Source organism: Achromobacter sp. UMC46 (assembly GCF_014170335.1).
GTDB lineage: Bacteria > Pseudomonadota > Gammaproteobacteria > Burkholderiales > Burkholderiaceae_B > Achromobacter.
In genome coordinates this window covers 223,640-278,469 of sequence record NZ_LZZS01000033.1, presented here as the reverse complement: position 1 = coordinate 278,469, position 54,830 = coordinate 223,640, and the positions used below count along the sequence as shown (strand labels likewise).

Here is a 54,830-nt window from a genome sequence, read left to right as displayed (position 1 = left end):
CCGACCCCGCCGCCGCCGCCCGCCCGTCGATCTGGCGCGGCCTGTCGTGGTGGCGCACGCTGTCCGCAGGCTTGGCCACCGCGGTCGTGGTGCTGGCCTTCCTGATGCTCAAGCCGCCCGCCGCGCCGCAGGACGTACGCACCCTGGCGGTCCTGTCGGGCGAGAAGGCCCCGGGCGCGCTGGTACTGAACACCCTGCCGGACAAGACCCTGTCGGTACAGCCCATGCAAGACCTGGTGGCGCTGGCCGACGGCCGCGCGCTGGAACTGTGGGCGATCTCGCCCGGGCAGGCGCCGCGTTCGCTGGGTCTTGTCTTGCCTGGCCAGACGACCGTGCTGACCCCGCGCCAACCGCCCTTGCCGGGCGATACGGTAGCCGTCACGCTGGAGCCGGCCGGTGGCGCGCCCAACGGCGTGCCGACCGGTCCGATCGTGCTCAGCGGAAAAGTCATCTGATCAGGGTTTGTACTTAGGACGATAAGCGCATCCAATCGGCGGCCAGCCCCGTATCTCCTCATGACGGCCACACAAAAGGAGATCGTCATGAAATTGCTAGCCTCGATTGCCATCGCTTGCTCTGCCCTGACCCTGTCGCCCACGTATGCCGCCGATGTCATGGTCGGCGGACAGGCGATGATGCCCTCGAAGAATATCGTCGCCAACGCGGTGAACTCCGCGGACCACACCACGCTGGTCGCGGCGGTGAAAGCCGCGGGTCTCGTAGACACGCTGCAAGGCAAGGGCCCGTTCACGGTGTTCGCCCCGACCAACGCCGCCTTCGGCAAACTGCCGGCCGGCACGGTCGATACGCTGGTCAAGCCTGAAAACAAGGCGACGCTGACCAAGATCCTGACTTATCACGTGGTGCCCGGAAAACTGGACTTCGACGCGCTGGCGGCCAAGGTCAAGAAGGGCGGCGGCTCGGCTGAATTGGCCACTGCCAGCGGCGGCAAGCTGTGGGTGATGATGAACGGCAAGCACAACCTGACCCTGAAGGACGAAAAGGGCGGCGAGTCCACCATCAGCACCTACGACGTCTACCAGTCCAATGGCGTGATCCACGTCATCGATACGGTGCTGATGCCGAAGTGACCGCGCCGCCAGACCGGTAGCGCCATGACAGCCCGGCCACCGCGCCGGGCTTTTTCTTGCCCGCGCGCGCCGTTCCGGTATCGTAGGGAGCCTGACCGCCCTCCCCCGGAACCGCCGACCCATGCTTGCAACCCTGCGCCGCCGATCGCTGCTTGCCTTGCTGAGTTCGCCATTGCTGGCGCTGACATTGATGTGGGCGTCGCCTGCCGCCCGTGCGCAAACCGCGTCCGACCTGGACCATGCCTATCAAACCGAACTGCAGGCCGAAAACGAGGCCTTGCGCACACGCATCCAGCAGTTGCCGCCCGCCATGCAGGCATTGAACGCGCAAGTCTCCGCCGCGTTGCGCGCCGGCGACCGCCAGGAAGCACAGCGCGTGGGCGAAGAGATGGCGCGCACCGACCCGCGCAATGCGGATGTCCTGCTGTTCCTGGGCAAGCTGCAGAGCCAGCAAGGCAATCCCGCCGCCGCGCAAGACCTGATCGACCAGTCCATCAAGCTCGATCCCGACAACAAGTGGGCCTACGTCAACAAGGCCGGCGCACAGGCCGAACGGTCCGACCTGCCCAACGCGCTGGCCACCACGCAGGAACTGACCCGGCGCTATCCCGACTGGAGCATCGGCTACAACCTGCAGGCCTCGCTGCTGGACGCCATGGACCGCGAGGCGGAAGCGCTTCAGGCCTATCAGAAGGCGGTCGCGGCCAAACCCGCAAGCGCGCTGATCCTGACCAATATGGGCAAGCTGCAGCGCCGGCTTGGCCGCTTGGGAGACGCCCGCCGGTCCTACGAGGCGGCGCTGCGCCTGCAACCCGGCTACCCGCTGGCCCGGTCCGAACTGGAAAGCATGCCCAAATGAACCCGCTTGGCCTGACTCCCCCGATGAAACGCCGGTCGCTGCTGCTTGCCATGGCCGGCCTGACGCTCACGCCGCTGCACGCCATCGCCGCGCCCGAGCGCGACGCGATCATCCGGCAGGTCTACGGGGCCCCTGCCGGCACGCTGGTCTTCACCGGCCAGCACGCCGCCCTGATGCGCGAGTTGCGCGCAATGTGGATGCCCGTCGAATCCGGCGCGCCGGCCATCGACTTCGAACAACCGTTGCTGGGCGGACCCGACACGCTGGGCACCGCGCGCAAGCGACTCAAGACGTCGGACGACGCGTTGGCCATCCGCCGGCTGGCCGAGGTCTGCCGCTTGATCCCGCGCTATGTAGGGTCGCTGGGTGGGTTGCGGCCGGGGCGCTACGCCGTGCCGGCCGAAATGAAAGAAGCCTTCGACTTCCCGGAAAGCGGCGTGGATGCGCAAGGCGGATTCGACCTGCGCCGCGAGCACCTGACGCTGCTGCGCGCCGCCGCGTGGCGCGAAGTGGACGCGCAGTCGCTGCAAGCCGTACTGCGCGAAGGCGATCGCTTCTGGCCGATGCCCTACATCGACGGCAAGCGCCCCTATGGCGACGCCAGCTATTACCAGATCGACATGGCCCGCTTGCTGGGCGATCCGTATCCGCTGGACGCCAAGGGCTATGCGGTGACCGACTCCGCCAAGGACGCCCGGTTCAAGCGCCTGCATGCCGAGACGCTGGCGGCGCTGCAGGTCTTCCTGACCCACGCGGCTCCGATCAAGGAAAAACGGTAGCGGCGCGTAAGATCAGGCGCGGCGGATGAAGCTGCGGACGTCGTCCACGATCGGCACCACGGCCAGCAGCGTCAGCAGCAGCGCCAACGGCCAGGTCGAACCGAAACCGAAGTGGAAGAACGAGTAGGCACCCGTCACGCCGCCCACGAAGAACAGCGTGACCATCAGGCTCAGCACGGTCAACTTGCCGCGATCGGCGCGCACGGGCGCCAAGGCCGCGGCATCGCCCTTGGCCACGTTCCAGTAGAACAACTTGCCCAATTCGATGCCGATGTCGGTCACCATGCCCGTCACGTGCGTGGTGCGGATCTCCGACCTCGACACCTTGGTGATCATGGCGTTCTGCAGGCCCATGATGTAGCACAGCAGCATGACGGTGCCCGGCACGTAGAACCAGCGCAAGGTCTCCAGGTTGGCGCCCAGCAGCCCGAAGCCCAGCAGCAGCACGGCCTCAAGCAGCAGCGGCAAGGCGTATTCGCTGGACAGGCGGGAGCGGCGGCCGAAATTGATCAGGAAGGCGGAACTGGCCGCCCCGGCCAGGAACGACAGCAGCGCCGCCACGCCCTGCAGCACCACGATCATGCCGCCCAACGCCATGTGGTCGGCCATCATCGAGACGATCCCCGACATGTGCGAGGTGTATTGCTGGACGGCAAGAAAGCCGCCGGCATTGACCGCGCCAGCGGTGAAGGTCAGGAAATAGGCAAGGTGCCTGTTGGCTTGCGGGCTGCGGCTGACTGCCGTCAGCCGCCGCAAATACGGAATGGCCACGCTTGTCCTTTCAAAACAAGACCGTTGAACCTCATAGCGAGAACGCCCGAAGGTTGGCGACGCGTTCTGCCAGACCCTCCGCTCCCAGATAGTGGCCCAGTTTGCCCGCCCGTACGCGGCGCAGGTCTTCCTGGTAGCTGTTGGCCATGGTATCGCGCACGTCGGCATACGCGGCCCCGATGCCTTCTCCGCACGCCTGGGCGACCCGGCGCGCGGCCTCGGGCGATCCGCAAGCCACGCAGCGCGCCACGCCCAGGGCATCGGCGACCGCGCCTTGGGCAAGCAGGCGCTGCACCAGGTCGGCCGATGGCTTTGTGTCGATGCGATGGATCGCGGTGGCGCTGACCGGTGCGCCGGCCTGCAGCAAGGCGTTGGCCGCCGCGTAGGCATGCTGCATCAGCGCGACCTCGACCGGCGTGGCGCTGCCGCGCAAGGGTTGGTCGAAACGCATGCCCAGCCCGGCCAATTGGTGCACCAGCGCGTCGTCGTCGTGGGCCAGCGCATGCTGCAGGGCCAGGCCGGCCAGGTGCGCGGATTCAAGCAGCGTGCCGGCGGCTAGCGGACCGCGCCAGTCCACCCGTGCGCGCAGATAGAACGCGGTCAGCTTGTCGGCCAGCGCCTGCGGCATAGCATGGTCCGATACCCGCTCGTCCAGATATTCCAGCACGCGCACGCTGGGGCTGTCTTCGTCATGCTCCGGGTCCGTCTCCAGGCACAGCGCGGCGAACGCGGCATGCAAGTCCGGCGCGATGGTCGCAATACCGTCCTGCTGCAAGGCATGCGTCCAACCCGGCAGGCCCTTTTTCCACGCCACGATGTTGCCGGCACGCGGGCCGGGTTCCACGGCCACATAGATGCGGTCGCAATATTCGAAACCGCCAATCGGCAGATAGCGCAGCTTGCCGTTCCAGGTTTCCCCGTCGTCGGCGGCGGCCTCGTCGGCGCATTCCTGTTCGTGCTCGATCCAGCCTTGCAAGTCGCGATAGTGGTCGCTGCCGTCGTAGAACAGTTCGGACCAGCTCAGCGCCTCTTCGTTGCCGTCCATCTTCGCGCGCAGATCGTAGGCCAGCTCGCCGCCGGCGGTCAGGCGCCATAAATCGCGCAGCGCCTGGGGCAAGGGTCCGGCGCAGGCGGTTTCGATTTCCGCGATGCGCGTGTCGGCCAAGGGCGGTTGCACGGCGATCAGCACGCGGTCCGCAAAGAGCGCGATGCCGTGCTCGCGCAGCACGCGCAATTCGTCGGAAGAGAAAGGGTGGCTCATGGGGAATCATCTGAGTGGCAGCTGCAGAGATTCTACTAGCGGGCCACCGCGTCAAGATGGCCCGCCCACGGCTGAACCCGCCGGGCTTACACCGCGCCCGAATCGCTCAACTGCTTGCGGCGGAATTCGCCCTGGCGAACGTGCATCCAGCCCGGATACTCGGGCGGCAGCGCACTGACCTTGTCCAGCGCGGCCAGCTCGTCCTGCGTCAGCTTGATAGCGGTGGCCGCCAAGTTGTCGTCCAGCTGATCGACGCGCTTGGCGCCGATGATGACGCTGGTCACCGCCTGCTGGTGCAGCAGCCAGGCCAACGCCACCTGCGCGACCGACACGCCGCGCGCATCGGCCACCGTTTTCAGGGCGTCGATGCTGTCATAGGCGCGGTCGCGGTCGACCGGCGGGAAGTCGAACGCGGCACGACGGCTGCCGGCTTCGGCGCTGCCGTCGCGGCCATACTTGCCGCTGAGCAGGCCGCCCGCCAGCGGGCTCCACACCATCAGGCCCACGCCTTCGCTTTGCAGCATGGGCACGATTTCGCGTTCCAGGTCGCGGCCGGCAATCGTGTAATAGGCCTGCAGCGACTCAAACCGCGCCAGGCCCAGGCGTTCGGCGATGCCCAGCGCCTTCATGATCTGCCAGGCCGCCCAATTGGAAACGCCCACGTAGCGCACATGGCCGTGCTGCACCAGGTTGTCCAGCGCGCGCACGGTTTCCTCGACCGGCGTGGCCGGGTCGAAACCATGGATCTGGTAGAGGTCGATATGGTCCAGCTGCAGGCGCGACAGGCTTTTCTTGACGCTGTCCATGATGTGGAAGCGCGAATTGCCCCGCGCGTTCACGCCGGCGCCCGTCTGGCCGAAAACCTTGGTGGCGATGACGACGTCGTCGCGCGCCACCTTCAAATCACGCAGCGCCTGGCCGGTGATCATCTCTGACCGGCCTTCCGAGTACACGTCGGCCGTGTCGATGAAATTGACGCCGGCGTCCAAGGCCCGGCCGACCAGGCGGTTGGCGTCCTCTTGTTGGAGGTCGCCGATTTTGCTCCACAGCTCGCCTTCGCCGCCGAAGGTCATGGTGCCCAGGCACAGTTCCGAGACGAACAGGCCGGTGCTGCCGAATTTCTTGTATCGCATGATTAGCACTCCTTCAGGGGCAACCGGTCCACGCGCCCCGGAATGGGACGCCGGACGCTGGCTTGCCGGGGTGGACACAGTATGCGTCCGGACGCCTGTCCATGCGCTGCTTGATCCTGCCCTTTTTTTGCCTGATTCTCTGACCCAGACGCAAGAGAATCAGGCATGCGCCCGATCCTCCAAACTTTTTGCCCATTTCTCCACACCCCCGGATGGCCACTGTCCAGCCCGGCATTCCTGGGAATACACTGGAGTCCGCTTAATCCCCTGCTCCGCCGGTCGCCGCGCGCGGGCGGCACGCCTACAGGAGCCTCCATGCCTATTACTACCGTTCGACCGGGAGAGTTCGTCAGCGCCGCCCCTCTGGATATCGCCTACGAACCGGCCCGCCACGAACTGCTTTGCACGCTGGACCGGATGACGGGCACTTTGGAAGGGTCGCTGGATACACCCATCGAAGGGCTGTACCTGCACCGCCTGTCGCAACCCACCGGCGCCAAACCCGGTTTGCAGAAAGCGGCGCTGGCCGTCATCGCCCAAGGCTCCAAGCGCCTGCTGATCGGCGACGAATCCTATGAGTACGATCCCTTCCATTACCTGATCTCGTCGGTGGACCTGCCGGTGGTCGCCAAGGTGTCGGTCGCCAGCCCGACGCTGCCGTATCTGGGCCTGCGGCTGGACCTGAACCCGGAAGAGATCGCGGAACTGATCAGCGACGAACACCTGCCGCCGCTGCTGCCGGCCGAAGCGTCGCGCGCGTTGTGCGTGAACCCGCTGGGCGGGTCCTTGCTGGACGTGGTGCTGCGGCTGCTGCGGCTGCTGGATACCCCGCGCGACATCCCGATCCTGGCGCCCATGGTCAAGCGCGAACTGCTGTACCGCCTGCTGATGAACGGCCAGGGCGTGGTGCTGCGCCAGACCGTGCTGCAGGACAGCCAGCTCAACCGCGTGGCGAAGGCCATTCGCATCCTGCGCGACAACTACGCCCAGCCGCTGCGCGTGGAGGAGATCGCCCGCGACGTGCACATGAGCGTGTCGTCGCTGCATCACCATTTCAAGCAAGCCACCGCGATGAGCCCGCTGCAATACCAGAAGCACCTTCGGCTGCAGGAGGCGCGCCGCCTGATGCTGAGCGACGACGCCGGGGTGGCGTTGGCCGCGCACGCCGTCGGGTATGAAAGCTCGTCGCAATTCAGCCGCGAATACAGCCGCCTGTTCGGCACGCCGCCGCTGCGCGACAAGCAGCGCTGGAAAGAGGAATCCGCCGGCGCGCCGGCCTGATCCGGCAGGCATTTCCGCAGACGGCGCCCCCGGCTTTCCGCCAGGGGACGCGGCGGGCGTTATATGCTCCCCGCTACGTCCCATTTTCAGAGCAGCGGAAAGTCCATGCACGACTTGAATGATCTCTATTACTTTGTCCAGGTCGTCAGGAATGGCGGCTTCGCGCCGGCCGGACGCGCCCTGGACATTCCCAAATCCCGCCTCAGCCGCCGCATCGCGCTGTTGGAAGAGCGGCTGGGCGTGCGCCTGATCCAGCGGTCTACCCGCACCTTCGCCGTCACCGAACTGGGCCAGGAGTATTTCGACCAATGCCTGTCGATGCTGGCCGGCGCCGAAGCCGCCCAAGACGTCATCGACCGCACCCATGCCGAACCGCAAGGCACGATCCGCATGAGCGCGCCGCCCGCGCTGATCTATTACTTCCTGGGCGACGTCGTGGCGCGCTTCATGGAAAAGTGCCCCAAGGTGCAGGTGTACCTGAAGAGTTTTTCCCGGCAGGTCGACGTGCTGCGCGAGGGGTTCGACCTGGCGGTGCGGGTGCGTTTCGGCCCGATTGAAAGCAGCGACCTGGTGATGAAGCACCTGGGCACGAGCTGCCAGAGCCTGGTGGCCAGCCCGACGCTGGCTCGGGCACTGCCCCCGGGCGCCGACATCAGCCAGGTCAGCCAGTTGCCCACACTGGCGCTGGGCACCGAACAGCGCGAATGCCAGTGGCGCCTGGATGGCCCCGATGGCGTGCGGCAGAACGTGCCGTTCACCCCGCGCCTGGTCACCGACGACATGCTGGCGCTGAAGCAAGCGACGCTGCGCGGCGTGGGCGTGGCCGCCTTGCCCCTGATGATGATCCGCGAGGAACTGGATGCCGGCACGCTGGTGCCGGTGGGCGCGCCCTGGTATCCGGAACCTGGCGCCGTCCATGCCGTCTTCCCGTCCCGGCGCGGCCTGCTGCCGGCTGTGCGCGAGCTATTGGATTTCATGAATACGGAGTACCGTGAAAACGCCCGGCGGGAGGTCGACACGCAACGGCGTCACGGCATTCCCATCCTGAAGGGCGGGCCCTCACCGTCCGATAAATAGAACGCTGAGGCCCGAAATTCCTGTCTACCGGGTAGATTGGCTTGTATTTAGAATTCTGTTCATGCACTCACGTGTTCAACCCCGCGCCCACACCGCGCACCACGACCTGACGACATCACGGAGCAAATCATGACCAAACCCTATGTGAAGCTGGACAAGAACAACGCCGCCGTCCTGCTGGTTGACCACCAGACCGGCTTGCTTTCCCTGGTGCGCGATTTCCAGCCCGACCAGTTCAAGAACAACGTGCTGGCGGTGGCCGACCTGGCCGAGTATTTCAAGCTGCCCACCATCCTGACCACCAGTTTCGAAGACGGCCCCAACGGCCCGCTGGTCCAGGAGCTGAAGGACAAGTTCCCCAAGGCCCCCTACATCGCCCGCCCCGGCAACATCAATGCCTGGGACAACGAAGACTTCGTCAAGGCCGTCAAGGCCACCGGCAAGAAGCAACTGATCATCGCCGGCGTGGTCACCGAAGTGTGCGTCGCCTTCCCCGCCCTGTCGGCCCTGGAAGAAGGTTTCGACGTGTTCGTCGTGACGGATGCCTCGGGCACCTTCAACGAAGTCACCCGCAACGCCGCCTGGAGCCGCATGGAGCAAGCCGGCGCGCAACTGATGTCGTGGTTCGGGTTGGCATGCGAACTGCACCGCGACTGGCGCAACGACGTGGAAGGCCTGGGCACGCTGTTCGCCAACCACATCCCCGACTACCGCAACCTGATGGCTTCTTACTCGGCCAATCGCGCCGCGAAGTAATCGAAGTCATGGCAAAGGGGGCGAAACGCCCCCGCCGCCCGGATCAAAATAATTGCATCCGGGCTGCATCCAAAGCGGCCTCCCGCGTGTAGTACCTGTACCGGCGCGCATTGTGCGCGCCGTCTACTGGCCTTTACGCCGCTGGAGACCGCTCATGAAGACCCAACGTTCGAATCGCATTCCCACCGTTGCCGGCCTGTTCGCCGTGTCGCTCCTTGCCGCTTGCGGCTCGATGAGCTCCAAATCCATGGCCAACTCGCAGGCCGGCCTTCCCGCCAGCATCCAGGTGCCCGCGGGCAACAAGGTCGCCTGGGAAACCGTGGGCGTGGGCGAAATCACCTATGAATGCCGCGCCAAGGCCGACATGAAGAACCAGACGGAATGGGTCTTCGCCGGCCCCAAGGCGGTCTTGAACGACCGCCAGGGCAAGCAGGTCGGCACCTACTACGGCCCCCCGGCCACGTGGGAAGCCATGGACGGATCCAAGCTGACCGGCACGCAAGTCGCGGTTGCCCCGTCGGGCGAGGGCAACCTGCCCTATCAACTGGTGAAGGCCAACCCCGCCCTGGGAGCGGGCGCGCTGACCGGCGTGACCTACATCCAGCGCGTGGCGCTCAAGGGCGGCGTGGCACCCAATACGCCCTGCACGCAGGCGACGCTGGGCCAGAAGAGCCAGGTGCAATACCAGGCCGACTACCTCTTCTGGAAGGCGAACTAAAAGCGCAGCCCGCGCCTGCCGCTGGCCGGCGGGCGCGGTGCCGCGTCAAGGGAGTCCGGTAAGATGGCGCATTCCCGCACCGTGCGACGCTTGTCCGCACGGCCGCCTACTTCCCGCTCCCGCCCCCGCTCTCGCATGCCGAACCGCCTGACCCCGGATTTCGATTACGAAGCTGCCCTGAAGGCGTGCGCCGCCGGCCGACGGCCGGCGCTGGAATCCCTTTACCGGCAAGAAGGCCCGCGCCTGCTTGGCGTGGCCCAACGACTGCTGCGCGACCGCGCTTGGGCAGAGGACATCGTGCATGACGCTTTCGTCAGGATCTGGAACCAGGCGGGCAGCTTCGACGCGACCCGGGGTTCAGGGCGCGGCTGGGTCTACAGCATCACCCGCAACCTGGCGCTGAACGCGTTGCGCGACACCGCGCGCGAGACCGGCATCGATGAAGACACGGCTGCCGCCCTGGACGCCCGCGACGCCATCGAAGCGTGGCACGACACGCGCGACGCCTTCGACTGGCGCGCCAGCGCCGGCCAGATCGGCCCTTGCCTGGAACAATTGGAACCGGTGCGCCGCAATTGCGTGCTGCACGCGTATGTGGAAGGGCTGTCGCATAGCGAAATCGCCCAGCGCCTTGGGGCGCCGTTGGGCACCGTGAAAGCCTGGATCAAGCGCAGCCTGCAGGCGCTCAAGGAGTGCCTGGCATGACCGCCCCCCATGACCCCCCCGATAGCCTGGACGATCTGGCTGGCGAATATGTGCTGGGCACCTTGTCCGCGCCAGCGCGCCGCGACGTAGAGGCACGGCTGACGCACGACGCCGCCTTGCGCGCCGCCGTCGGCCGTTGGGAAGAGCGGTTGCTGCCGCTGGTGAACCTGTCCGCGCCCGTCGAACCGTCGGCCAGCCTTTGGCCGCGCATCACGGGCACGCTGGACGCGACGCACGCCGTCCGCCAACCGTCCGCCGCGCGCCGCGCGCCAGGCCTATGGGACAGCCTGTTTTTCTGGCGCAGCCTGGCCGCGGGGGGCATGGCGGCCGTGCTGATCCTGGGCAGCTCGCTGGCGCTGCGGCCCGCGCCCGTCCCGGGTGCCGCTCAATATGTGGTGGTGCTGGTGGCGCCGCAATCGCAGGCGCCGGGTTGGGTGGTGCAGGCGCAAGCCGGCCAGAACGCCGTGCAGCTGGTGCCGCTGGCGGCCACCGAAGTCCCGCCGGACCGGGCGCTGGAATTCTGGACCAAGGCCGACGGCTGGGCCGGCCCCGTGTCGCTGGGCCTGGTCAAGCCGGGCGAGCCCGTCCGCATCCCGCTGGACAAGCTGCCGCCGCTGGAACCCAACCAGCTCTTCGAACTGACGCTGGAACCCAAGACCGGCTCACCTATCGGCAAGCCCACCGGTCCGATCCAGTTCATCGGGCGTGCGGTGAAGATGCTGTAGGTAAACGGCAGGCGGCGTCGTCCGGGCGCCAGGCCCGGACGAATTGAAGGATTACTTCTTGCGCAGGAACGGATAGGCCTGCTGCGCCAGGAAGGTGCCCGGCATGTCGTTGTCCAGAATGCCGTAGTTCTCGGGCAGGCGCTTGCCCACGCCGCGCACGGCGGTGCCGAAGATGTAGTCGATGAACGAAAAATGCGCCGCGTAGTTCTTGTCGATCGCCTCGGTGTCCGACGAGTGGTGCCAGTGGTGGAAATCGGGCGTCACGATGATGTAGCGCAGCCATCCCCACGGCAGCTTCACGTTGGAATGGATCAGCACCGCCTGGAAGCCGACGATGATGATGTAGGCGTCCAGCACCGACTTCGAAAAGCCCAGCACGAACAGCACGCCCAGCACCGCGACGCGCGTGATCAGCAGTTCCACGATATGCAGGCGCGAACCCGCCAGCCAGTCCAGCGTGCGCGTGCTGTGGTGCACGGCGTGGAAGCGCCACATCACCGGCACCTCGTGATAGACGCGGTGCGCCGCGTATTGGGCCAGATCCGCCACCAGCACGGCGACGAACAATTCCAGCAGGTACGGCATGGATTGGATCGCGGCCTGCAGGGGTTCGTACGCCGCCCACGAGAACAGGCGGTGGATGAAGAAGTTGATGCATAGCAGCACCGCCCCCACCGACAGGTGGTTGAACAGGAAGTGCTTCATGTCCACTTGCCACTCGCCGCGGAACACCGGCTGGCCCGGATACAGCGGCGTCAACTTCTCGAAAATGATGAAGACCGTGCTGGACGCCAGCAAGTCCAGGATGAACCAGTCCAGGCCCAGGTACGGGTGGTTGCCCGTATTGGTCGTCGTCACGACGATCTGGCTGCCGCCGGCCGCGACGGCGCAGCAGACCAGCACGAAGGCGGAGATGTTCAGCCAGCGCTGGCGGCCCAGCACCGTGTTGGCCAGCGCGATCGAGCCGGAAACAAGCAGCGCGCCGAACAGCAGCGTGCGCATCGCGTCCACGGAATAGAACGCGCGCAGTTCCGGCGTGGTCAGATAGGCGGGAAAGTGGAAGGCCAGCACGCCCAGCACTGCCAGGATGGCCAGGAACAGCGCAATCACGCCGCTCATCATGCCCGTACCTGCGTGGATACGTCCGTCCTGTCTGAAAAGTTCAAAGACTTGCCGATAGATGGGCACGCGCTGTTTCATGTCACTTTTATGGCTGACCACGGGGAAGCGAGTGTATCGCCGGGGCCGGGGGGGCATGTAATGAAACGTGAGCATGCGAGACAGAGTTGCTACTCCCGCACGGAGCCTTGCGCGCCGTCAATTCCTGCATCGAGGCCCGCTGCCCTCCCGGTTGACAAGGCGCAGGCGTTGGCGTGTCATGGAATTGACGCCGATGCGCGTCGTGCCTGGCGCGACACCGGTCCCGTCAACTGGTACCCAAGAGAGGCCCCAATGTTCCCTGAATATCGCCAACTCATTACCCAGCTGAAATCCGAGAATGCGCATTTCTCGGCCCTGTTTCAACGTCATAACGACCTGGACCAGGAAATCAAGAACATGGAAGACGGCATCGTGCCCACTTCCGGCACCAATATCGAAGTGCTGAAAAAGGAAAAGCTGCAACTCAAGGACAAGCTATATGGCTTGTTGAAGGCGGCGGACCAGAACGGCGGCTGACCCCCTACTGTCGGCGACGGCTGCGTACTTCGCGTTCCGACGCGCAAGTGCGCCACCGTCCGCAGGATGGCAATCGAGTCCCGCCGTTGCTTACGTAAAGCTGAAAGAATAGAATTCCTTCCCGCACGGGCGTCCGCCTGGGCCGGCAAGAGGAATATCAAGATGTTGGACAAGGACTTCAAGGAAGGCGAGGCGGTATTGCCGGTGGCGGGCTGGGCCATGATGCCTGTGGCGGAATACGACTCGCTGCTGGTCCGGCTGGACTTCATCACCCAGGCCACGCAATCCCCGGACGAGGCCAGCCGCGGCCGGGTCTATGCGTTGACCTCCGATCAGATCCGGATGCTGCTCGAATCGCTGCAAACGCAATTGCGGGCGCTGGATGCTTCCCTCGGCGCGGGACGGCCGCATTGAACCTCATTCGCCCCTATCCCGCCTATTTAGCAAATCTGAATTTACTTTAGGGTAATTAGTTTTTCTAATTTCCCGGAAAAGGCTAGTCTGTCGCCCTTCTACAGGGCAACCCATGACAACAGCCTTCCTCCCCGGCTTCCTGCTCAGCTTTGGGCTGATCGTCGCGATCGGCGCGCAAAACGCATTTGTCCTGCGACAGGGGCTGCGTCAGGAATACGTCTTCGCCATCTGCCTGACCTGTGCGGTATCCGACGCGATCCTGATCGGCGCAGGCGTGGCCGGGTTCGGGCTGGCGGTCAACGCCCTGCCCTGGCTGGAACCCGCCATGCGATATGGCGGCGCACTGTTCCTGTTCGTCTACGCGGCTCGCAGCCTGCGATCCGCCCTGCGCGCGCGACACGACAGCCTGACGCCTTCCACCCGGCAGACGGCAGGCCTGGCCGCCACGCTGGCCGCCTGTCTGGCCTTCACCTGGCTGAACCCGCATGTCTATCTGGACACTGTGGTGCTGCTGGGGTCGATTTCGAGCCAATACGAAGGCGCCAAGGTAGCCTTCGCGTTGGGCGCCATGTCGGCGTCGTTCGTCTTCTTCTTCACGCTGGGCTATGGCGCGCGCCTGTTGCGGCCGCTGTTCGCCAACCCCCGGGCCTGGCGCGTGCTGGACGCGTTGGTGGCCGTTGCGATGTTTGGGATCGGGTTGAAGCTGCTGCTGTAGACAAGGCCGCACCAACGGGCCACACCAACGCCGGCCACGTCGGTGCGGGCCGTCATCTACAATCGTCGGCGAGCCGGCCCCACCAAGGCGCCGGCCTGCAGCAACACACAGGCAGCATGACGCGCACGAAGAAACCCGTTCAAAGAAAAAGACGCCCGGCAACCCGGACCCAAGCCAGATCGGCAGGCCGCACTTACCGCTTCCTGCGGGCACTCCTCGTGTCGTCGCTGGCCAGTTTCGGCGCAGCCACTTACGTACTGAAGCCGCAATGGCCGGCACAGTTCTCGCCCGACGCGATCCTGGCGCGCCTGGGATGGCCCGCCCAAGAAAAATTCGCCCCCGCCGTGGTGCCGACGGGAGCATTGAGCCAGACACGGTTTGCCGATTGCCCCCAGTTCTTTCCCAAAGGAAACATGCCCGTCGTCCCCAGCCGGGGCGATCTGCGCGAATTGTGCTTTTCGGCATTCGCCATCTTGCATAGCGGCCAGACCAAGACCCCCGTGTTCGTGGCCGAACGCCTGAACCGCAAAACGCTGTCCCAGGCGCAGGGAATGCAGCGGACAGACAAGTTCTATGCCGAGGCGCGGCTGCCCCGCGCCGAACGGTCGGACCTGGACGATTACAAAGGGTCCGGCTATTCGCGCGGGCACATGGCGCCGGCAGGCGACATGGCTTCCAAGGAATCCATGGCGCAGAGCTTCTCGCTGGCCAATATGGTGCCCCAGGACCAGACCCAAAACGCCGGGGCCTGGAGCCGCATCGAGCAGGACACGCGGAAATACGTGATGCGCGCCGCCGGCGACGTCTATGTCTTCACGGGGCCGTTCTATTCGGACAAGCCGAAAACCATCGGGTCGGGCGTCGCGGTGCCCGGCTACGTCTACAAAGTCGTCTACGACGCGACGACAGGACGTTCCTGGGTGCATTGGCAGGCCAACAGCGCCAGCACCAAGGAAGGCCCGCCGATCAGCTATGAGGAATTCGTGCGGCGCACGGGGCTGCAGCTGCTGCCCTCGGCGGGCTAGCCTACTCGTCATTCCAACATGGAGGCGCGGGCTGGATTCGAACCAACCTGAACGGATTTGCAATCCGCCGCATAGCCACTCTGCCACCGCGCCATTTTGTCCTATGACAATAATTCTAGAGCAAGATCGCCGTTGCCGCAACGGCTAATCCGCTTTTCGCTTGACCTGCCGGTGCGTCGTCCGGCAAACGCGGCTATGGCAAAATCTGCCCAAGCCCGCCAGACAGGACTGAATGGCTTCTGGCCTACCTGAATCCAAGAGCTGTCCCAGGACGATATGAAAATTCAAGGCAAGACCGCCGCCGAGATCTACGACTGCGTGCGCACCCTGGCGCTGTCCAGGCAGTTGCCCGCGGGCGCCTCGCTGCCCCCGGTTCGCGATCTGGCGGTGGACCTGGGCGTGAACCGCAACACGGTCGCCTCGGCCTACCGGCGCCTTGTCACCGCCGGCATCGCCGTCACCCAAGGGCGTCTGGGCACGATCATCCGCGACCAGTTCCAGGCCGGCGAACAGGAAGGCGCGCTGGCCAATTCGCCGCTGACCGATCTTGCCAGCGGCAACCCGAATCCGGCATGGCTGCCCGACCCCAACGCCGCGCTGCGCCTGCGGCCCTACGAGGCCAGGCTGTACGGCGAGCCCACCATCAATGCCGGGCTGGAAGCGCACATCCGCAAATGGCTCCAGCCCGACTGCCCCGCCGCTTTCGACGTCGACCTGACGCACGGCGCGGTGGACGCCATCGAGCGGCTGCTCGGCGCCTATCTGGTGGCCGGCGACAAGGTGGCCGTCGAAAACCCCTGCTTCCTCAGCAGCATCAACACGCTGCGGACCATCGGCCTGCAGCCCGTCGGCGTTCCGGTCGATGCGCAAGGCATGCAGGCGGACGGGCTGGAGGCCGCCCTGGCCAAAGGCGCGCAAGCGGTCATCATCACTCCGCGCGCCCACAACCCCACGGGCTGCAGCCTGAGCGACAAACGGGCACGGGCGCTGGCGCGCCTGTTGGCCAAGCATCCCGACGTGCTCGTCATCGTGGACGACCATTTCGCCCTGCTGTCCAACGCCCCCTATCACTCGCCCATCCCTGACAACGCCTACCGCTGGGCATTGATCCGATCCTTCAGCAAGGCGCTTGGCCCCGACGTCCGGATCGCTGCCGTGGCCAGCGATTCCGCGACCTCACGCCAAATGCGCCTGCGCCTGGCCTCGGGCACGAACTGGGTCAGCCACCTGCTGCAGGACATCGTCGAAGTCCAGCTCACCCAACCCGAAACGGTCACGCTGCTGACCCAAGCCCGTGCAGACTACGCCAAACGCCGGAACACGCTGGAAGACGCCCTGCGCGCCCAAGGGATCGATTTCCTGGCACAGGGGGACGGCCTGAACCTCTGGGTGCCCTTGCAGACCGACGACCAGGCGATCGCGCTGGCCCTGGCCCGCCAGGGCTGGCTGGTGCGCCACGGAGATGCCTTCTCCGTCCAGGAAGCCGTCAAGGGGCTGAGGATCACGATCTCCAGCATCGAGCCGGCGCAGTGCGTCCGGCTAGCCCAGGACCTTACGCACAGTCTCAACTAAGCCGGCTGACCCCGTCCCGTCGCGGCACCGTCATTGTCTTCGCCTTTTTTATTGTCCTAGGACATATATAATAATTATCCAGGACATTATATCGGCGTCGTCCAGACGCAGGGCACACCATGCGATTCATCTTTCCCATCGTCATCATCGACGAGGATTTCCGTTCCGAGAACACCTCCGGCCTGGGCATCCGCGCGCTCGCCGAAGCGATCCGGACCGAGGGCTTCGACGTGCTGGGCGCCACCAGCTACCACGACCTCAGCCAATTCGCCCAGCAGCAGAGCCGGGCCAGTTCCTTCATCCTGTCCATCGACGATGAAGAATTCACGCCCGACGCCGACGACGCGCCGGCGCTGCGCAACATCCGCTCGTTCATCAGCGAAGTCCGCCGCCGTAACGTGGATGTGCCGATCTACATCTATGGCGAAACCAAGACCGTCCGCCACATGCCGAACGACATCCTGCGCGAGCTGCACGGCGTCATCCACATGTTCGAGGACACCCCCGAGTTCGTCGCGCGCCACCTCATCCGCGAGGCCAGGAACTATCTGGACGGCATCAAGCCGCCGTTCCTGAAGGCGCTGCTCGACTATGCGGCAGACGGTTCCTATTCGTGGCACTGCCCCGGCCATTCCGGCGGCGTCGCCTTCCTGAAAAGCCCGGTGGGCCAGGTCTTCCACCAATTCTTCGGCGAAAACATGCTGCGCGCCGACGTCTGCAACGCCGTCGAGGAACTGGGCCAGTTGCTGGACCACAACGGCGCCATCGGCGCCAGCGAGCGCAACGCCGCACGCATCTTCAATGCCGACCACTGCTTCTTCGTCACCAATGGCACCAGCACCAGCAACAAGATCGTCTGGCAACACGTCGTGGCGCCGGGCGACGTGGTGGTCGTGGACCGCAACTGCCACAAGTCCATCCTGCACAGCATCGTCCTGACCGGCGCAATTCCCGTCTTCCTGCGGCCCACGCGCAACCACCTGGGCATCATCGGGCCGATTCCCCGGGAAGCGTTCTCACCCGAGTCCATCAAGGCGAAGATCCGCAGCCACCCGCTGCTGGCGGGCGTGGATGCCGAGCAGGTCCGGCCGCGCGTGCTGGTGCTGACGCAATCCACTTATGACGGCATCCTCTACGACACCGAAATCATCAAGTCCGCGCTGGACGGCTATGTCGAAGCGCTGCACTTCGACGAGGCCTGGGTCCCGCACGCGGCCTTCCACCCGTTCTACGGTTCGTATCACGCCATGGGCAAGAAGCGGGCGCGGCCGCGCGACTCCGTCGTGTACTCCACGCAGTCCACCCACAAACTGCTGGCGGGCATCAGCCAGGCCAGCCACATCCTGGTGCAGGATTCAGCCACGCGCGCGCTTGACCGCCACCTGTTCAACGAGGCTTATCTGATGCACACCTCCACCTCGCCGCAATACGCCATCATCGCCAGTTGCGACGTGGCGGCGGCGATGATGGAACATCCCGGCGGCCAGACGCTGGTTGAAGAGAGCATCATCGAGGCGTTGGATTTCCGGCGCGCCATGCGGCAGGTGGGCGGGCAGTTCGCGGCGGACGACTGGTGGTTCACGGTGTGGGGGCCGGATGAGCTTGAGCAAGAAGGCATCGGCCATGCGGCGCGGTGGATCATCGACGATGAGGGCGGCGACGGCGGGTGGCACGGCTTCGGCCCGCTGGCCCCGGGGTTCAACATGCTGGACCCGATCAAGTCCACCATCGTCACGCCGGGCGTGGACATGGACGGCCGCTTCGCCGCGGACGGGATCCCGGCGTCCATCGTCACCAAGTTCCTGGCAGAGCATGGCGTGATCATCGAGAAGACCGGCCTCTACAGCTTCTTCATCATGTTCACCATCGGCATCACCAAGGGCCGCTGGAGTTCGCTGGTGACGGCGCTGCAGCAGTTCAAGGACGACTATGCCCGCAACGTGCCGATGTGGCGCATCCTGCCCGAGTTCTGCCGCAAATATCCGTGCTACGAAGACATGGGCCTGCGCGACTTGTGCCAGCACGTGCACCGGATCTATGCCAAGAGCGACATCGCACGCCTGACGACGGAGATGTACACGACGGAAGCGGTGCCCGCCATGAGGCCCAGCGACGCTTACGCGCATATCGCGAACCGCAAGACCGAACGCGTCGAGATCGACCACCTGGAAGGCCGCATCACGACCAGCCTGATCACCCCCTACCCGCCCGGCATCCCCTTGCTGATACCTGGCGAGGTCTTCAACCGGACGATCGTCGACTATCTCAAGTTCTCGCGCGAGCTCAACCGCTCCTGCCCGGGCTTCGGCACCGACATCCACGGTTTCGTGGAATTGCGGGATGAGGACGGACGCTTGCGCTATTACGTGGACTGCGTGGCCTGAGCGCCGGCCATGCGCCTGTCGCCCGCCCTGCTCTTCCAGCGCCTGGCGCCCCTGTCCTTGCTGACGCGCAGCGCGGGTCCTCTCGCGCAGTGCCGCCACCCCTGGGTCGCGCAGCCCCTGATCCGCGCGTTCATCCGCCGGCACCGCATCGATCTGGACGAGGCGCTGCACAGTTCGCCCCGCGCCTACCGTTGCTTCAACGATTTCTTCTCCAGGGCGTTGCGCCCGGACGCCCGGCCGCTTGCCGCCGCCGATTGGACCAGTCCCGTGGACGGCACGATCAGCCAGCTTGGCCGCATCCAGCAGGGGCGGATGATCCAGGCCAAGCAGCAGGCGTTCAGCGCCGCGCAGCTGCTAGCGGATGCCGAGCTGGCGCAAGGGCTGGACGGCGGCAGCTACACCACGGTGTACCTCAACCCCCGCGACTATCACCGCGTGCATATGCCCTGCGAGGGGCGTTTGCTGGGAATGCGCCATGTGCCTGGCACGCACTACTCGGTCAGGCCCGACATCGTGCAGGGCATCGATGGCCTGCTTGCGCGCAATGAAAGGCTGGTCTGCTGGTTCGAGCACCCCCGGTTCGGCCGCTTCGCCATGGTGCTGGTGGGGGCGGCCATCGTGGGCAGCATCGCTACCGTCTGGCATGGCGTGGTCTCCCGCCCCCGCCACGCCAGCATTCGGCATTGGGACTACGCCGCCCACCCCGCGCTGCATCTGCGGCAAGGGCAAGAAATGGGGCACTTCCAGCTTGGCTCCACGGTTGTGCTGCTGATGCCGAACGCCCTCTGGGATATCGACCCGGCGTGGCGGGTGGGAAGGCAGGTCCGGCTGGGCCAAGCATTGGCGGGCAGCGCCGATTGGCGCACCGAAAAGGCCGCCTAGGCGCCTTGTCTCAGGCCTCTATTTGCCCGCCGCGGCGTCGATCCCGTCCAGCCACGCCCGGAACACCGCGCCGGACGCGGCGGCCAGGCGCGCTTGCATCGCGCCGGCCTGCGCTCGCAGCGTGCGGGGATCGATTCCCGCCTGTCCCAATTCGCAGGCATGGCCGACCAGCCAGCGCTCGATGCAGCGGGTGTCGGCTTCCAGATGGAACTGCAATCCCAGCACGTTGCCGCCCAGCGAGAACGCCTGGTTCGCGCCGACCGGCGTCCCGGCCAGCCGCAGCGCGCCCTCGGGAATATCGAACTGGTCGCCATGCCAATGCAGCACCGGCGTGTCGCCCAGCGCCGCCAGCGCGGATTGCCTGCCCTCCGGCGTCAGTTGCAAGGGCCCGAAACCGATTTCCTTCACGCCCAGCGCATAGACTTTGGCGCCCAGCGCGCGCGCCATCAACTGCGCCCCCAGGCAAATGCCCAGGATGGGCGCGCCGGCGGCCAGACGGCGTTGCACCAATGCCAGTTCGTCTGCGACGAAGGGATACGCCGCGTCGTCGAAGGCGCCTATCGGCCCGCCCAGCACAATCAACAGATCGGCGGACAACGCATCGACCGTCTGCAAGTCCTGCGAGGCGGCATCGACATACTGCACGTCGTAGCCGCGCTCACGCAGCAGCGGCTCAAGCGTGCCCAGGTCTTCAAAATGCAGATGGCGGATGGCGACGGCGCGTCGTGCCAGGGGCGGGGCGGCGAGGCTCATGCGTCCGCCCCGGCACCTTCCGCCGTCGGCCAATAGTGGCTGTCCGGCAGGGCCCGCGCGCCGAAGATCGCCTGGCCCACGCGCACCACGGTGGCCCCTTCTTCAATGGCGATCTCGAAATCGCCGGACATGCCCATCGACAGCTCGTCCAGGGAGATACCCGCCGGCGCCTCGTGCCGCAACTGGTCGCGCAGATTGCGCAACAAGACAAAGCACTGGCGCACCCGTTCAGCCTCGGCGGAGAACAACGCCAGCGTCATCAGGCCGCGCACGCGCAACGCGGAAAACGCCGGCAGCGCCCGCAAGAAGGCGGGAACATCATCGGGATGCAGGCCGTACTTGCTGGCCTCGCCCGACGTGTTCACCTGCACGAACACGTCAAGCGCCCGGCCTTCCGCCTGCAGTCGCCGGTCCAGCGCCTCGGCCACGCGCAGGCTGTCCAACGCCTGGAACTCGCTGGCGAAGCGCGCCACCAGCTTGGCCTTGTTGGTCTGCAAGTGGCCGATCACGGACCACTGCAGGTCATGCAGGTCCTGGGTCGCCTCCCACTTGCGATAGGCCTCCTGCGGCTTGTTCTCGCCCAGCAGCCGGCAGCCGGCCGCATGGGCCAGGCGGATGCTCGCTTCAGGCTTGGTCTTGCTGACGGGCAGCAGACGCACCCCCGCGGGGTCGCGGCCAACCCGGCCGCACGCCGCCGCGATGCGCGCATGCACCGCCGCCAGATTGTGGCGGAAATCCTCGACCGACTCGGCTTCGGGCCAACGGTTGTGCAAGTCGTGCAGCGGCTGTGTCTGCGGGGTGCCGGGGGGGATGTCAGCGTTCACGGTGTGGCCTCAGGGCTGCAACATTGTCATAGGACAAATATTATCATGGTGCGCGGCAGAGATCATGAAAGTGCAGCAGACGCCACGAGCGGACCGCCCTCGTTGGACAATAAATGTTACACACTCTTCCCACCTGTGTTTTGCGCCGGATACAGTACGCTTACCAATGGCGTACTACGCTGGCGAGTAAGGGGTTTGCATTAGCACTGGGAGCGCAAGTCCATGTCGCTAACTTATCTAGAAGCCTCCCTGATCGGCGTCGCCGCGCTGCTGTTCTGCGCGGCGGTATCCCTGCTGAGAATCGCGCGCAGAGCCCAGGCCGAGGCCCGCGGCTTGCGGGCACTGGCAACACAGGCCGACGCATCGACCACCGTACAGACGCAACTCCTGGATGCGACCCCCACGCTGATCGCCGCCCTGGACGGGACGCTGCGCTACCTGCGCGTCAACCAGGCCTTCGAAGAACTGGTCGGAATGGACCGTACCCGGCTCGTCGGCGCCAAGGCCAGTTCGCTGGAAGGCGCGGCAGGCGCGCTTGGCACGCAACTGGAGGCATTCGCCAAGCGGTGCCTCGCCACCCAGCAAATGGTCACCGAAGAGATCAAGGTCCACACCGCTCACGGCCCCCCCATTGACGGCCGCTTGACGGTCGAGCCGCTCTACGGCGAAGACCGTGCGCCGGCGGGCACCCTGATCGCGCTGGCCGACGTCACCGGTCGCAGGGCGGCCGAGCGAGAGACACGCGAACTGAAGGCTGCCATCGACGATTTGATCGACACGCTACCGCTTGGATTGTTCCGGATCCGAGAGGAACCGGACGGACGCCGCTCGGTCCCGTATGCCGTCGGCCACACCGAGCGTTTCCTGCTTTTGACGGCAGCCGAAATCACCCAGCTCTCCACTGGCGACAACCTGCCCAGTGTCCTGAAGACCCATTGGCCGGCCGCACGTGTGGCGATCGATGAATCGAAGGCGACAGGCAACCCGATACGCATCGACCTGCCGACGCTACGGCCGGAAGGCGAAGGATGGCTTCGTATCGGCACCGCCGCGCCGCGCCGGTATCCGGACGGATCGATAGAATGGAATGGCTACCTCGCCGATGTGATGCGAGAGCACCGCGCGACGACGGCGCTCAACGAGGCCAAGGCCGCCGCGGAAGCCAATGCGCAAGCGAAATCCCGTTTCCTGGCCGCCATGAGCCATGAAATCCGCACGCCGCTGGCAACGGCCCTTGGCGCGCTGGAGTTGCTGGGCGACACGCGCTTGGACGACTATCAGCGCCAGCAAGTGGATCTGGCCGACAGCGCCTCGCGCCTGCTCATCGAGATCCTCGGCGACATCCTGGATTTTTCCCGTCTTGAGGATGCACCGGTCGCGATCGAAACCATCCCGTACTCCTTGCGCGAGTTACTGGACCAGGTCTTGCACATTTTTTCCTCGCGCGCGCTGGCCAAAGGATTGACGCTGGACTTGCACGTTGCGCCCGAAGTGGCTGCCGAATTCGTCGGCGACCCGGTCCGCGTGAAGCAGATCGTGTTGAACCTGGTGGGCAACGCCATCAAGTTCACCTCGGCGGGCGGCGTCGCCGTGATGGCCGAGACGCTGCCGGATCACGCCAGCGCCGGCATGCAGACCGTCCTGCTGTCCGTTGCGGATACGGGTATCGGCATCCCGCTCGAAGCGCAAGGCAGGCTGTTCCGCCCGTTTTCGCAGGCCGACGTCTCCACCGCCCGCCAGTATGGCGGCAGCGGTCTGGGCCTTGCCATCTGCCTGCGCCTTGCCCACCTGATGAGCGGCGGGATACAGGTGGAAAGCGTCGAAGGCCAGGGCAGCCGCTTCGATGTCCGCCTACCCATGCACCTGGGCCAAAGCGCTCCAGCTGACGCGGCGTTGAACGGCAAACGCCTCTCCCTCTCGGTTCGCCGCGAAGCGGACAATGCCGCCCTTTGCGCTTACGCACGCACGGCCGGCATGCTTGTCGTGGGGCCCGGCGACGACGCCGATCTACACATCGTCGAACCGTCCGGCGAGCCTCCGCCGTCGTCAAACGCGCCGCGCCCCCTGCCCCACATCTTGTTTACCAGCAGGCCCACAAGCACGCCGGCGGCGACGACGACACAATCGACATTGGCCGGAGGACCGGTCCGGTGGAGCGAGTTTCGACGTGTGTGTCTCAGTGCGTTGCAGACCGAGCATCTTGTTACCAACCCCTTGCAAGACGCGAGAGAGAATGCACAGCTTCCTGCGACCGGACGCATTCTGGTCGTCGAGGATCATTTGCCCTATCAAATCGTGATTCGCAATATGCTGCAGAAGCTGGGAGTCCAGGCGGATGTGGTCGCTGACGGCCATCAAGCGCTGGGCCAACTGGAACAAGTACCTTACGCGTTGATGTTCACGGACTTTCACATGCCGGACATGGACGGCTTCGAGTTGACCCGCCGCGTGCGATCGCATGCCGACCCTCGTATACGAAGCCTTCCCGTTGTGGCATTGAGCGCCGACGTTTCGTCGGAGCACATGGAGCATTTCCAGGAGGTCGGCTTGAACGACTTCCTGATAAAGCCGGTGAATCTGGCCACCTTGCGCGCCTGTTTAGAGAAATGGAGTCGCCCTTGACTACTGTACTCGTCGTAGACGACCACCCTTCCCTTCGTCTGGTACTGAAAACCCATCTGTCGCAAGTACTGGGCATCACCCGCATCCTGGAAGCCGACAACGGCCAGTCCACGATTCAGTCCGTCAAGGACGACCGACCCGGCCTGGTGATTCTGGACATCGACATCCCCAAGATAAACGGCTTGGACGTCATCCCGCGGATCCGGGCGATCCAGCCTGACATCCGCATCCTGGTGGTGTCCGGCCAAGACCAGGCCACGTTCGCGCCGCGCGTCAAGCTGGCCGGCGCCAATGGCTACGTCAGCAAATCCCAGGAGATCGCCGAAATCATCCGGTGCGTTGAAGCGATTCTGGCGGGGTACACCGTGTTCCCGAATACCGAGGGTGCGCAATCCCCGCGCGTCGGGGCGGCGAGCCATGGCGTAGACCGGCTGAGCCGGCTATCCGACAAGGAGATCGTCATCATGCAGATGCTGGCGCGTGGCATGTCGAACAAGGAAATCGGAGACGCGCTTTTCATCAGCAACAAGACGGTCAGCACGCACAAGACACGGATCATGACAAAACTGGAAGTGCAAACGCTGCTGGAACTGATTGACTTCGCACGCCAATGCCAGATCGCCCGCTGACAGGTCGCCCCTCGTGGAGAATAGGATGAACCTCGCCCTCATCATCGGCCGGCGCCCCGAGCGGTTGCGGGAAATCGCCGAACGGTTGGAAGGTCTGGGCCTCGCAGCCGATACCTGCGCGGACAGCGCGGCGCTGTCCGGATACGCGGCCGAGCCGCGAGTGGTCCTCTGGGACGACGACGCCTGGGACGTACCCGGCCAGCCATTGCCGGCGGCAGTCGCGGCCGCGCCGATCCGACTGAGGATTTCAGCTTCCGGCACCACCGCTCCCGGCATCGACGAGGTCGTCGTGCCGGGAGCGACCGAAGCGGCGTTGTCGCGCGCCCTGCTGGAGGCTGGCTACGTTCTGCCAGACGATGCCGAATGCGCCGCCATACGCCAGACCTTGCATGACCTGGTCGACGGCGATCCCGCCATCGTGGCCGAGTTGATCGATAGCCTTCTCGACACCGCGCAAGGCGACCTGACCAACTATCGCGCCCGCTGCGCCGAGGCGGATTGGGCCGCCGCCGGCTCGCTGGCGCACCGCATCAAGGGCACGGCGCGCATGGCGGGATGCGCGTCGTTGATCCGGCTGTCAGAACGTATCGAAGCGGCGTCCCGCAATGAAAGCGGCGAAGCCGTCATGCGCCTGAACGTTTTGTTTGAACCGGCGCTTCAGCGCCTTTGCGCGGAACTCAGCCGCTTGCGCCTGGCCCGCTGACCGGCGCCGCCGCCTGCCCCGGGATGCTATCGCGATGCATCAGGGTGGAGATGGCCCGATTCAAGGAATCCAGGTTCACCGGCTTGACCAGGACGTCGTCCATGCCGGCATCCCGCGCACGGTCGATTTCCGCATCGTGCGCGCCCGCCGTATACCCCAGGATCGGCAGTATTGCGTCGGCTCCCCCGCGTTGCCGCAAGGTCCGGGCGAACGTGTAGCCATCCATCACGGGCATGGCGCAGTCGCACACCACGATGTCGAATTGCCTCTGGCCCATGAGTGCCAGCGCTTCCAGCCCGTTGCCGGCGGACGCCACGCGATGGCCCAATTTCTCGAGTTGGCGCCGCAAGAGCAGCACGTTCGACGCCTGGTCATCCACGACCAACACGTCCAGCCCGGTACAGACCGGCGCGGCCCGTGCGACGGGTGCCGCGTCGCTAACGGATTCAGGCTGCGCGGGCGCCACGGGCAGCGACAAACGCACCGACATGGTGGTGCCGACGCCCAGCTTGCTGTCGATCTGTATCGTGCCGCCCATCTTCTTGACCAGACGGTCACATATCGACAAGCCCAGGCCTGTCCCACGGTCCATGGCACGAATCGTCTCCTGGACTTGGACGAACGGCTCCAGCAGCGTATCCAGCGCATCGCTCGGGATGCCGACACCGGTATCGGCGACTTTCAGCACAATCGTCTGGTGGTCCCCTTCCTGCGGCTCGGCTTCCACGTGGACGCATATCGACCCGCGTTCCGTGAAGCGGATCGCGTTCGACACGAAATTGTTCATGATCTGCTTCAGCCGCAACGGATCCACGCAATGCGCGCGCGCCATGTTCTCAGGCCGCCCGATCGTCAAGGTCAAATCCAACCCCTTCGCCACGGCGATCGGCTGGAACACATGCACCACGTCTTCGGTCAATTGGCACAAGTTGGTGGGCTGCGGCAAAAATTGGAACTTGCCGGCCTCCATCTTTGACAAATCCAGCAAGTCTCCGATCAGCGCAAGCAGCGATTGCGATGCGCTATAGGCCGTGCTCAGTTGCAGGCGCTCCTGCTCGGGCAGATCCGCATGCGACAACGTCAGTTCCAGCATGCCCATGATCGCATTCATCGGGGTCCGGATCTCATGGCTGATGGAAGCCAGGAAAGTGGTCTTCGTCCGGTTGGCGCTTTCGGCCCGGTCCCGGGCGACGGCAAGCTCTTTCATGACGCGCTGGCGCTGCGTGATATCCATCCAGCCCCCCACGACGCCGACCACGGCGCCGCTGGCATTGCGCAGCGGCTCGATCCAGTGCTGCACGTCCATCTCCCGGCCGCTGACGCAAACGGTCCGGTCCTTGCCTAACGGCATCCCGGTAGCCATCACTTGACGGTAGTCCTCTTCGATCTCTGCCGACTCCACTTCCCGGACCATCAGTTCCGCAGTGGCGCTTACCGACTTCGTGTGCAGCTGCTTCCTGGAACGGTTCAAAAGGCGTTCGAACGCGCTATTGCAGGCCAGGAACTTGAGGTCGTTGCCACGCAGGACGATAGGTTGGGGAATGGCGTCAAGCACGCCGGTCTGAAACGCCACCAGATCCTTCAGGCGCTCTTCCGCACGTTTGTGTTGCTCGTTTTTCCGGCCCAGAAGCAGCAGCGCTACCAACGCGGCCAAAAAGCCTGTCAGACAGACCCACGAAACCAGCCCCCCCGACAGGTCCGCCAGCACACCGGTCCGTGCGGACAGGACCACATACACGGGGATTGCGCAGACCGCCGCGACCTTACCCACCCTCACGGGGAGACTGGCCTCGGAAATTCGGAGCGAATGCAGGAGTGAGACAGGATCCATGATCAGATTGTCTAAATGAGAATAGGCACAGAGACAATCTAGAGCCTTCCCTCTCGATCGGAATGTGGAAATTTCTGAATCTCAGGTAGAAATTTCCCCCCCGCACTGACGTCGAGAATGTGAAATCTCCTACATGTTCCACCGCTAGGAATGGATAGAGTCCGCGCATCCATCCCCTTTTCCTCGGAGACATGTGAAATGGCTGGCCAGGCGGACATCGACAACATCGCCCAGATCGGCGAACGCGGCCTCATCGACATGCTATGGGACCCCATGCAGTTCCACCTGGTGTTCCAGCCTCAGGTCAATCTGGCCACCGGCGCCATCGAATCGGCCGAGGCGCTTGCCCGCTGGCATCACCCCGCATGGGGCCTGGTGCCGACCTGCCGCTTGATCCAGGCGATCAGCGACCTGCGGCTGCAAAGCGCCTTGTTCAAACGGGTAGCTGAACTGGTCCTGGACGCGGCAAAGACGCTGAATGACGCAGGCACGCCCCTGCCCCTGGCAATCAATGCCTGCGCCACCACCCTGGCCGATTCCGGCAATGCGGATTTCCTGCATGACGAAGCCTTGCGGCGCGGTGTCGCGCTATCGCTCGTGAAGATCGAATTGACGGAAGACGCGCCGGCCGTCGACCTCGCGGCGCTGAAGCGCTCATTGGCCCGGTTGAAACAATGGGGCTGCGAAATATCCATGGACGACTTCGGAGCGGGGTACGCCAACCTCGGCATGCTCATCGACCTGACCATCGACGAACTCAAACTGGACAAGACGTTCACCGCCAGCGTGGAAACAAGCCGCGTCGCCCGGCAATCCGTGCAGTTCGCGTTGGCGCTGGCCGGCGAAATGGGGTGGCGCGTGGTGGCCGAGGGCATTTCCAGCGCGCTGGAACTGCGCAGGATGCGCGCGCTGGGATGCCGTCACGGGCAGGGGTTTCATCTGGGCGTCCCGATGGAACTGGGCCAGTTGATCACCCGTGCCAGGATTCCCGGTAGATGATGTTTCCTGCCATGATCGAATCGATCATGATGGCCAGATCGTTCTTGCTGCGATAGGTCAAGGCGTCGATGACGCCGTGGGCGCCGGATTGCAGGATCAACCGGCCGAAATCATCCCATTCCCCCAAGACCCTGACGGCGATCTTCGCGTCGGGGAACATTGCCCGCACGCGCGCCGTGGCCGCCAGGCATTTGGTCTTGCTGACCGTAACGTCCAGCAGCACCAGCTCCGGCTGCTTCGCGTAGCTGTCCAGCTCGAAGAACCGAAGATCGGATGCGTCCAACACCCAAAGGGCGGAGTCCGGATACTGCTGCAAATGCCGATGAAAGGCGCCGTAGTTCGCCAGGCTATCTGAAATTATCAATGCACGCGCCACCATGTCTGTGCCCTCCCTTCTGCTGCCGCAACACCAGGACCGCGAACACCGCCTCCCGATGGTCAAGTCTGCAACAGTTGAGCTTCAAATCACCTGTCGAAATTTCCCAATATTCTGAAGAAAATTCTTAGCTTTCCCGCAAGGTCCGATGCACGTTTTCGTGCATTCGCGTTCGGAATCTTCCTCAGCGTGGCTGTGATGTTTCCTACACCCCAGGAATCGCCCGGCATACATACTCCGCCGGACACGATTTGCACGCTCGACGCCCGCTTCTGCGGAGATCCCACCATGGCCGCTTCTGAAATCATGATGTTCAGCCTCTTCCCGAAGAGCGGGCGCAGCTTCGCCGTCCACAACGCCCCGCATGCCTTGCGACAGATTCCGGTGTTGACGTCGGCCAATTCCCATCGCGTGCGCAGCTCGGGATCGGCGCTTCCGCCTCCCGTGCTGGAAATGGTGACCGAACGCCACTTCAGCGCATTGCGGGCATGGCGCACCCATCGCGGCCTTTCCTTGTCCTCTTTGCAGCAACGCACGCACATGCTCAACCCGACGCTATTGGCGCTGGACCGCGGCGACGTGGAACTGTGCCAATGGACCGTCGAACTCTTTGCCAAAGCCCTGCGCGTCGATGCGGCATTGCTCTTGGCGACACAGACGCTATTGGCCCAGACACTCGCCGCAGTCACGCCCATTCGGAAATTTCCGGCCTCCGGTTCATCTGATTCCTAACCTCAGAACAGGTCAGCAGTTTCATCCTTGCATTAACGCGTCGACACGTACTGGCTGAGGCCGGACCGGAGGCGCAACCCGCAGGAATGATTGCCTGAGCCACTGTACTGAGAGTTGAAAATGAATAAGGTCTATAAGTGCATATTTAACGAGGCTACCGGCCAGTGGGTCGTGGCATCCGAGCTTGCCAAGGGCAAGAAAAAGCGCTCGACTCGCCTGCTGGCCGGTGTGATTGGCGCACTGATCGCCTCCACCGCCGCCGCCCAAACGCACTATTACAGCGTGAACGACAACGGTACCCCGGCAGCCAACTATGCCAACGACGGCGCGACCGGCACCAATGCCGTCAACGTCGCGCAGTTGAGACAAGTGGCAGACGCCTCCACGACGATCGGCGACAGTATCGAGAACGTCTACAACACCGGCACCAAGTATTTCCACGCCAACTCCACCGGCGCCGACGCCCAGGCCACCGGCCAGGATGCGATCGCCATCGGCACGGGCGCCGTCGCCAACAGCCCGGGCTCACTGGCCGCCGGCGTCGACAGCGAATCATCGAATACCGACAGCGTCGCCATCGGCACGCTCAGCCGCGCGCAAGGCGACTCAAGCGCCGCCATTGGCGTTGGCAGCAAAGCCAAGGGCGATTTCGCCGTGGCGCTGGGCGGCATCAGCGAAGCATCGGGTGACTCCAGCGTCGCGATCGGCTTGGCTGCCCGTGCGACCGCCGACAATAGCGTCGCGCTAGGTGCCGGTTCCGTCGCCTCGGGCGCTACGTTGAACAACGACGCCTATCTCGTCGGCGGCAAAGCGACGGGTGAAGTGAACGTGGGCAACCGCCGCATCACCGGTTTGTCGGCCGGCGCGGAAGATTCCGACGCCGTCAACGTCGCGCAGTTGAAACAAGTGGCCACCGACTCCACGACGATCAGCGACCGTATCGAGAACGTCTACAACACGGGCATCAAGTATTTCCACGCCAACTCCACCGGCGCCGACTCCCAGGCCGCCGGCCAGGATGCGGTCGCCATCGGCACGGGCGCCATCGCCAACGGCCCAGGCTCGATCGCGGCCGGCATCAACAGCGAATCGTCGAACACCGACAGCGTCGCCATCGGCACGCTCAGCAAGGCCAAGGGCGATTCGAGCGTGGCCATCGGCGTCAACAACAAAGCCACGGGCGATTTCTCCGTGGCGCTGGGCAGCATCAGCGAAGCATCGGGTGACTCCAGCGTCGCCATCGGCCTGGCCGCCCGCGCCACCGCCGACAACAGTGTTGCGCTGGGCGCCGGTTCCGTCGCCTCGGGCGCTACGTTGAACAACGACGCCTATCTCGTCGGCGGCAAAGCCACCGGTGAAGTGAACGTGGGCAACCGCCGCATCACCGGTTTGTCGGCTGGTGCGGAAGACTCCGACGCCGTCAATGTCGCCCAGTTGAAAAAAGTGACCACCGACTCCACGGCGATCGGCGACCGCATCGAAAACGTCTACAACACGGGCACCAAGTATTTCCACGCCAACTCCACCGGCGCCGACTCCCAGGCCGCCGGCCAGGATGCAGTCGCCATCGGCACGGGCGCCGTCGCCAACGGCCCAGGCTCGATCGCGGCCGGCATCAACAGCGAATCGTCGAACACCGACAGCGTCGCCATCGGCACGCTCAGCAAGGCCAAGGGCGATTCGAGCGTGGCCATCGGCGTCAACAACAAAGCCACGGGTAATTTCTCCGTGGCGCTGGGTGGCATCAGCGAAGCATCGGGTGACTCCAGCGTCGCGATCGGTCTCGCCGCCCGGGCGACCACCGCCAACAGCGTCGCGCTGGGCGCCAACAGCATCGCAAACGCAAGCCTGATCTCGGCCGCCTACAACCCGAACCCGCTGTTCATGCTGGCGGGCCTGACCCCGGTCGGCGAAGTCTCTGTCGGTTCGGCCGGCAGTGAACGACGCATCACCAACGTCGCTGCCGGCTCCGCCGACACCGACGCGGTCAACGTCAGCCAGTTGCGGTCCGCAGTCAGCGCCATTCCGACGACTCCCGCGGCCAATGACCGCGCGGTGAAGTACGACGGTGCCACCGGCTCGTCCAAGGACAAGGTCACGCTGGAAGGCGCCGCCTCGACGGACGGCGGAAAGACCGGCGGCACGACGATCACCAACGTCAGCCAGGGCGTGCTTTCCAAGACCAGTACCGACGCCGTCAACGGCAGCCAGCTTTTCGAGACCAACCAAAAGGTCGAGAACATCGATGGCCGCGTGACCAATATCGAAAACACGTTCATCTCGAACATCAACGATCTGGAGAACGGCTCGCGCTACTTTAAGGCGGACGGCACCAACACGGACGCCGACAAGGCGACCGTGCAGGCCGGCACCAACGGCGTCGCATCCGGCGCCAACGCGAACGTCACCGCGAAGAACGGTGTGGCCATCGGCAACAGCGCCGTGTCTTCGGCGGAAGAAACCGTCGCCGTCGGCGCAAATGCCAAAGCGTCCGCGTCCGGGGCAACCGCCACGGGCAGCGGCGCGCGCGCCTCGGGCAAGAAGAGCGTCGCAACGGGACAGAACGCCAACGCCAGCGCGAACAACTCGGTCGCAGTCGGCGCCGGCGCGCAGGCGTCGCACACCAACAGCGTGGCGTTGGGGGCGGATTCCGCGACCAACCGCGACAACTCCGTGTCGGTGGGTTACGCCGGCGGCGAACGCCAGATCACGAACATGGCGGCAGGCACGGCCCCGACCGACGGGGTCAACGTTTCGCAGTTGAACGACGCCAAGAACGACGTCATCAACTACACGAATGGAAAGCTGAGCAACCTGCGCAACGATGCCAACGCGGGCACGGCATCCGCGATGGCCATGGCGGCGCTGCCGCAAGCGACTCTACCGGGCAAGGGCATGTTCTCGCTTGGCGGCGGTACGTACGGCGGCCAAAGCGGCATGGCAGTCGGTGTTTCCGGCATGTCCGAAAGCGGCAAGTGGGTCTTCAAGGCAAACGCCACCACCAATACCCGGGGCGAGGTAGGCGCCGGCGTGGGCGTGGGCTTCCACTGGTAATCCACTCGTCGCCAATCCTCCCTGCGGCCGCCCCGGCCGCAGGCAAATCCTCTCTGGTTGAATGATCATGAAGACAAACAAAATTTGGACGGCCCGGGCCCTTGTGATCTCCGCCCTGATGCTCTTGCAGGCATGTTCCTTCGCGTCCGTCGGGACGGACGCGGCCGCGCTAGCCAGCTTTCCAGCACCGGAAAAGGCCTGGCCGCGGGAAGGGGCCTACCCCAACCCCGATAATCTCCGGATGTTGAAGCAGGGGATGACCAAAGACCAGTTGTACGGCCTGTTGGGCATGCCCCATTTCAATGAGGGGTTCTTCTACGTTCGGGAATGGAACTATCTCTTCCAGGTCAGCACTAGCGGCACGCCGTCGGCAAACGTCGGCGCCTGTCAATTGAAAATCAAATTCGATCAGGACATGCGAGCCGCCTCTTATCAATGGAAGCCGGAAAACTGCGCGGGACCAGAACCTGCGCTCCTGCGCGCTCACGCCCCGGCCGTCCAACGTCCCGAACACACCCTGCAGATCCCGGCACGCTGAGGGAAGGCGCCGCCAAGCCGCCATTCGGAAGCGGTATCATGACGCCACCCTAAATCACCGGATCCGTAGTCGTGACAAAACCCGCATTGCTGCTGGCGCTGGCCATCGTGTTGGCCGGCTGCTCCAAAGAAGAATCGCCTTGGACTCGCCTGCAAGCAGCGACGCCGCAATTGACGGTGGCGGCCAATACCCCGGACGCCGCCGTGAAATCCTGGTGGCATGTCCGCGACGAAGAAGCACGGTACGCGGTCACCGTCTGCAAGGAATCGGCCGAGTTGTACCGCCCGTTCCGCGCCGCCCGCGACAGCTTGTCGACGCAAGGGCTTCAGGCCAATCTGGCTGCCAACGACCAATGCGACCCGGAAAGCTACGAACGGGAAATCGTCAATGTCGATGTCCAATCCGACACCCGCGCGCTGGTCGTCGCCCACATCCGGAATGCCAAGCCGCCCACCCCAGGCTACGTCATGAACATCGACGAACGGGACAAGAAAGAACGCGGCGTGCGGATGCAGTACCTGCTTGAACGCGCCGACAACACGCAGGCCTGGAAAGTCACCCAGGTGTACGGCCAGAATCGGTACTGCACGGTCGCCCCGGTGAACGGATGGTGTCCGCTATACAACCAGAGCCCGGGCTCCGCCCATACCTACGTCTTCGAATCTGCTCAGTAGGCATGAACCACTGGGCAACGACGAGCCGGCACAAACGGCTTGTCATTGATGGGCCGGGGCGACGGGATCAGTTCACCGTGACGCCCGCCTCGCGCACCACATCCCCCCAAAGCGTGATTTCCTTCACGATCTGGTCACGGAAGTCCTGCGGGCTGCCCGGTGCGGCCGCCTCGCCCGTCGCCTTCAGCCGGTCCGCCATCTCGGGCAGCACGACCGCGGCATTGATCGCCGCATTGAGTTTGGCCTGGATCGCGGGCGGCAAGTCCTTAGGCGCGATGATGCCGTACCAGACCGTCACGTCATACGGCACCCCCGCCTCGCGCACCGTCGGGATGTCCGGCGCCGACGACACGCGTTGCGGCAGCGTCACGGCCAGCACCTTCAGGCGCTTGTCCGCCCGATAGGGCAGCGTGGAACCCGCCGTCGTCAACATCGCGTCGACCTGGCCGGAGACCGTATCGGTCAGCGCCGGCGCCGAGCCCTTGTACGGCACGTGGATCATGGAAATCCCCGCCGTCTTCAGGAAGGCCTCCGTCGCCAGATGCGAAATGCCGCCGGTGCCCGACGACGCATACGTCAGCACGCCCGGCTTTTTCTTGGCCAGGGCGACGAGGTCCGCCAAGGTCTCCACCGGCACCTTGGGATTGACCGAAACGAAGAACGGGGCACGCGCAATCATCCCGATTGGCGTCATGTCGCCTACCGGATCGAACGGCAATTTATACAGGCTGGGGTTGACCGAATAGCTATTCGAAATCAAGGTCAAGGTATAGCCGTCCGGAGCGGCCCGCAGGCCCTGCTCCACCCCCAGCTTGCCGCCGGCGCCAGGACGGTTTTCGACCACCACGGGCTGCTTCAGCCCATCGGACAGCAACTGCCCCAGCAGACGCGCGATCCCGTCGTTGCCGCCCCCGGCCGCGAACGGCACGATCAACTTGATCGGCTGCGACGGGTAGTCGTCGGCATGCGCAGCCTGGCCTGCCGTCAAGCCAAGCGCCAGCGCGGCGGGCAGCAACGCCCGCCCGACTTTGCGGCATGCCGCGTACATCCCGAATTGCTCTGCCATCCCTCTCTCCTCGTTGACGATTCGCGCATCGAACGGCGCGAATTTATTAGGTATCGGCGCGGAAAAACGCCACACAATTGGGCGCTGTGCGCGAGACGCCCAAGGCACCTCGCGAGCGCGGTTGCGCCTAGCGTCGCGAAGTATGCCTTATCCGGTACCGGTCCACTGCCGGCGCCCGCCACACAGGGAAAACCCGTTAACGCACCCGTTCCCCGCAGCCCCTTGTAGACGCGTCGGGGCAGCGGGATTAGAATTCGCGACCGTTGCCCTTAGACCGATGATTCACCGACCACAGCGTCCGGCGATCGCCTTTGGAGTATCAATTACCGGTATCGCCATCTGTGACGAAAAACAGGCCGCTGAAACACGAAATTTCCGCATGGACGCAGTCGGTATCGGATGACCGCCTGCCGTCAATCAAGCGCGTTGGTGTGCAGAGGGTTTCCGGGCGTAATATCTCTCTCACACACATAGGCAGGCAATATGGAACGGACGACTTTGGATGCTTGTACGCCAAGTAATCTCGCTATCTATATTTCCGGGGGGATTGGTGACGGCATCCTCAATATGGTTTTTGTGCGAGCCTTGGCCGAGCACATAGGGACGCCCGTCACGCTTCTCATGACGCAACCCGGTTCGTCGCTGGCGCTATTTCGGGCCCAACCTTATGTAAAAGAAGTCGTCCAACTGCGAGAAATCAGCAAGTTGGAGGGTCGGACACGCGTCGCGCGTATCAGCGACGTGTTGGCGGCGGGATCTTACGACGCGCTTTTCCTGTTTACATTCCGCTCGCATGTCGCGGCGGCTGCCAGCCGTGCTGGCATACCGCAGCGCGTGGGCTTCCTGCGCTGGCATCACCCGCATTATTCGCGTTGGCTGACCGACCAGATTTGGGTTCGGCGCAAGGGAACGCCGCATCCCGATACGCATACCTGGCTGCCGGCGATGTTGCGCAAGGTGGGCTGCCCCTATGAAGCGCGCTATCCCTCGCTTGAGATCGCCCCGCATGCCCTTGATGTCGCCCAGCAACTCACGCAGGGTTTGCCGCGGATGGTCGGCTTTGGCTTGAACGCCTCTGCGCCAAACCGGCGCTATTCTGCTCAGGCCTATGCGCAGGTCGCGCGTATCTTGCACGAACGCGACCCTGGCCTGGCATTTCTACTCTGTGGTGCCAGCGATGTACGGCACATCGCGCAGGAGCTTCGCGACGCATTGCCGTCATGGATCCGTATTCTTGACATCACGGAAGGCAATACGGACATCTGCGTCAGCCAAGCGCTGATCGCACGCACTTTGGCCTTTGCGACAAACGACAGCATGGGCATGCATATCGCCATCGCCCATGGCGTCCCGACGGTCGGACTGTTCGGATGCAGCCCGGTCATGCGTTACGCGCCCTGTTTGCATCCTCTTGAACCGTCTGGCAGCCCAGGCATGGACGGCATCTCGCCATCCGTCGTGGCCGATGCGATCTGGAGCCGGTTGCCCGGCGCGATCAAAATGGAGACGATCACCCCTTGATAGCGCAAAAGATAAAGGCCGTTAGTGAGTGCACTCACTAACGGCCTTTCTCATTGGGTCTTACATTGGTCTTGCAATTTTTGGTCGGGGCGGTGGGATTCGAACTCACGACCCTCTGCTCCCAAAGCAGATGCGCTACCAGGCTGCGCTACGCCCCGAAGGGTGGCAACTATACCAGAATCCCGCCCTGCCCGGGAGGGCCCTCCACCGATGCGAGCCAATGTCCGTCGCCTTCCGGCTATCTCCTGATTGACACCTATATAGTTCAAGCCTAAATTATTTACGGCTGCCGACGCATGACGGGCAGCCGCCTTCGGGCAAAAACACGCATAGACACTCATCGGGAAATACATGGCAAACGCCTCCACTCCATCCGCCTGGGCCGCGCCCCGGCGGACCACCTGCACCGTGCTGTTCGTCTGCTGGCTGGCCATCCTGTTCGAAGGCTACGACGTGGGCGTGATGGGAGCGGTGCTGCCCGCCTTGGCCGACGACAAGAACTGGAACCTGTCGCCCATACAGCTCGGCATGCTGGGCAGCTACGCGCTGGCGGGCATGTTCGTGGGGTCATTCGCCGTCGGCACGCTAAGCGACCTGCTGGGGCGCCGGCGCATGCTGCTGGCCTGCGTCAGCCTGTTTTCGCTGACGATGATCGGCGCGGCCTGGGCACCCACGCCCGCGTGGTTCGCGACCTTCCGCTTCATCGGCGGGCTGGGGCTGGGCGGCGTGATCCCTGTCGCCGCCGCGCTGACCATCGAATATTCCCCGCCGGCAAAGCGAGGCTTCAACTATGGCGTGATGTATTCGGGCTATTCACTGGGCATCCTGTGTTCGGCCGCGGTGGCGATGGCCCTGCTTAGCCATTGGGGCTGGCGCTCGGTGATCGCCGTGGGCGCCCTGCCCTTGCTGCTGGTGCCGCTGCTGGCGCGGCTGCTGCCCGAATCGCTGGAGTACCTGCTGGCCAAGGGCGACGAGGCCGGTGCGCGCGCGCAGGCGCAGCGCCTGGGCATCGTATCGCTGGACCCGTTCCGGCCTCGTGAAGTCTCGGGCGACAAGGCCACCTGGCGCGACGTGATGGCGGCCGTGTTCTCGCCCCGCCACCTGCGCGCCACGCTGTGCTTCTGGGGCGCGCTGTTCCTGGGCATGATGCTGGTCTATGGGCTGAATACGTGGCTGCCGCAGATCATGCGCAAGAACGGCTATGACCTGGGGTCCAGCCTGTCCTTCCTGCTGGTGTTCAGCCTGGCGTCCGCCATCGGCGGCCTGGTGCTGGGCCAGTTCGCCGACAAGACCGAACCGCGCAAGATCGTCGCGCTGTTCTTTCTGATCGGGGCCGTGGGCATCTACTGCCTGACCTACAACAATCCGCTGATCGTGAACTACCTGTGGGTGGCGCTGGCTGGCGTGGGCAGCATTTCTTCGTCGCTGATCCTGACGGGCTATCTCGCCGGCTACTACCCGGCGCACGCCCGCGGTGCGGCGACCGGCTGGGCGCTGTCGTTCGCCCGCATCGGCGCCATGAGCGGCCCGATCGTCGGCGGCTATCTGGCCGGCCTGCAACTGCCACTGGCGTGGAATTTCATCGCCTTCTCGTGCGCGGCGGTGCTGGCCGCGGTCTTCGTGGTCTTGATCCCCGGCCGTTACGCCGGCAATCCGGCGACGGAGCCTGCCAAGGGCACCGCAGCAGCCTTGCAGCGTTCCTGATTCCGCTAGACCCAATGCGAAAACGGCGCGCCCATCAGGCGCGCCGTTTTCGCATCAGGGAACGATCCGCGATGCGATCAGCCGAAACGGCCCGTGATGTAGTCTTCGGTTTCCTTGCGCGACGGCTTCACGAAGATCTGGTCGGTCTGGCCGAATTCCATCAGCTCGCCCAAATACATGTAGGCGGTGTAGTCCGAGCAACGGGCTGCCTGCTGCATGTTGTGCGTCACGATCACGACCGTGTAGTCGTTCTTCAGTTCAGCGATCAGCTCTTCGATCTTGGCGGTGGAAATCGGATCCAGCGCCGAGCAAGGCTCGTCCAGCAGCAGCACTTCCGGTTTGATGGCCACGCCGCGCGCGATGCACAGGCGTTGTTGCTGGCCGCCCGACAGGCTGTTGCCGCTCTGGTGCAGCTTGTCCTTCACTTCGTTCCACAGCGCGGCCTTGCTCAGCGCCCATTCCACGCGCTCGTCCATCTCGCCCTTGGACAGGCGTTCGAACAGGCGCACGCCGAAAGCGATGTTGTCGTAGATGCTCATCGGGAACGGCGTGGGCTTCTGGAACACCATGCCGACCTTGGCGCGGATCAGCGAAATGTCGGTCTTGGTGGTCAGCAGGTTTTCACCGTCCAGCATGATTTCGCCCTCGGCGCGCTGGCCGGGGTACAGCTCGAACATGCGGTTGAACGTGCGCAAAAGCGTCGACTTGCCGCAGCCCGACGGGCCGATGAAGGCGGTGACCTTCTTCTCCTGGATCGACATGTTCACATTGCGGATCGCATGGAACTTGCCGTAGTAGAAGTTCAGGTTCTTGACCTCGATCTTGTTCTTGACGGCGGTAGCGGTGTTTTCCATTTCTTTTCCCTTGGCTCCGGCGCGCCATGCGCGCCGGCACAGCGATCTTTACTTGCGGAACATGTTGCGGGCAAGGATGTTGATGCCCAGCACCAGCAGCGTAATCAGCGTGGCCCCGGCCCAGGCCAGGTCGTTCCAGTCCTTGAAGGGGCTGGCTGCGTATTGGTAGATCACGACCGGCAGGTTGGCCATCGGCGCATTCATGTTGAACGACATGAACTGGTTGGACAGCGCGGTGAACAGCAGCGGCGCGGTCTCGCCCGAGATCCGGGCAATGGCCAGCAGCACGCCGGTGATGATGCCGGTCTTGGCGGCGCGATAGCAAACCAGCGTGATCATGCGCCACTTGGGGCAGCCCAGCGCCGCCGCGGCTTCGCGCAGGCTGTTGGGCACCAGCAGCAGCATGTTGTCAGTCGTGCGCACCACCACCGGAATCACCAGGATCGACAGCGCAAGCGCGCCGGCCCAGCCGGAGTAGTGCCCCACCTGCGCCACATACACGGCGTAGATGAACAGGCCGATGATGATGGACGGGGCCGACAGCAGCACATCGTTCAGGAAGCGCGTCGCAGGCGCCAGCCAGCCGCGCTGGCCGTATTCCGCCAGGTAGGTGCCGGCCAGGATGCCCACCGGCGTGCCGATCAGCGTGCCCACGCCCGCCATCACCACGCTGCCGAAGATCGCGTTGATCAAGCCGCCGGTTTGCCCCGGCGGCGGCGTAATCTCGGTGAACAGCGTGTAGGACAGCGCGGGCGCGCCCTTGGTCAACAGCGTCAGAATGATCCAGAACAGCCAGAACAGGCCGAACCCCAGCGTGCCCAGGGACACCGCCAGCATGATGCGGTTGACCACGCGGCGCCGGCGGTAGATGCCATTCTGCATATTGAGTACGGATACAGCCATGATCTTTTCCTTGTGCTCGCGTCGGGTCAGGTCTTCTTGCCTTCGCCGGCGGACAGGCGAACCAGCAGCACCTTGGCCAGGGCCAGCACGATCGTCGTGATCAGGAACAGGATCAGGCCCAGTTCCAGCAACGCCGACTTCTGGATGCCGCCCGCTTCATTGAATTCATTGGCCAGCGCCGACGCGATCGAGTTGCCCGGCGAGAACAGCGACCCGGACCACTTGAAGGCGTTGCCGATCACGAACGTCACGGCCATCGTCTCGCCCAGCGCACGTCCCAGGCCCAGCATGATGCCGCCGATGACGCCCGACTTGGTGAAGGGCAGCACCACGCGCCACATCACTTCCCAGGTCGTGCTGCCCAGCCCGTAGGCCGATTCCTTCAGCATCGCCGGCACCAGTTCGAACACGTCGCGCATCACCGCCGCGATGAACGGGATGATCATGATCGACAGGATCAGGCCGGCCGTGAAGATGCCGATGCCGAACGGCGGGCCCGCGAAGATGCCGCCGATGATGGGCACGCTGCCCAGGGTGGCGATCAGGAAGGGCTGCACATACTGCTGGAACACCGGCACGAAGACGAACAGGCCCCACATGCCGTAGATGATCGACGGGATCGCCGCCAGCATTTCCACGGCGGTGCCCAACGGGCGGCGCAGCCAGGTCGGCGACAGTTCAGTCAGGAAGATGGCGATGCCGAAGGACACCGGCACCGCGATGATCAGCGCGATGGCCGATGTCAGCAGCGTGCCTATGATCGGCACCACGGCACCATAGTTCTGGTTGACGGGATCCCAGTCGTTCAGCCACAGGAACGACAGGCCGTACTTGGCCAGCGATTCACGGCTGCCGTAAATCAGGGATACGAGAATCGCCGCCAGCAAAATGAACACCAGGAAGGCGAACAGGCGGGTCAGATTCTTGAAAAGCGCATCCATCAGCGCATTTTTATTTTGCTTCATAGGCGAAGGCGTGCCGGTAGTCACGGAGTCCGCCACGCTGGGCGAAAGCGGCACACTATTATCCATTACCGCGCTCATGGATGGACTTTCCTTAGGTAACCTTGGGGGAAACAACGAGGTCTACTTGCGGCAGACCGCCCCGTTCTTCTGCGCACAGAAAGCCAGGGGCGGCTGCTTGATGGGTTGCGCGCTCGGGGAGATCGGCGTTCTTGCCTGGCTCCCCTTGCGCTTCACCCACCTACTTCCAGACGGCCTTGCCGTCGGCAGCCTTCACTTCGCCCCAAGCAGCGCGGATTTCCTTGGTGACGGCTTCCGGCAGCGGCACGTAGTCCATCGTTTCAGCCGACTTGGCGCCATTCTTGAACGCCCAGTCGAAGAATTCCAGCACGGCCTTGCCCTGAGCCGGCTTGTCTTGCGACTTGTGGATCAGGATGAAGGTGGCGGCGGTGACGGGCCACGAATCGGCACCCGGCTCGTCGGTCAGGACCACGCCCATGCCCGGCGCGCTCTTCCAGTCGGCGTTGGCGGCCGCGGCGGCGAATGCCTTCTGCTCGGGCTGGACGAACTTGCCGGCCTTGTTCTGCAGCTGCGTCCAGGCCAGCTTGTTTTGCTTGGCGTAGGCGTATTCCACGTAGCCGATCGAGTTCTTCAGCTGGCCGACGTAGGCGGCGACGCCTTCGTTGCCCTTGCCGCCTTGACCGGTGGGCCACTTGACGGCCTTGCCTTCACCGACTTGCGACTTCCAGTCGGCCGACACCTTGGACAGGTAGTTGGTCCAACCGAACGTGGTGCCCGAGCCGTCCGAACGGTGCACGACGATGATGTCGGCCGAAGGCAGCTTGACGTCGGGGTTCAGCGCCTTGATGGCGGCATCGTCCCACTTCTTGATCTTGCCCAGGAAGATGTCGGCCAGCACGGTGCCGGACAGCTTCAGCTTGCCCGGCTCGACGCCGTCGACGTTCACGACCGCCACGGTACCGCCGATCACGGCCGGGAACTGCAGCAGGCCGTTCTTTTCCAGGTCAGCCGCCTTCATGGGATCGTCCGAGGCGCCGAAATCGACGGTCTTGGCGATGATCTGCTGCTGGCCGCCGCCCGAACCGATCGACTGGTAGTTGACCGCGTTGTTGGTGGCAGCCTTGTAGTCGGACGCCCACTTGGCGTAGATCGGGTACGGGAACGATGCGCCGGCGCCGGTGACATCGGCGGCCTGAACGGCAAAGACGGCGGCGCTCAGCGCGACGCCCAGGGAAACTTGCTTGAAGACACGTTTGAACATCAGGGTTCCTTCTGTGCTCGTTGGAGGAGTCTGGTCAGGCTTTTTCGGTGCCTGTCTTTCAGCGACCCTCGCATCTTAGAAGCCCAACGTGACAAGATAGTGACAGTCACATACGCTTCATGCGACACCGTTTTCACCCCCCGAAAACACTGCGGCCACCCTGGAGACCGGGGCGGCCGCGATATTCAGGGACAATTCCCCGTGTGACAAGCCGGCACCTTACACGCCCAGTTTCTGCATCAGGTACAGGTGCAGGTTGAACGGCTCTCGGCGGCTCTTGACCCGGGCGTAATCGCCATCGGGCTGCTGCTGCCATGCCAATTGGTTATCACGAAGCGCGTAAGTGAACGCTTCGTCGATAACGCGCTTCTTCAAGGTCTTGTCGTAGATCGGAAAGGCGATTTCCACGCGGCGGAAGAAATTGCGGTCCATCCAGTCGGCCGACGACAGGTAGACGGTTTCTTCGCCATCCGCAAAGAAATAGAACACCCGCGAATGCTCCAGGAAGCGGCCCACGATGGAACGCACCCGGATGTTTTCGGACAACCCTGGCACGCCGGCGCGTAGCGCGCATACGCCGCGCACGATCAGGTCGATCTTCACGCCGGCCTGGCTGGCCTTGTAGAGCTCTTCGATGATCTGCTCTTCCAGCAGCGAATTCATCTTGGCCATGATGCGTGCACGCTTGCCCGCCTTGGCCGCCCGGGCCTCGGCGCGGATCAGCGCCACCATGCCGTCATGCATGGTGAAGGGCGACTGCATCAGCGCCTTGAGCGAACGGCGCGCGCCCAGCCCGGTCAATTGCGCGAACACCTTGTCCATGTCCTCGCACAGCTTCGGATCCGCGGTCAGCAGCCCGAAGTCGGTGTACAGCCTGGCCGTGCGGGGGTGGTAATTGCCCGTGCCCAAGTGGGCGTAGCGGCGCAGGCGGCCGTTCTCGCGGCGCAGCACCACCGCCATCTTGGCGTGGGTCTTGTGCGCCACGACCCCGTACACCACGTGCGCACCCACCTCTTCCAGCTTGGACGCCCAGTTGATATTCGTCTGCTCGTCGAAGCGCGCCATCAGCTCCACCACCACCGTCACTTCCTTGCCGGCGCGCGCGGCGGCCAGCAGGATCTTCATCAGCTCGGAATCCTCGCCAGTGCGGTAGATGGTCTGCTTGATGGCCATCACGTCCGGGTCCAGCGCGGCGGCCGTCAGGAAATCGATGACAGGCTGGAACGACTGGTACGGGTGGTGCAGCAGCCGGTCCTGCTCGGCCACGGCCTCGAACAGCTCGGACGGCTTGTCGCCCACGCGGTCGAAGGGCGCAGGCACCGGCGCGCGGTAATCGGGGAACAGCAGGTCGGGCCGCAGATCCGAATTGCACAACTGCATCAGGCGCGACAGGTTCACTGGCCCCGGCACGCGGTAGGTGTCCTGCGCGGTCAGCGAAAACTCCCGTTGCAGGAAGGTTTCCAGCTCGACGGGCGTCAGCTTGTCGATTTCCAGCCGCACCGCGGCGCCGAAGTTGCGCTGCGACAATTCGCCCTGCAGCGCATGGCGCAGATTGGTGACTTCTTCCTCGTCCACGAACAGGTCGCTGTTGCGCGTGACCCGCCATTGGTAGCAGCCCAGCATCTCCAGCCCCGGGAAGAGCTCGCCCACGAAGGCGCGCAGCAGGGACGTCAGCAGGATGAACCCTTCGGGGTGGCCCGACAGCTCGGGCGGCATCTTGATCAGGCGCGGCAGCGCGCGCGGCGCTTGCACGACGGCGATCGACGCCTGGCGGCCGAAGGCGTCGGCCCCGGCCAGCGACACGATGAAATTCAGGCTCTTGTTGTAGACCCGGGGAAACGGGTGCGCCGGATCCAGCCCGATCGGGGTCAAGAGCGGCATCACGTCGCGGTTGAACACGTCGCGCGCCCACTCCTGCTGCTCGGGGTTCCATTCGGACGCGTGATGCAGGGTGATGCCCTCGGACTGCATGGCAGGCAGGATCTCGTCGTTCAGCAGGTTGTACTGGCGCGCCACCAGGGCGTGCACGGCTTGCTGGACGTTTTCGAACGCCTGGTCCGGCGTCATCCCGTCCGGGCCGACCAGATTGGGCGACTGGCGTTGCTGCTCTTTCAGACTGGAGATCCGGATTTCAAAGAACTCGTCCAGATTGGAACTGACGATACATACGTACCGCAGCCGTTCCAGCAACGGCGTCTTCGGATTTTCCGCCATCGCCAGCACACGGTCGTTGAATTTGAGCAGCGACAACTCGCGATTCATGAGCAAGGGCTCGCCAGGCGGGCGTGTGGGCATACCGGATTCCATACGTAGAGGGAGCGTGGAGTTTTACTGCAAATAAGTGACGGTTCTATGACACCGCGCCAAATCCGTAGCGTACGCCAAAATCGGGACATATAGCGCGCGCCCGTTTTCTCTCAAGCCCCTGTTCCATAAGCGAAAACCCGTACCTCAGGGCATTGTCATATGGGGTCTCTATAATCAGGCCACCTCAAAGCCAATATTACGAGCCGCATGGATCAACTTCTGGCCGCGGTGGACCTCGGGTCCAACAGCTTCCGCCTCTCCATCGGACGCATCGTTCAACAGGACGGTACGCCCCAGATCTATCAGATCGATCGCCTCAAGGAAACCGTCCGGCTTGCCGCCGGCCTGGACGCCGAAAAGCGTCTTGGCGACGACGCCATCGAGCGCGCCATCGCCGTCCTGGAACGCTTTGGCGACCGCCTGCGCAGCTTCCATCCCAACCGCGTCCGCGCGGTCGCGACCAATACCTTCCGAGTCGCCCGCAACACGCGGGACTTCCTGCCCCGCGCCGAAGCCGCGTTGGGCTTTCCCATCGAAGTCATCGCCGGCCGCGAAGAGGCCCGCCTGATCTTCTCGGGCGTGGTCCACACCCTGCCGCCGTCGCCCAACAAGCGGCTGGTCATCGACATCGGCGGCGGCTCCACCGAAGTCATCATCGGCAAAGGCCACGAACCCGGCCTGATGTCGTCGCTGTACATGGGTTGCGTCAGCTACAGCCGCCAGTTCTTCTCGGACGGCGTGGTGGACGCCCACCAGATGAAGCAGGCCGAACTGGCTGCCCGTCGCGAAATCGAAGTCATCGCCAAGCAGTACCGCAAGATGGGCTGGAAAGAGGCCTATGGCTCCTCCGGTACCGCCAAGGCGCTCTTCGCGATCCTGACGGAAGGCGGCTTCTCCGACCGCGGCATCACCCGCACGGGCCTGGCCAAGCTGAAAGACCGCATCGTGCGTTCCGGCCGGGTCATCCCGTCCGAACTGCCCGGCATCAAGATCGAGCGTTCGGACGTGCTGCCCGGCGGCCTGGCCATCATGAGCGCGCTGTTCGATGAACTGGGCATCGAGGTCATGCATACCGGCGACGGCGCGCTGCGCCTGGGCGTGCTGTACGACCTGCTGGGCCGCGACGATGAACACGACAAGCGCGATGAATCGGTGCGCCAGTTCATGAAGCGCTACCACGTGGACCTGAACCAGGCCCGCCGCGTGCGCCACGCCGCGCTGACACTGTTCGACGCCATGTTCCCCGAAGGCCAGGAACGGGCCGAACTGCGCCCGGCGCTGGGTTGGGCGGCCGACTTGCACGAAGTGGGCCTGTCCATCGCGCACAACGCGTATCACAAGCACACCGCCTACGTGCTGGAAAACGCCGACATGCCGGGCTTCTCTCGCGCCGACCAGCAATTGCTGGCACTGCTGGCACTGGGCCATCAAGGCAAGCTGACCAAGCTGGAACCGCTGATCCGCACGCGTCCGCAATGGAAGGCCATCCTTAGCCTGCGCCTGGCCGTCCTGCTGTTCCGCCGCCGCGGCGAGATCGAACCGCTGCCGCTGACGGCCTCGGTCCGCGACAACTCCATCGTCGTGCGCGTCAACCGCGAATGGCTGGCCCAGCACCCCTTGAGCGACTTCACGCTGCGCGCGGAAGAAGCGGAATGGAACAAGGTGGGGTTTTCGTTCGAATTGCTGGAATTCTGACATCCGCGCGCTGAATGGGCGCGAACAAGACAACGGGCGATGGCTGCACAGCCATCGCCCGTTTTTTCTTTAGAACGGCGACAGGTCCGTCTCGCGGTGAAGCTGCTTGAGCTCCATGCGCAAGGGCCGCGTGGCCCGCCGTATCAATCTGATCTTCATCCGGCGGATCAGGCGGCGCATGATGATCAGCGCTGGCCGTTGATGGCCGCAGGTTGATCCAGACCGAAGTGACGGCGGTAGCGCTCGTCCATGCGGTCCATTTTCAGCAGCACCGGGAAGTCCGCGGCATTGAAATCCGGGTCCCAGGCGGGTTCACCGCACACCTTGGCGCCCAGCTTCAGGTAGCCCTTGATCAGCGGCGGCACGCGGGCCGGCAGCGTGCTGTTCAGCTTTTCCACCGGATACCGGTGCAGCGGCACCACGCGGGGCTCGCTTTCCAGCGGCAGGTGCTTGGAAATCGTGCGCCAGACTTCCGCCGCGGTGACGCCGTCGTCGCGCAGGCTGACGCTTGCGCAGCCCAGCACGTATTCGTAACCGCCGCGGCGCAGGTACTCGGCCAGGCCGGACCACAGCAGCATGATGACCGCGCCGTTGCGGTAGTCGGCATGCGTGCAAGAGCGGCCGACTTCGACCAGGTTATCGCGGATCGCGCCCAGGCCGGATAGATCGAATTCGGATTGCGAGTAGTAACCGCCCGCCTCCCGCGCCTTTTCGGGCGTCAGGATCCGGTACGTGCCGACGATGCGGCCCGTATCCATTTCGCGGACCATCAGGTGTTCGCAGAAGGGATCGAAACGATCATGTTCGATGCCGTCTTGGGCGTCAGGAAACACGACCCCCATATCCTCAGTGAAGACGTCGTAGCGCAGACGCTGAATCTGCTCGATTTCTTCAGCCGTGCGCGCCAGTCCGACCGCCAGCACCTTCGGGGCGGCGCCCGTGAACGGTTCGGCGGGATTACGGGTAGGGTTGATGCGTGCTAGTTCCAGCATTGCGCGAAGCTCCTAGAGAGTCCGGTCAGTTTGGACGCCCTGTATGTCAAAGACTTGACCAATATGTTACGTGACTATGAAGTTTAGATCGGGGGAGATAGGTCAAATTTAGGCAAATCTAGACAAAACTTCACAATTGAATACGGACCCCGAATGTAGAAAAGCCACCCCCGCTGACGGTGGGTGGCTTTCATCACACTCGGCTCGCCGCGCCTACAGGAGGCTGGCGGCAAGCTTCTCGGCGCAAGAGACGGCAAGGGACTCATCTTCGGCTTCGACCATCAGCCGAAGCTTAGGTTCAGTGCCCGACGCGCGGATCAGAATACGGCCCCGGCCGTTCAGCTCGGCTTCGACGGCCTTGCGCGCGGCGGTCAGGCCGGCATGGGTCTTCCAGTCCTGGCCCGGGGCCAACGGCACATTGATCATCTTCTGCGGATACATGCGCAGATCGCCCACCCATGCCGCCATCGACACGTTGTTGCGGCGCAGCGCCGTCAATACCTGCAGGGCGGCGATGATGCCGTCGCCGGTGGAATGGCAATCCAGGCACAGCAGGTGGCCGGAGCTTTCGCCGCCGTACAGCCAGCCGCGCGACTGCATCTGCTCCAGCACGTAGCGGTCGCCCACGTTGGCGCGCTCGAAGCCCACGCCCAGGCGTTCCATTTCGCGTTCGAAGCCGAAGTTGGTCATCAGCGTGCCGACCACGCCGTCCACCTTGTTGCGCTGCATGCGTTCGCGGACGATGGCATACAGCAGTTCGTCGCCGTTGTAGATGCGGCCTTCGCTATCCACCACCTGCAAGCGGTCGGCGTCGCCATCCAGCGCGATGCCCAACTGCGCGCCGCGGGCGCGCACTTCCTTGACCAGCATCTCGGGGTGCAAGGCGCCCACGCCCTTGTTGATGTTGAAGCCGTCCGGATGGACGCCGATGGCATGCACCTCGGCGCCCAATTCGCGGAACACGTGCGGCGCGATGTTGTAGGCGGCGCCGTGCGCGGCGTCCACCACGATCGTCATGCCGTTCAGGTCAAGGTCGTTGGGGAACGTGCTCTTGCAGAATTCGATGTACCGGCCCTGCGCATCAGACATGCGGCGCGCGCGGCCCAGGCCTTCGGATGCGACGCAGCCCAGCGGTTCATCCAGGGCGGCTTCGATATCGGACTCGATCTCATCGGGCAGCTTCATGCCTTGCGCCGAGAAGAACTTGATGCCGTTGTCTTGGTACGGATTATGCGAGGCGCTGATGACGATGCCCGCCACCAGGCGCAATGCCCGGGTCAGGTAGGCCACGGCCGGCGTCGGGATGGGGCCGGCCAGCAGCACATCGATGCCCGCGGCCGACAAACCGGCTTCCAGGGCGGATTCCAGCATGTAGCCCGAAATGCGGGTGTCCTTGCCAATCACGACCTGCGGGCGGCTGCCGCCGCGCACCGCGTGTTCGCGAGCCAGCACACGGCCAGCCGCATAGCCCAGGCGCAGGGCGAATTCGGCGTTGATCACCGGACCGCCGACTTCGCCGCGCACGCCATCGGTACCAAAATACTTGCGTCGAATCATGAACTGATTGCTCCTTGTTCGGCCGCGTGCCATACCTTGAGGGCATCCACGGTAGCGGCGACATCGTGCACGCGCACGATGGAAGCCCCCCGGGATACACAGGCAAGGGCAGCGGCAATGCTGCCGGACAACCTGTCGCCGACAGGCCGGCCGGTGGCCTGGCCGATCATGTTCTTGCGCGACAGGCCGATCAGCAATGGATAACCCGTGCTGCGCAGGCTGGACAGCCGGCGCAATAACTGAAAATTCTGGTCCGCCGTCTTGCCGAAGCCGAAGCCCGGGTCCAGCACGATACGGCGGGGATCGATCCAGGCCGCGCGCAGCTTTTGCGCGCGCGCGCCCAGGAACAGCCCGATCTCTCCGATCAGGTCGGTGTATTCGGGCGGGCTGGCCTGCATCGTGCGGGGCTCGCCTTTCATGTGCATCACGCATAGCCCGCAGCGCGATTGCGACACGGCCTCGACGGCGCCCGGCTGCCTGAATCCGTAGATGTCGTTGATCATGTCGGCGCCCGCATCGAGCGTGGCGCGCATGACTTCCGGCTTGAAGGTATCGATGGACAGGGGCACGCCGCAGTCGCGCAGCGCTTCGATCACCGGCAGCAGCCGGTCCAATTCGTCCGCCACCGAAACCGGGTCCGCACCGGGGCGTGTGGACTCGCCGCCCAGATCCAGGATCTGCGCGCCCTCTTCGATCAGTTGGCGCGCATGCGCCACCGCGGAATCCGTATCGTCGTGCTGGCCGCCGTCGGAAAAGGAATCCGGCGTGACATTGACGATACCCATGACAAGCGGGCGCTCGAGATCAAACTCGAAGCGCCCGCAAAGAAAGTTATTTGCCATAACTCAGGACAAAAAACCTCAGACAGCTGCCGCCGTGCTACCGCCAGCCGCCAGGCCGGTGGTCGGCGGCGTGTCAGCCGAATCCGACGGGCCTTGCGGCGTCTTCGGAGGACGCGGCGGACGACCTTCGATGATGTCGTTGATCTGGTCCGCGTCGATGGTTTCCCATTCCAGCAGCGCCGACGTCATCACTTCGACCTTGTCGCGGTTTTCTTCCAGGATCTTGCGCGCAACACCGTACTGCTCGTCGATGATGCGGCGGATCTCGGTATCCACCTTCTGCATGGTGGCTTCGGACATGTGCGTCGTCTTGGTGACGCTGCGGCCCAGGAACACTTCGCCTTCGTTCTCGGCGTAGACCATGGGGCCCAGTTCGTCGGTCATGCCGTAGCGCGTGACGATGTCGCGAGCGATGGCGGTGGCGCGTTCGAAGTCGTTCGAGGCGCCCGTCGTCATCTGGTCCATGAAGAGTTCTTCAGCGATGCGGCCACCGAACAGCACGGCGATGGTGGACAGCAAGCGGCCCTTGTCCATGCTGTAGCGGTCGGTTTCAGGCAACTGCATCGTCACGCCCAGCGCACGGCCGCGCGGGATGATGGTGACCTTGTGGACCGGGTCGGTCTTGGGCAGCAGGCGCGCAACGATCGCATGGCCGGATTCGTGGTACGCGGTGTTCTTGCGTTCCTCTTCGGGCATGACGATGGAGCGGCGCTCGGCGCCCATGATGATCTTGTCCTTGGCCTTTTCGAAGTCGGACATATCCACCGTGCGGCCGTTGCGGCGCGCGGCGAACAAGGCGGCTTCGTTGACCAGGTTGGCCAGGTCGGCACCCGAGAAACCGGGGCAGCCGCGCGCCAGGATGGTCGCGTCGACGTTAGGCGACAGCGGGACCTTGCGCATGTGGACCTTCAGGATCTGCTCGCGGCCACGGATATCGGGCAGCGGCACGACCACTTGGCGGTCGAAACGGCCGGGACGCAGCAACGCCGGGTCCAGCACGTCGGGACGGTTGGTGGCGGCGATCACGATGACGCCCTGGCCGGATTCGAAACCGTCCATTTCCACCAGCATCTGGTTCAGTGTCTGTTCGCGTTCGTCGTTGCCGCCACCCAGGCCGGCGCCGCGCTGACGGCCCACCGCATCGATTTCGTCGATGAAGATGATGCAGGGAGCGTGCTTCTTGGCGTTTTCGAACATGTCGCGCACGCGGGCAGCGCCCACGCCGACGAACATTTCAACGAAATCCGAACCCGAGATGCTGAAGAACGGAACCTTGGCTTCGCCGGCGATGGCCTTGGCCAGCAGCGTCTTGCCGGTACCGGGCGAACCCACCATCAGCACGCCGCGCGGGATACGGCCGCCCAGCTTCTGGAACTTGCTGGGGTCGCGCAGGAAATCGACCAGTTCCTGGACGTCTTCCTTGGCTTCATCGCAGCCGGCGACGTCCGCGAACGTGATCTGGTTGGTGTTTTCGTCGAGCATGCGAGCGCGCGATTTGCCGAAGCTGAACGCGCCGCCTTTGCCCCCGCCTTGCATCTGTCGCATGAAGAACACCCAGACGCCGATCAGCAGCAGCATGGGGAACCACGACACGAAGATGCTCATCAGCAGCGATTGCTCTTCGCGCGGCTTGCCCGACACTTGCACGCCGTACTTCAGCAGGTCGGAGACCATCCAGAGGTCGCCCGGCGACGTCAGCGTGTAGGCGCGGCCCGCGTCCGGGGTGACGTACAGCACGTCGCCCTGAACGTCGACCTTGCGGATACGTCCCGCCTTGGCGTCGTCCATGAACTGCGTGTAAGTCACGCCGTCCTGGGTCTGAGCGCGTCCGTCGAACTGTTTGAAGACGGTAAATAGCACAAGGGCTATCACCATCCAGACAGCGACTTTCGAAAATGAATTATTCAAGGTCGATCTCCTGCTTTCGATTCCGACCGGCGACCGCGCACCCGCATATGGCACAGTCACAAGTATGTCAATAGCCCATTCTACCCTGTTGGACCCGATTGCGTCCTGGGATCCCTGGGGCCCGTGTATTTACGTCTGATTCGTGATTTTTTTGGTCGTTGTCTCGCCAAGCAGGTAGCGTTTTTTTGGGGTTCCGGAGCAACAGGCTCCGGCCCGGGGTTACTTCAGATCGCGGGCAACCAGAAAGGTTTCGGACGATTTTGCCCGCGACGCTTTCGGCTTGCGCTCGACCACCCGCTTGAAGTGCTGCTTGAAGCTTTGCACGATCTGCGAAAAACCGCTGCCGTGGAAAGCCTTGACGATCAGCACGCCGTCGGGCTTGAGGTGAGCGCGGGAAAATTCCATCGCCAGGTCGCACACATGCTGGATGCGCGCGGCGTCGGCAATCCCCACGCCTGACAAGTTGGGGGCCATGTCTGAAATAACAAGGTCCACGGCATGAGATCCGACCATGTCTTCCAATTGTTTCAGAACTTCGTCTTCACGGAAGTCGCCCTGGATGAACTCCACGCCCGCGATGGGCTCCATGGGAAGCATGTCCAGCGCGATAATACGTCCGTCCACGATGCCGCCCGGCCCCGTCAGGCGCTCTCGCACCACTTGGGACCAGCTGCCCGGCGACGAGCCCAGATCGACGACCAGGTCTCCCCGCCGGAGCAACTTTTCGTTGTCCAGAAGCTCGATCAGCTTGAAAGCGCCGCGGGCCCGATAGCCCTTCTGTTGCGCCAGCTTCACATAGGGATCGTTGATGTGCTGGTGAATCCAGTCTTTAGAGAATTTATTCTTGGCCATTACCGTACAATTCCACGCATGCCTATATTAGAACTTACCTCTCGTGAGCGCAGCGACCTTCGGTCCGCCGCCCACCCCCTGCGCCCCGTCGTCCTGATTGGCGACAATGGCCTGACCGAAGCCGTGCTCAAGGAAATCGACCTGGCACTGTCTTCGCACGGACTTATCAAGGTACGCGCCGGTGGCGACGACCGCGAGGCCCGCGACACCATGTTGTCGACGATTTGCGACACTCTGTCTTGCGCCCCGGTGCATCACCTGGGCAAGACCCTGATTCTTTTCCGCCCGCTGGCCGGCAACGTCAAGCCCGCCGCGCTGGCCGCCCGGGAGCCCGAAGCCCCCGCCAAGCGCCGCGCCTCCGAGCCGTACACGCCCAAGAAGCTGGCCGCCGAAGGCAAGACGCTGGGCAAGCGTCCGCGCCGCAGCGAGTCCGAAGAGCCCAAGCCGGCCAAAACCCGCTTCGTGCCGCAGGACCAGCTCAATAAGAACGGCAAGCCCATGCGTCCCAGCAGCAAACGCGCCACCGACAGCGGCCACGGCATTCCTCGCCGCGCCGGCAGCGCGCTCAGCCTTCGGGCCGGGGCACGCAGCGGCACCAGCCGCAAGACGTCGAAAAGGTAAGGCCGGGCACAAAAACGGGCGCTTTATGCGCCCGGTCCACCATAGCGATCCGCGAATGTACCGCGGAATCCAGCCGAACGCAGGGTTCGGACCATGGTGTTTTGACAGCTGACTGCTTGGGTTGATGCGTTAGATGTAACGCACGCCCAAAACTTCATATTCGCGAACGCCAGCCGGGGCCTTGACCTCGACGACATCGCCTTCGCTCTTGCCGATCAGCGCGCGCGCCACCGGGCTCGACACGGAAATCAGGTTCGACTTGATGTCGGCTTCAACGTCGCCGACGATTTGGTACGTCACGCGGTCACCCGAATCCAGGTCCTCGATGTCGACGGTGGCGCCGAACACGGCGCGGCCTTCGGCTTCCAGGGAAGACGGATCGATCAGATGGGCGTTGGAAAGCGTGCCTTCGAGCTCGGCAATCCGACCCTCGATGAAACCTTGGCGCTCGCGAGCGGCATCGTATTCGGCATTTTCCGACAGATCACCCTGCGCACGCGCCTCGGCGATCGCGTTAATCACGGCAGGACGTTCCACGGTTTTCAGCCGCTGGAGCTCTTCTTGCAAGCGCTCGGCCCCGCGCACGGTCAAAGGAATGGCAGACATGTCGTTTCCCAAACAAAAGTAGAAAAACGCCCCGAAGGAGCGTTCTCGGTGAAGGTCGTTACCCGGGCGCGCGCATACGGCCAGATGCCTTTTGGGCAGGACCTGCGGCGCGGACGACCAAAACAAAACCCCGGCTCGGGTCGGAACCGGGGCAATCAAGGTCATATTGTGGTCAAAGTCCACAGGAATTGCAAGCCGCGCCAGAAAACGTGCTTTTCGGCGCAATTCACCGCCGTAACCCGCTAAAACCGGCGGTTTTCCCAAAAATCCTTTGGTCCGCTCATTGGCGCCGCCAGTGCCCACCGCCAAGGGCGTTGCATAAAAGATACTTGTCGATAGTTTTTGGTATTCCCAATACTGGGTTTACAAAAAAAACCGCCGAAAAATAACGACAACGACGGTATAACTAACAAGCAGAAAAATTAATAACAATTACATACAAACAGCGGTAACCGGCGCTTCTCTTTATTCAAGTGTTGCGGGCAACGCGGCAGATGCTGCCGCGTTAATGATTGATTGTGCGTGCTTGCAGTTTCAGGCGGACGCATCGCAGTCATCCGGCTCGACGTCCACCCCTTCTGCCGCAAGGCCGGCGGGCAACGCCCGCCTGCGCGCGGCGGATCGCGTTCATGAAAGAGGAGCTCTCATGCTGGAAAAATTGAAGGTCCGTACGGGCATGCTGCTGGTGCTGGCGTGCTTTGTCACCGCGCTGGCGCTGGCTTGCGGGTTGAGTTGGATGAACGCGGACAACAGCGTCCGCGAAATCGAAGACCTGAACACCGTCGCGGTGCACCAGGTCGACCCGCTCTATGAGGCCAACGGCGCCCTGCTGCGCACGCGGCTGGCGCTGGACGACGCGCTGGCGGGTATGCAGGCCGGCAACGCCGAACGCGCCACGGCGGCGGAACAGGAAGCCGCCAGCGAGCTGACCCAGGCCCGCGAGCGCTTCGCGCGCTACATGGAGGTGCCCAAGAGCGAGCGCGGCCAGGCGCTGGCGCTGGTCCTGCAAGGCCGATTCAACGAATACGCGTCGCTGCTGGACACGCTGAGCGCGGCCATCAAGGAACGCGCGCCGGCCAAATACCAGCAGGACATGGGCAAGACCCGCCAGGCCGACGCGAATTTCGTCAAGGACATGAAGGCCTTCCTGGCCCGTGTGCAAGAGCGCAGCGACGGCGTGCTGGCCAGTTCGCAAGCCACCTACTCCAATGCCAGGATATCGGCCATCGCCCTGCTGTCGGCCGCCCTGCTGCTGACGGCCTTGTGCTGGACCTTCATCCGGCGTGGCGTGCTGCTGCCGTTGCAAGATGCCGGCCGGCATTTCGACCGCATCGCCGGCGGCGACCTGACCACCCGGATCGAAACCCGCTCCAACAACGAGATCGGCGCCCTGTTCGCCTCGCTCAAGCGGATGCAGGAAGGCTTGACCCGCACGGTGGTGTCGGTGCGCCAGGGCGTCGAGGAAATCAATGTGGGGGCCGCCGAGATCGCCGCGGGCAACGCCAACCTGTCTACCCGGACCGAGGAGCAGGCCGCCGCCCTGGAGGAAACCGCCGCGACGATGGAAGAACTGGCCGCCACGGTCAAGCAGAACGCCG

At 64.1% G+C, this 54,830-nt stretch carries 49 protein-coding genes, 2 tRNA genes and 1 pseudogene (1 of these 52 cut by a window edge); 30 read left to right on the top strand and 22 right to left on the bottom strand.

All coding sequences use genetic code 11. The features are described from left to right. The 4 genes from A9973_RS23160 to A9973_RS23145 form a co-directional block, all read left to right on the top strand. Positions 1-455, top strand: a 455-nt coding sequence (locus A9973_RS23160; protein WP_183016005.1) for an anti-sigma factor domain-containing protein, incomplete at its 5' end; no start/stop codon positions are given. Between the two features lie 87 nt (positions 456-542). Continuing rightward, the gene (locus A9973_RS23155) at positions 543-1,091 is read left to right on the top strand and encodes a fasciclin domain-containing protein (RefSeq protein ID WP_183016004.1); all 549 of its coding nucleotides are present in this window, start codon (positions 543-545) and stop codon (positions 1,089-1,091) included. A gap of 121 nt (positions 1,092-1,212) precedes the next feature. Next, positions 1,213-1,950, top strand: coding sequence for a tetratricopeptide repeat protein (locus A9973_RS23150; protein WP_183016003.1), 738 nt, complete (start codon positions 1,213-1,215; stop codon positions 1,948-1,950). Beyond that, entirely contained in the window at positions 1,947-2,729 is a 783-nt protein-coding gene (locus A9973_RS23145; protein ID WP_255469270.1) for a hypothetical protein, read from the top strand. Before A9973_RS23150 ends, A9973_RS23145 begins: the two co-directional genes overlap by 4 nt. A gap of 33 nt (positions 2,730-2,762) precedes the next feature. On the opposite strand, the pseudogene A9973_RS23140 reads toward A9973_RS23145, so the two are convergent. The 3 genes and pseudogenes from A9973_RS23140 to A9973_RS23130 form a co-directional block, all read right to left on the bottom strand. Next, positions 2,763-3,500, bottom strand: a pseudogene (locus A9973_RS23140) (YoaK family protein); the annotation flags it as partial. A gap of 31 nt (positions 3,501-3,531) precedes the next feature. Next, entirely contained in the window at positions 3,532-4,761 is a 1,230-nt protein-coding gene (locus tag A9973_RS23135) for an SMI1/KNR4 family protein (RefSeq protein ID WP_183016001.1), read from the bottom strand. An 86-nt stretch (positions 4,762-4,847) separates the two neighbouring features. Beyond that, a complete protein-coding gene (locus tag A9973_RS23130; protein WP_183016000.1) occupies positions 4,848-5,894 on the bottom strand; it encodes an aldo/keto reductase in 1,047 nt (348 codons plus the stop codon). A 315-nt stretch (positions 5,895-6,209) separates the two neighbouring features. Between A9973_RS23130 and A9973_RS23125 the strand changes: the two genes are divergently transcribed. From A9973_RS23125 to A9973_RS23100, 6 genes are all read left to right on the top strand, one after another. After that, on the top strand, positions 6,210-7,175 hold the full coding sequence (locus tag A9973_RS23125; protein ID WP_183015999.1) for an AraC family transcriptional regulator: 966 nt from the start codon (positions 6,210-6,212) through the stop codon (positions 7,173-7,175). Positions 7,176-7,280: 105 nt separating this feature from the next. Further along, on the top strand, positions 7,281-8,252 hold the full coding sequence (locus tag A9973_RS23120; protein WP_183015998.1) for a LysR substrate-binding domain-containing protein: 972 nt from the start codon (positions 7,281-7,283) through the stop codon (positions 8,250-8,252). A 129-nt stretch (positions 8,253-8,381) separates the two neighbouring features. Then, positions 8,382-9,008 (top strand): isochorismate family cysteine hydrolase YcaC, encoded by a 627-nt coding sequence (gene ycaC, locus A9973_RS23115; RefSeq protein WP_183015997.1) that lies wholly within the window; start codon positions 8,382-8,384, stop codon positions 9,006-9,008. Positions 9,009-9,162: 154 nt separating this feature from the next. Further along, on the top strand, positions 9,163-9,726 hold the full coding sequence (locus tag A9973_RS23110) for a DUF3455 domain-containing protein (protein ID WP_183015996.1): 564 nt from the start codon (positions 9,163-9,165) through the stop codon (positions 9,724-9,726). Between the two features lie 135 nt (positions 9,727-9,861). Beyond that, positions 9,862-10,431: a sigma-70 family RNA polymerase sigma factor gene (locus A9973_RS23105; protein ID WP_183015995.1), complete on the top strand. Its 570-nt coding sequence runs from the start codon at positions 9,862-9,864 to the stop codon at positions 10,429-10,431. Then, the gene (locus A9973_RS23100) at positions 10,428-11,156 is read left to right on the top strand and encodes an anti-sigma factor domain-containing protein (RefSeq protein ID WP_183015994.1); all 729 of its coding nucleotides are present in this window, start codon (positions 10,428-10,430) and stop codon (positions 11,154-11,156) included. The genes A9973_RS23105 and A9973_RS23100 overlap by 4 nt, the downstream gene beginning before the upstream one ends. A gap of 51 nt (positions 11,157-11,207) precedes the next feature. On the opposite strand, the gene A9973_RS23095 is transcribed toward A9973_RS23100, so the two are convergent. Then, entirely contained in the window at positions 11,208-12,356 is a 1,149-nt protein-coding gene (locus A9973_RS23095) for a sterol desaturase family protein (protein WP_183015993.1), read from the bottom strand. Between the two features lie 252 nt (positions 12,357-12,608). On the opposite strand from A9973_RS23095, the gene A9973_RS23090 reads away from it, so the two are divergent. The 4 genes from A9973_RS23090 (at position 12,609) to A9973_RS23075 (ending at position 14,987) form a co-directional block, all read left to right on the top strand. Then, on the top strand, positions 12,609-12,833 hold the full coding sequence (locus A9973_RS23090; protein ID WP_183015992.1) for a YdcH family protein: 225 nt from the start codon (positions 12,609-12,611) through the stop codon (positions 12,831-12,833). A 162-nt stretch (positions 12,834-12,995) separates the two neighbouring features. Beyond that, on the top strand, positions 12,996-13,247 hold the full coding sequence (locus A9973_RS23085) for a hypothetical protein (RefSeq protein WP_183015991.1): 252 nt from the start codon (positions 12,996-12,998) through the stop codon (positions 13,245-13,247). A gap of 112 nt (positions 13,248-13,359) precedes the next feature. Continuing rightward, the gene (locus tag A9973_RS23080) at positions 13,360-13,962 is read left to right on the top strand and encodes a LysE/ArgO family amino acid transporter (RefSeq protein WP_183015990.1); all 603 of its coding nucleotides are present in this window, start codon (positions 13,360-13,362) and stop codon (positions 13,960-13,962) included. Between the two features lie 116 nt (positions 13,963-14,078). Continuing rightward, positions 14,079-14,987, top strand: coding sequence for a DNA/RNA non-specific endonuclease (locus tag A9973_RS23075; RefSeq protein WP_183015989.1), 909 nt, complete (start codon positions 14,079-14,081; stop codon positions 14,985-14,987). A gap of 19 nt (positions 14,988-15,006) precedes the next feature. Here the strand turns inward: A9973_RS23075 and A9973_RS23070 are convergent. After that, a tRNA-Cys gene (locus A9973_RS23070) sits at positions 15,007-15,080 on the bottom strand. Positions 15,081-15,263: 183 nt separating this feature from the next. Between A9973_RS23070 and ptsJ the strand changes: the two genes are divergently transcribed. The 3 genes from ptsJ to asd all read left to right on the top strand — a co-directional run bounded on the left by ptsJ (position 15,264) and on the right by asd (position 19,825). Beyond that, on the top strand, positions 15,264-16,559 hold the full coding sequence (gene ptsJ / locus A9973_RS23065) for a transcriptional regulator PtsJ (protein ID WP_183015988.1): 1,296 nt from the start codon (positions 15,264-15,266) through the stop codon (positions 16,557-16,559). Between the two features lie 119 nt (positions 16,560-16,678). Then, a complete protein-coding gene (locus A9973_RS23060) occupies positions 16,679-18,943 on the top strand; it encodes an arginine/lysine/ornithine decarboxylase (protein WP_183015987.1) in 2,265 nt (754 codons plus the stop codon). 9 nt (positions 18,944-18,952) lie between these two features. Then, entirely contained in the window at positions 18,953-19,825 is an 873-nt protein-coding gene (gene asd, locus A9973_RS23055) for an archaetidylserine decarboxylase (RefSeq protein ID WP_183015986.1), read from the top strand. Positions 19,826-19,843: 18 nt separating this feature from the next. Here the strand turns inward: asd and A9973_RS23050 are convergent, their stop codons facing one another. Both A9973_RS23050 and A9973_RS23045 read right to left on the bottom strand, forming a co-directional pair. Then, the gene (locus A9973_RS23050; protein ID WP_183015985.1) at positions 19,844-20,578 is read right to left on the bottom strand and encodes a glutamine amidotransferase; all 735 of its coding nucleotides are present in this window, start codon (positions 20,576-20,578) and stop codon (positions 19,844-19,846) included. Beyond that, positions 20,575-21,402: a YggS family pyridoxal phosphate-dependent enzyme gene (locus A9973_RS23045; RefSeq protein WP_183015984.1), complete on the bottom strand. Its 828-nt coding sequence runs from the start codon at positions 21,400-21,402 to the stop codon at positions 20,575-20,577. Before A9973_RS23045 ends, A9973_RS23050 begins: the two co-directional genes overlap by 4 nt. Before the next feature lie 222 nt (positions 21,403-21,624). Between A9973_RS23045 and A9973_RS23040 the strand changes: the two genes are divergently transcribed. Genes A9973_RS23040 through A9973_RS23030 form a run of 3 tightly spaced genes read left to right on the top strand, consistent with a single transcriptional unit; the run spans position 21,625 to position 25,356 of the window. Beyond that, positions 21,625-24,024: an ATP-binding protein gene (locus tag A9973_RS23040; protein WP_183015983.1), complete on the top strand. Its 2,400-nt coding sequence runs from the start codon at positions 21,625-21,627 to the stop codon at positions 24,022-24,024. Further along, entirely contained in the window at positions 24,021-24,653 is a 633-nt protein-coding gene (locus A9973_RS23035; RefSeq protein WP_183015982.1) for a response regulator transcription factor, read from the top strand. Before A9973_RS23040 ends, A9973_RS23035 begins: the two co-directional genes overlap by 4 nt. A gap of 25 nt (positions 24,654-24,678) precedes the next feature. Further along, positions 24,679-25,356, top strand: a complete 678-nt coding sequence (locus A9973_RS23030; RefSeq protein ID WP_183015981.1) for an Hpt domain-containing protein — start codon at positions 24,679-24,681, stop codon at positions 25,354-25,356. Here the strand turns inward: A9973_RS23030 and A9973_RS23025 are convergent. Continuing rightward, positions 25,331-27,133, bottom strand: coding sequence for an ATP-binding protein (locus A9973_RS23025; RefSeq protein ID WP_183015980.1), 1,803 nt, complete (start codon positions 27,131-27,133; stop codon positions 25,331-25,333). The two genes, A9973_RS23030 and A9973_RS23025, sit on opposite strands and share 26 nt — an antisense overlap. 252 nt (positions 27,134-27,385) lie before the next feature. On the opposite strand from A9973_RS23025, the gene A9973_RS23020 reads away from it, so the two are divergent. Continuing rightward, the gene (locus A9973_RS23020) at positions 27,386-28,186 is read left to right on the top strand and encodes an EAL domain-containing protein (protein WP_183015979.1); all 801 of its coding nucleotides are present in this window, start codon (positions 27,386-27,388) and stop codon (positions 28,184-28,186) included. Here the strand turns inward: A9973_RS23020 and A9973_RS23015 are convergent. Then, a complete protein-coding gene (locus A9973_RS23015; RefSeq protein ID WP_220805618.1) occupies positions 28,158-28,550 on the bottom strand; it encodes a hypothetical protein in 393 nt (130 codons plus the stop codon). The genes A9973_RS23020 and A9973_RS23015 overlap by 29 nt on opposite strands. Before the next feature lie 300 nt (positions 28,551-28,850). Here A9973_RS23015 and A9973_RS23010 point away from each other — a divergent pair, with 300 nt between their 5' ends. From A9973_RS23010 to A9973_RS22995, 4 genes are all read left to right on the top strand, one after another. Continuing rightward, a complete protein-coding gene (locus A9973_RS23010; protein ID WP_183015977.1) occupies positions 28,851-29,294 on the top strand; it encodes a hypothetical protein in 444 nt (147 codons plus the stop codon). Positions 29,295-29,414: 120 nt separating this feature from the next. Next, the gene (locus tag A9973_RS23005; RefSeq protein ID WP_183015976.1) at positions 29,415-32,348 is read left to right on the top strand and encodes a YadA-like family protein; all 2,934 of its coding nucleotides are present in this window, start codon (positions 29,415-29,417) and stop codon (positions 32,346-32,348) included. Between the two features lie 67 nt (positions 32,349-32,415). Next, complete coding sequence (locus A9973_RS23000; RefSeq protein WP_220805617.1) at positions 32,416-32,886, top strand: outer membrane protein assembly factor BamE; 471 nt, start codon at positions 32,416-32,418, stop codon at positions 32,884-32,886. A gap of 71 nt (positions 32,887-32,957) precedes the next feature. Next, the gene (locus tag A9973_RS22995) at positions 32,958-33,560 is read left to right on the top strand and encodes a hypothetical protein (protein ID WP_370539525.1); all 603 of its coding nucleotides are present in this window, start codon (positions 32,958-32,960) and stop codon (positions 33,558-33,560) included. Between the two features lie 67 nt (positions 33,561-33,627). Here A9973_RS22995 and A9973_RS22990 read toward each other — a convergent pair whose 3' ends face one another. Next, a complete protein-coding gene (locus A9973_RS22990; RefSeq protein WP_183015974.1) occupies positions 33,628-34,626 on the bottom strand; it encodes a tripartite tricarboxylate transporter substrate binding protein in 999 nt (332 codons plus the stop codon). Positions 34,627-35,109: 483 nt separating this feature from the next. Between A9973_RS22990 and A9973_RS22985 the strand changes: the two genes are divergently transcribed. Next, positions 35,110-36,147, top strand: a complete 1,038-nt coding sequence (locus A9973_RS22985; RefSeq protein ID WP_183015973.1) for a glycosyltransferase family 9 protein — start codon at positions 35,110-35,112, stop codon at positions 36,145-36,147. Positions 36,148-36,228: 81 nt separating this feature from the next. On the opposite strand, the gene A9973_RS22980 is transcribed toward A9973_RS22985, so the two are convergent. Further along, positions 36,229-36,305, bottom strand: a tRNA-Pro gene (locus tag A9973_RS22980). 193 nt (positions 36,306-36,498) lie between these two features. Between A9973_RS22980 and A9973_RS22975 the strand changes: the two genes are divergently transcribed. Continuing rightward, positions 36,499-37,851 (top strand): aromatic acid/H+ symport family MFS transporter, encoded by a 1,353-nt coding sequence (locus A9973_RS22975; RefSeq protein ID WP_183015972.1) that lies wholly within the window; start codon positions 36,499-36,501, stop codon positions 37,849-37,851. Between the two features lie 77 nt (positions 37,852-37,928). On the opposite strand, the gene pstB is transcribed toward A9973_RS22975, so the two are convergent. From pstB to ppk1, 5 genes are all read right to left on the bottom strand, one after another. Continuing rightward, positions 37,929-38,705: a phosphate ABC transporter ATP-binding protein PstB gene (gene pstB, locus A9973_RS22970; protein ID WP_006222891.1), complete on the bottom strand. Its 777-nt coding sequence runs from the start codon at positions 38,703-38,705 to the stop codon at positions 37,929-37,931. Positions 38,706-38,753: 48 nt separating this feature from the next. Further along, complete coding sequence (pstA, locus tag A9973_RS22965) at positions 38,754-39,608, bottom strand: phosphate ABC transporter permease PstA (RefSeq protein WP_183015971.1); 855 nt, start codon at positions 39,606-39,608, stop codon at positions 38,754-38,756. Positions 39,609-39,634: 26 nt separating this feature from the next. Beyond that, the gene (gene pstC / locus A9973_RS22960; protein ID WP_183015970.1) at positions 39,635-40,651 is read right to left on the bottom strand and encodes a phosphate ABC transporter permease subunit PstC; all 1,017 of its coding nucleotides are present in this window, start codon (positions 40,649-40,651) and stop codon (positions 39,635-39,637) included. Positions 40,652-40,811: 160 nt separating this feature from the next. Next, the gene (pstS, locus tag A9973_RS22955) at positions 40,812-41,852 is read right to left on the bottom strand and encodes a phosphate ABC transporter substrate-binding protein PstS (protein WP_183015969.1); all 1,041 of its coding nucleotides are present in this window, start codon (positions 41,850-41,852) and stop codon (positions 40,812-40,814) included. Between the two features lie 219 nt (positions 41,853-42,071). Next, positions 42,072-44,147 (bottom strand): polyphosphate kinase 1, encoded by a 2,076-nt coding sequence (gene ppk1 / locus A9973_RS22950; RefSeq protein WP_183015968.1) that lies wholly within the window; start codon positions 44,145-44,147, stop codon positions 42,072-42,074. Positions 44,148-44,366: 219 nt separating this feature from the next. On the opposite strand from ppk1, the gene ppx reads away from it, so the two are divergent. Continuing rightward, on the top strand, positions 44,367-45,854 hold the full coding sequence (ppx, locus tag A9973_RS22945) for an exopolyphosphatase (protein WP_183015967.1): 1,488 nt from the start codon (positions 44,367-44,369) through the stop codon (positions 45,852-45,854). A 185-nt stretch (positions 45,855-46,039) separates the two neighbouring features. Here the strand turns inward: ppx and A9973_RS22940 are convergent, their stop codons facing one another. The 5 genes from A9973_RS22940 to A9973_RS22920 form a co-directional block, all read right to left on the bottom strand. After that, entirely contained in the window at positions 46,040-46,846 is an 807-nt protein-coding gene (locus tag A9973_RS22940) for a GNAT family N-acetyltransferase (RefSeq protein WP_183015966.1), read from the bottom strand. A 213-nt stretch (positions 46,847-47,059) separates the two neighbouring features. Then, a complete protein-coding gene (gene glmM / locus A9973_RS22935) occupies positions 47,060-48,403 on the bottom strand; it encodes a phosphoglucosamine mutase (RefSeq protein WP_183015965.1) in 1,344 nt (447 codons plus the stop codon). Then, positions 48,400-49,245 carry a dihydropteroate synthase gene (gene folP / locus A9973_RS22930; protein WP_183015964.1) on the bottom strand — a complete coding sequence of 282 codons (846 nt, stop codon included), beginning with the start codon at positions 49,243-49,245 and terminating at the stop codon, positions 48,400-48,402. The genes glmM and folP overlap by 4 nt, the downstream gene beginning before the upstream one ends. Before the next feature lie 18 nt (positions 49,246-49,263). After that, positions 49,264-51,153, bottom strand: a complete 1,890-nt coding sequence (gene ftsH / locus A9973_RS22925) for an ATP-dependent zinc metalloprotease FtsH (protein WP_183015963.1) — start codon at positions 51,151-51,153, stop codon at positions 49,264-49,266. A 219-nt stretch (positions 51,154-51,372) separates the two neighbouring features. Continuing rightward, complete coding sequence (locus A9973_RS22920; protein WP_006222881.1) at positions 51,373-52,005, bottom strand: RlmE family RNA methyltransferase; 633 nt, start codon at positions 52,003-52,005, stop codon at positions 51,373-51,375. An 18-nt stretch (positions 52,006-52,023) separates the two neighbouring features. Between A9973_RS22920 and A9973_RS22915 the strand changes: the two genes are divergently transcribed. After that, entirely contained in the window at positions 52,024-52,626 is a 603-nt protein-coding gene (locus A9973_RS22915) for a YhbY family RNA-binding protein (protein ID WP_183015962.1), read from the top strand. A gap of 129 nt (positions 52,627-52,755) precedes the next feature. On the opposite strand, the gene greA is transcribed toward A9973_RS22915, so the two are convergent. Continuing rightward, the gene (gene greA / locus A9973_RS22910; RefSeq protein ID WP_025139566.1) at positions 52,756-53,232 is read right to left on the bottom strand and encodes a transcription elongation factor GreA; all 477 of its coding nucleotides are present in this window, start codon (positions 53,230-53,232) and stop codon (positions 52,756-52,758) included. A gap of 646 nt (positions 53,233-53,878) precedes the next feature. Between greA and A9973_RS22905 the strand changes: the two genes are divergently transcribed. After that, a protein-coding gene (locus A9973_RS22905; RefSeq protein ID WP_183015961.1) for a methyl-accepting chemotaxis protein crosses the window boundary here: on the top strand, positions 53,879-54,830 show its 5' portion. The gene runs 668 nt beyond the window's last position; 952 of the gene's 1,620 nt are visible here — the first part of the coding sequence; it begins with the start codon at positions 53,879-53,881; its stop codon lies off the right edge, out of view.

Coding starts and splice junctions, on each gene's coding strand:
- pstB (WP_006222891.1), bottom strand. CDS start 38,705: ATGGAAAACACCGCTACCGCCGTCAAGAACAAGATCGAGGTCAAGAAC.
- A9973_RS23110 (WP_183015996.1), top strand. CDS start 9,163: ATGAAGACCCAACGTTCGAATCGCATTCCCACCGTTGCCGGCCTGTTC.
- greA (WP_025139566.1), bottom strand. CDS start 53,232: ATGTCTGCCATTCCTTTGACCGTGCGCGGGGCCGAGCGCTTGCAAGAA.
- A9973_RS22915 (WP_183015962.1), top strand. CDS start 52,024: ATGCCTATATTAGAACTTACCTCTCGTGAGCGCAGCGACCTTCGGTCC.
- A9973_RS23125 (WP_183015999.1), top strand. CDS start 6,210: ATGCCTATTACTACCGTTCGACCGGGAGAGTTCGTCAGCGCCGCCCCT.
- A9973_RS22990 (WP_183015974.1), bottom strand. CDS start 34,626: ATGGCAGAGCAATTCGGGATGTACGCGGCATGCCGCAAAGTCGGGCGG.
- A9973_RS23080 (WP_183015990.1), top strand. CDS start 13,360: ATGACAACAGCCTTCCTCCCCGGCTTCCTGCTCAGCTTTGGGCTGATC.
- ppx (WP_183015967.1), top strand. CDS start 44,367: ATGGATCAACTTCTGGCCGCGGTGGACCTCGGGTCCAACAGCTTCCGC.
- A9973_RS23135 (WP_183016001.1), bottom strand. CDS start 4,761: ATGAGCCACCCTTTCTCTTCCGACGAATTGCGCGTGCTGCGCGAGCAC.
- A9973_RS23145 (WP_255469270.1), top strand. CDS start 1,947: ATGAACCCGCTTGGCCTGACTCCCCCGATGAAACGCCGGTCGCTGCTG.
- A9973_RS23060 (WP_183015987.1), top strand. CDS start 16,679: ATGCGATTCATCTTTCCCATCGTCATCATCGACGAGGATTTCCGTTCC.
- A9973_RS23150 (WP_183016003.1), top strand. CDS start 1,213: ATGCTTGCAACCCTGCGCCGCCGATCGCTGCTTGCCTTGCTGAGTTCG.
- ptsJ (WP_183015988.1), top strand. CDS start 15,264: ATGAAAATTCAAGGCAAGACCGCCGCCGAGATCTACGACTGCGTGCGC.
- A9973_RS22985 (WP_183015973.1), top strand. CDS start 35,110: ATGGAACGGACGACTTTGGATGCTTGTACGCCAAGTAATCTCGCTATC.
- A9973_RS23120 (WP_183015998.1), top strand. CDS start 7,281: ATGCACGACTTGAATGATCTCTATTACTTTGTCCAGGTCGTCAGGAAT.
- A9973_RS23095 (WP_183015993.1), bottom strand. CDS start 12,356: ATGAAACAGCGCGTGCCCATCTATCGGCAAGTCTTTGAACTTTTCAGA.
- A9973_RS23050 (WP_183015985.1), bottom strand. CDS start 20,578: ATGAGCCTCGCCGCCCCGCCCCTGGCACGACGCGCCGTCGCCATCCGC.
- A9973_RS23040 (WP_183015983.1), top strand. CDS start 21,625: ATGTCGCTAACTTATCTAGAAGCCTCCCTGATCGGCGTCGCCGCGCTG.
- A9973_RS23005 (WP_183015976.1), top strand. CDS start 29,415: ATGAATAAGGTCTATAAGTGCATATTTAACGAGGCTACCGGCCAGTGG.
- pstS (WP_183015969.1), bottom strand. CDS start 41,852: ATGTTCAAACGTGTCTTCAAGCAAGTTTCCCTGGGCGTCGCGCTGAGC.
- pstA (WP_183015971.1), bottom strand. CDS start 39,608: ATGGCTGTATCCGTACTCAATATGCAGAATGGCATCTACCGCCGGCGC.
- A9973_RS23090 (WP_183015992.1), top strand. CDS start 12,609: ATGTTCCCTGAATATCGCCAACTCATTACCCAGCTGAAATCCGAGAAT.
- A9973_RS22975 (WP_183015972.1), top strand. CDS start 36,499: ATGGCAAACGCCTCCACTCCATCCGCCTGGGCCGCGCCCCGGCGGACC.
- A9973_RS23030 (WP_183015981.1), top strand. CDS start 24,679: ATGAACCTCGCCCTCATCATCGGCCGGCGCCCCGAGCGGTTGCGGGAA.
- pstC (WP_183015970.1), bottom strand. CDS start 40,651: ATGAGCGCGGTAATGGATAATAGTGTGCCGCTTTCGCCCAGCGTGGCG.
- A9973_RS23155 (WP_183016004.1), top strand. CDS start 543: ATGAAATTGCTAGCCTCGATTGCCATCGCTTGCTCTGCCCTGACCCTG.
- asd (WP_183015986.1), top strand. CDS start 18,953: ATGCGCCTGTCGCCCGCCCTGCTCTTCCAGCGCCTGGCGCCCCTGTCC.
- A9973_RS23000 (WP_220805617.1), top strand. CDS start 32,416: ATGAAGACAAACAAAATTTGGACGGCCCGGGCCCTTGTGATCTCCGCC.
- ycaC (WP_183015997.1), top strand. CDS start 8,382: ATGACCAAACCCTATGTGAAGCTGGACAAGAACAACGCCGCCGTCCTG.
- A9973_RS23105 (WP_183015995.1), top strand. CDS start 9,862: ATGCCGAACCGCCTGACCCCGGATTTCGATTACGAAGCTGCCCTGAAG.
- A9973_RS23085 (WP_183015991.1), top strand. CDS start 12,996: ATGTTGGACAAGGACTTCAAGGAAGGCGAGGCGGTATTGCCGGTGGCG.
- A9973_RS23130 (WP_183016000.1), bottom strand. CDS start 5,894: ATGCGATACAAGAAATTCGGCAGCACCGGCCTGTTCGTCTCGGAACTG.
- folP (WP_183015964.1), bottom strand. CDS start 49,245: ATGGCAAATAACTTTCTTTGCGGGCGCTTCGAGTTTGATCTCGAGCGC.
- A9973_RS23010 (WP_183015977.1), top strand. CDS start 28,851: ATGGCCGCTTCTGAAATCATGATGTTCAGCCTCTTCCCGAAGAGCGGG.
- A9973_RS22940 (WP_183015966.1), bottom strand. CDS start 46,846: ATGCTGGAACTAGCACGCATCAACCCTACCCGTAATCCCGCCGAACCG.
- ppk1 (WP_183015968.1), bottom strand. CDS start 44,147: ATGCCCACACGCCCGCCTGGCGAGCCCTTGCTCATGAATCGCGAGTTG.
- glmM (WP_183015965.1), bottom strand. CDS start 48,403: ATGATTCGACGCAAGTATTTTGGTACCGATGGCGTGCGCGGCGAAGTC.
- A9973_RS22920 (WP_006222881.1), bottom strand. CDS start 52,005: ATGGCCAAGAATAAATTCTCTAAAGACTGGATTCACCAGCACATCAAC.
- A9973_RS23100 (WP_183015994.1), top strand. CDS start 10,428: ATGACCGCCCCCCATGACCCCCCCGATAGCCTGGACGATCTGGCTGGC.
- A9973_RS23075 (WP_183015989.1), top strand. CDS start 14,079: ATGACGCGCACGAAGAAACCCGTTCAAAGAAAAAGACGCCCGGCAACC.
- A9973_RS23020 (WP_183015979.1), top strand. CDS start 27,386: ATGGCTGGCCAGGCGGACATCGACAACATCGCCCAGATCGGCGAACGC.